At 58.8% G+C, this 53,433-nt stretch carries 70 protein-coding genes and 2 pseudogenes (1 of these 72 only partly in view); 23 read left to right on the top strand and 49 right to left on the bottom strand.

Annotated features, from left to right (window positions below):
* From ispA to AACY02_RS06940, 3 genes are all read left to right on the top strand, one after another.
* Window positions 1-663 carry the 3' portion of a (2E,6E)-farnesyl diphosphate synthase gene (ispA, locus tag AACY02_RS06950; RefSeq protein ID WP_339431312.1) on the top strand. It extends 225 nt beyond the left edge of the window, so only the last 663 of its 888 coding nucleotides appear in the window; the start codon falls outside the window, past its left edge; its stop codon occupies window positions 661-663.
* Window positions 664-754: 91 nt separating this feature from the next.
* On the top strand, window positions 755-2,653 hold the full coding sequence (gene dxs, locus AACY02_RS06945) for a 1-deoxy-D-xylulose-5-phosphate synthase (protein ID WP_339431311.1): 1,899 nt from the start codon (window positions 755-757) through the stop codon (window positions 2,651-2,653).
* Between the two features lie 139 nt (window positions 2,654-2,792).
* Window positions 2,793-4,676, top strand: a complete 1,884-nt coding sequence (locus AACY02_RS06940; protein ID WP_339431310.1) for a TonB-dependent receptor domain-containing protein — start codon at window positions 2,793-2,795, stop codon at window positions 4,674-4,676.
* A gap of 62 nt (window positions 4,677-4,738) precedes the next feature.
* Here the strand turns inward: AACY02_RS06940 and AACY02_RS06935 are convergent, their stop codons facing one another.
* The 12 genes from AACY02_RS06935 to nrdR all read right to left on the bottom strand — a co-directional run bounded on the left by AACY02_RS06935 (window position 4,739) and on the right by nrdR (window position 13,473).
* Window positions 4,739-5,539, bottom strand: a complete 801-nt coding sequence (locus AACY02_RS06935) for a cobalamin-binding protein (protein ID WP_339431309.1) — start codon at window positions 5,537-5,539, stop codon at window positions 4,739-4,741.
* Entirely contained in the window at window positions 5,539-5,958 is a 420-nt protein-coding gene (locus tag AACY02_RS06930; RefSeq protein ID WP_339431308.1) for an MFS transporter, read from the bottom strand. Before AACY02_RS06930 ends, AACY02_RS06935 begins: the two co-directional genes overlap by 1 nt.
* Window positions 5,955-6,572, bottom strand: coding sequence for a GTP cyclohydrolase II (ribA, locus tag AACY02_RS06925; RefSeq protein ID WP_339431307.1), 618 nt, complete (start codon window positions 6,570-6,572; stop codon window positions 5,955-5,957). Before ribA ends, AACY02_RS06930 begins: the two co-directional genes overlap by 4 nt.
* 162 nt (window positions 6,573-6,734) lie before the next feature.
* A complete protein-coding gene (locus tag AACY02_RS06920) occupies window positions 6,735-7,472 on the bottom strand; it encodes a substrate-binding periplasmic protein (protein WP_339431306.1) in 738 nt (245 codons plus the stop codon).
* 36 nt (window positions 7,473-7,508) lie between these two features.
* Window positions 7,509-8,012 (bottom strand): phosphatidylglycerophosphatase A family protein, encoded by a 504-nt coding sequence (locus AACY02_RS06915; protein WP_221730243.1) that lies wholly within the window; start codon window positions 8,010-8,012, stop codon window positions 7,509-7,511.
* The gene (thiL, locus tag AACY02_RS06910; RefSeq protein ID WP_339431305.1) at window positions 8,009-8,974 is read right to left on the bottom strand and encodes a thiamine-phosphate kinase; all 966 of its coding nucleotides are present in this window, start codon (window positions 8,972-8,974) and stop codon (window positions 8,009-8,011) included. The genes AACY02_RS06915 and thiL overlap by 4 nt, the downstream gene beginning before the upstream one ends.
* An 18-nt stretch (window positions 8,975-8,992) precedes the next feature.
* Window positions 8,993-9,493, bottom strand: coding sequence for a transcription antitermination factor NusB (gene nusB / locus AACY02_RS06905; RefSeq protein ID WP_339431304.1), 501 nt, complete (start codon window positions 9,491-9,493; stop codon window positions 8,993-8,995).
* Window positions 9,490-9,966: a 6,7-dimethyl-8-ribityllumazine synthase gene (ribH, locus tag AACY02_RS06900; protein ID WP_003228649.1), complete on the bottom strand. Its 477-nt coding sequence runs from the start codon at window positions 9,964-9,966 to the stop codon at window positions 9,490-9,492. Before ribH ends, nusB begins: the two co-directional genes overlap by 4 nt.
* Window positions 9,967-10,057: 91 nt before the next feature.
* Window positions 10,058-11,149 (bottom strand): bifunctional 3,4-dihydroxy-2-butanone-4-phosphate synthase/GTP cyclohydrolase II, encoded by a 1,092-nt coding sequence (gene ribBA / locus AACY02_RS06895; protein ID WP_095188502.1) that lies wholly within the window; start codon window positions 11,147-11,149, stop codon window positions 10,058-10,060.
* A 16-nt stretch (window positions 11,150-11,165) separates the two neighbouring features.
* Window positions 11,166-11,831 (bottom strand): riboflavin synthase, encoded by a 666-nt coding sequence (locus AACY02_RS06890; protein WP_339431303.1) that lies wholly within the window; start codon window positions 11,829-11,831, stop codon window positions 11,166-11,168.
* A gap of 47 nt (window positions 11,832-11,878) precedes the next feature.
* A complete protein-coding gene (gene ribD, locus AACY02_RS06885; protein ID WP_339431302.1) occupies window positions 11,879-13,012 on the bottom strand; it encodes a bifunctional diaminohydroxyphosphoribosylaminopyrimidine deaminase/5-amino-6-(5-phosphoribosylamino)uracil reductase RibD in 1,134 nt (377 codons plus the stop codon).
* On the bottom strand, window positions 13,009-13,473 hold the full coding sequence (nrdR, locus tag AACY02_RS06880) for a transcriptional regulator NrdR (RefSeq protein ID WP_176470114.1): 465 nt from the start codon (window positions 13,471-13,473) through the stop codon (window positions 13,009-13,011). Before nrdR ends, ribD begins: the two co-directional genes overlap by 4 nt.
* Before the next feature lie 128 nt (window positions 13,474-13,601).
* On the opposite strand from nrdR, the gene AACY02_RS06875 reads away from it, so the two are divergent.
* The 3 genes from AACY02_RS06875 to trxA all read left to right on the top strand — a co-directional run bounded on the left by AACY02_RS06875 (window position 13,602) and on the right by trxA (window position 15,677).
* Window positions 13,602-14,066: a YbaY family lipoprotein gene (locus AACY02_RS06875; protein ID WP_339431301.1), complete on the top strand. Its 465-nt coding sequence runs from the start codon at window positions 13,602-13,604 to the stop codon at window positions 14,064-14,066.
* On the top strand, window positions 14,063-14,719 hold the full coding sequence (locus tag AACY02_RS06870; RefSeq protein WP_339431300.1) for a class I SAM-dependent methyltransferase: 657 nt from the start codon (window positions 14,063-14,065) through the stop codon (window positions 14,717-14,719). The genes AACY02_RS06875 and AACY02_RS06870 overlap by 4 nt, the downstream gene beginning before the upstream one ends.
* Window positions 14,720-14,804: 85 nt before the next feature.
* Window positions 14,805-15,677, top strand: coding sequence for a thioredoxin (gene trxA / locus AACY02_RS06865; RefSeq protein WP_339431299.1), 873 nt, complete (start codon window positions 14,805-14,807; stop codon window positions 15,675-15,677).
* A gap of 4 nt (window positions 15,678-15,681) precedes the next feature.
* Here the strand turns inward: trxA and AACY02_RS06860 are convergent, their stop codons facing one another.
* The gene (locus AACY02_RS06860; protein ID WP_339431298.1) at window positions 15,682-16,038 is read right to left on the bottom strand and encodes a hypothetical protein; all 357 of its coding nucleotides are present in this window, start codon (window positions 16,036-16,038) and stop codon (window positions 15,682-15,684) included.
* A gap of 135 nt (window positions 16,039-16,173) precedes the next feature.
* Between AACY02_RS06860 and AACY02_RS06855 the strand changes: the two genes are divergently transcribed.
* The 5 genes from AACY02_RS06855 to AACY02_RS06835 all read left to right on the top strand — a co-directional run bounded on the left by AACY02_RS06855 (window position 16,174) and on the right by AACY02_RS06835 (window position 20,224).
* Window positions 16,174-16,773: a DUF2796 domain-containing protein gene (locus AACY02_RS06855; protein ID WP_339431297.1), complete on the top strand. Its 600-nt coding sequence runs from the start codon at window positions 16,174-16,176 to the stop codon at window positions 16,771-16,773.
* A gap of 53 nt (window positions 16,774-16,826) precedes the next feature.
* Window positions 16,827-17,537, top strand: a complete 711-nt coding sequence (locus tag AACY02_RS06850; protein WP_187678771.1) for an ABC transporter ATP-binding protein — start codon at window positions 16,827-16,829, stop codon at window positions 17,535-17,537.
* A gap of 1 nt (window position 17,538) precedes the next feature.
* Entirely contained in the window at window positions 17,539-18,804 is a 1,266-nt protein-coding gene (locus AACY02_RS06845) for an ABC transporter permease (protein ID WP_339431296.1), read from the top strand.
* 11 nt (window positions 18,805-18,815) lie between these two features.
* Window positions 18,816-19,334 (top strand): DUF3299 domain-containing protein, encoded by a 519-nt coding sequence (locus AACY02_RS06840; RefSeq protein WP_339431295.1) that lies wholly within the window; start codon window positions 18,816-18,818, stop codon window positions 19,332-19,334.
* A 191-nt stretch (window positions 19,335-19,525) separates the two neighbouring features.
* Entirely contained in the window at window positions 19,526-20,224 is a 699-nt protein-coding gene (locus AACY02_RS06835) for an OmpW/AlkL family protein (RefSeq protein ID WP_221730257.1), read from the top strand.
* A gap of 180 nt (window positions 20,225-20,404) precedes the next feature.
* Here AACY02_RS06835 and AACY02_RS06830 read toward each other — a convergent pair whose 3' ends face one another.
* Both AACY02_RS06830 and AACY02_RS06825 read right to left on the bottom strand, forming a co-directional pair.
* Window positions 20,405-21,334 carry an NAD-dependent epimerase/dehydratase family protein gene (locus AACY02_RS06830; protein ID WP_339431294.1) on the bottom strand — a complete coding sequence of 310 codons (930 nt, stop codon included), beginning with the start codon at window positions 21,332-21,334 and terminating at the stop codon, window positions 20,405-20,407.
* Window positions 21,327-22,211 (bottom strand): sugar nucleotide-binding protein, encoded by an 885-nt coding sequence (locus tag AACY02_RS06825; protein ID WP_339431293.1) that lies wholly within the window; start codon window positions 22,209-22,211, stop codon window positions 21,327-21,329. The genes AACY02_RS06830 and AACY02_RS06825 overlap by 8 nt, the downstream gene beginning before the upstream one ends.
* A gap of 324 nt (window positions 22,212-22,535) precedes the next feature.
* On the opposite strand from AACY02_RS06825, the pseudogene AACY02_RS25965 reads away from it, so the two are divergent.
* From AACY02_RS25965 to AACY02_RS06810, 4 genes and pseudogenes are all read left to right on the top strand, one after another.
* A pseudogene (locus tag AACY02_RS25965) lies at window positions 22,536-22,631 on the top strand (DUF72 domain-containing protein); the annotation flags it as partial.
* Between the two features lie 2 nt (window positions 22,632-22,633).
* Window positions 22,634-23,431: an endonuclease/exonuclease/phosphatase family protein gene (locus tag AACY02_RS06820; protein ID WP_339431292.1), complete on the top strand. Its 798-nt coding sequence runs from the start codon at window positions 22,634-22,636 to the stop codon at window positions 23,429-23,431.
* Complete coding sequence (gene clsB / locus AACY02_RS06815; RefSeq protein ID WP_339431291.1) at window positions 23,428-24,702, top strand: cardiolipin synthase ClsB; 1,275 nt, start codon at window positions 23,428-23,430, stop codon at window positions 24,700-24,702. The genes AACY02_RS06820 and clsB overlap by 4 nt, the downstream gene beginning before the upstream one ends.
* On the top strand, window positions 24,699-25,685 hold the full coding sequence (locus AACY02_RS06810; RefSeq protein ID WP_339431290.1) for a lysylphosphatidylglycerol synthase domain-containing protein: 987 nt from the start codon (window positions 24,699-24,701) through the stop codon (window positions 25,683-25,685). The genes clsB and AACY02_RS06810 overlap by 4 nt, the downstream gene beginning before the upstream one ends.
* 42 nt (window positions 25,686-25,727) lie before the next feature.
* Here the strand turns inward: AACY02_RS06810 and AACY02_RS06805 are convergent, their stop codons facing one another.
* Window positions 25,728-26,729, bottom strand: coding sequence for a GlxA family transcriptional regulator (locus AACY02_RS06805; protein ID WP_339431289.1), 1,002 nt, complete (start codon window positions 26,727-26,729; stop codon window positions 25,728-25,730).
* A 101-nt stretch (window positions 26,730-26,830) separates the two neighbouring features.
* Here AACY02_RS06805 and AACY02_RS06800 point away from each other — a divergent pair, with 101 nt between their 5' ends.
* The 7 genes from AACY02_RS06800 (at window position 26,831) to AACY02_RS06770 (ending at window position 32,015) form a co-directional block, all read left to right on the top strand.
* Window positions 26,831-27,379, top strand: a complete 549-nt coding sequence (locus tag AACY02_RS06800) for a cysteine hydrolase family protein (RefSeq protein ID WP_339431288.1) — start codon at window positions 26,831-26,833, stop codon at window positions 27,377-27,379.
* A 153-nt stretch (window positions 27,380-27,532) separates the two neighbouring features.
* Window positions 27,533-28,198: a YjfI family protein gene (locus AACY02_RS06795; RefSeq protein WP_339431287.1), complete on the top strand. Its 666-nt coding sequence runs from the start codon at window positions 27,533-27,535 to the stop codon at window positions 28,196-28,198.
* A gap of 17 nt (window positions 28,199-28,215) precedes the next feature.
* Entirely contained in the window at window positions 28,216-28,914 is a 699-nt protein-coding gene (locus tag AACY02_RS06790; protein ID WP_339431286.1) for a PspA/IM30 family protein, read from the top strand.
* A gap of 148 nt (window positions 28,915-29,062) precedes the next feature.
* A complete protein-coding gene (locus AACY02_RS06785; RefSeq protein ID WP_339431285.1) occupies window positions 29,063-29,713 on the top strand; it encodes a DUF2491 family protein in 651 nt (216 codons plus the stop codon).
* Between the two features lie 15 nt (window positions 29,714-29,728).
* Complete coding sequence (locus AACY02_RS06780; RefSeq protein ID WP_339431284.1) at window positions 29,729-30,154, top strand: DUF350 domain-containing protein; 426 nt, start codon at window positions 29,729-29,731, stop codon at window positions 30,152-30,154.
* 17 nt (window positions 30,155-30,171) lie between these two features.
* Window positions 30,172-30,855 carry a DUF1190 domain-containing protein gene (locus tag AACY02_RS06775; RefSeq protein WP_339431283.1) on the top strand — a complete coding sequence of 228 codons (684 nt, stop codon included), beginning with the start codon at window positions 30,172-30,174 and terminating at the stop codon, window positions 30,853-30,855.
* A 2-nt stretch (window positions 30,856-30,857) separates the two neighbouring features.
* Window positions 30,858-32,015 carry a glutathionylspermidine synthase family protein gene (locus AACY02_RS06770; protein WP_339431282.1) on the top strand — a complete coding sequence of 386 codons (1,158 nt, stop codon included), beginning with the start codon at window positions 30,858-30,860 and terminating at the stop codon, window positions 32,013-32,015.
* A 75-nt stretch (window positions 32,016-32,090) separates the two neighbouring features.
* On the opposite strand, the gene AACY02_RS06765 is transcribed toward AACY02_RS06770, so the two are convergent.
* Window positions 32,091-32,615: a single-stranded DNA-binding protein gene (locus tag AACY02_RS06765; protein WP_007917224.1), complete on the bottom strand. Its 525-nt coding sequence runs from the start codon at window positions 32,613-32,615 to the stop codon at window positions 32,091-32,093.
* Between the two features lie 9 nt (window positions 32,616-32,624).
* Window positions 32,625-34,022, bottom strand: coding sequence for an MFS transporter (locus AACY02_RS06760; protein WP_339431281.1), 1,398 nt, complete (start codon window positions 34,020-34,022; stop codon window positions 32,625-32,627).
* A 191-nt stretch (window positions 34,023-34,213) separates the two neighbouring features.
* Between AACY02_RS06760 and uvrA the strand changes: the two genes are divergently transcribed.
* The gene (uvrA, locus tag AACY02_RS06755; RefSeq protein ID WP_339431280.1) at window positions 34,214-37,048 is read left to right on the top strand and encodes an excinuclease ABC subunit UvrA; all 2,835 of its coding nucleotides are present in this window, start codon (window positions 34,214-34,216) and stop codon (window positions 37,046-37,048) included.
* Between the two features lie 62 nt (window positions 37,049-37,110).
* Here uvrA and bfr read toward each other — a convergent pair whose 3' ends face one another.
* The 31 genes and pseudogenes from bfr to AACY02_RS06600 all read right to left on the bottom strand — a co-directional run.
* Window positions 37,111-37,575, bottom strand: coding sequence for a bacterioferritin (gene bfr / locus AACY02_RS06750; protein WP_339431279.1), 465 nt, complete (start codon window positions 37,573-37,575; stop codon window positions 37,111-37,113).
* 149 nt (window positions 37,576-37,724) lie between these two features.
* Entirely contained in the window at window positions 37,725-39,179 is a 1,455-nt protein-coding gene (locus tag AACY02_RS06745) for a catalase (protein WP_339431278.1), read from the bottom strand.
* Window positions 39,180-39,418: 239 nt separating this feature from the next.
* Window positions 39,419-39,805 (bottom strand): 50S ribosomal protein L17, encoded by a 387-nt coding sequence (gene rplQ, locus AACY02_RS06740; protein WP_003176402.1) that lies wholly within the window; start codon window positions 39,803-39,805, stop codon window positions 39,419-39,421.
* 42 nt (window positions 39,806-39,847) lie between these two features.
* A complete protein-coding gene (locus AACY02_RS06735; protein WP_003186012.1) occupies window positions 39,848-40,849 on the bottom strand; it encodes a DNA-directed RNA polymerase subunit alpha in 1,002 nt (333 codons plus the stop codon).
* A 22-nt stretch (window positions 40,850-40,871) separates the two neighbouring features.
* Window positions 40,872-41,492 (bottom strand): 30S ribosomal protein S4, encoded by a 621-nt coding sequence (gene rpsD, locus AACY02_RS06730; RefSeq protein WP_003176404.1) that lies wholly within the window; start codon window positions 41,490-41,492, stop codon window positions 40,872-40,874.
* Between the two features lie 18 nt (window positions 41,493-41,510).
* A complete protein-coding gene (gene rpsK, locus AACY02_RS06725) occupies window positions 41,511-41,900 on the bottom strand; it encodes a 30S ribosomal protein S11 (protein WP_002555466.1) in 390 nt (129 codons plus the stop codon).
* A 30-nt stretch (window positions 41,901-41,930) separates the two neighbouring features.
* The gene (rpsM, locus tag AACY02_RS06720; protein ID WP_009045849.1) at window positions 41,931-42,287 is read right to left on the bottom strand and encodes a 30S ribosomal protein S13; all 357 of its coding nucleotides are present in this window, start codon (window positions 42,285-42,287) and stop codon (window positions 41,931-41,933) included.
* 130 nt (window positions 42,288-42,417) lie between these two features.
* Window positions 42,418-42,534 (bottom strand): 50S ribosomal protein L36, encoded by a 117-nt coding sequence (gene rpmJ / locus AACY02_RS06715; RefSeq protein ID WP_002555468.1) that lies wholly within the window; start codon window positions 42,532-42,534, stop codon window positions 42,418-42,420.
* A gap of 27 nt (window positions 42,535-42,561) precedes the next feature.
* The gene (gene secY, locus AACY02_RS06710) at window positions 42,562-43,890 is read right to left on the bottom strand and encodes a preprotein translocase subunit SecY (RefSeq protein ID WP_003228718.1); all 1,329 of its coding nucleotides are present in this window, start codon (window positions 43,888-43,890) and stop codon (window positions 42,562-42,564) included.
* Window positions 43,891-44,328 carry a 50S ribosomal protein L15 gene (rplO, locus tag AACY02_RS06705; RefSeq protein WP_339431277.1) on the bottom strand — a complete coding sequence of 146 codons (438 nt, stop codon included), beginning with the start codon at window positions 44,326-44,328 and terminating at the stop codon, window positions 43,891-43,893.
* Between the two features lie 3 nt (window positions 44,329-44,331).
* The gene (gene rpmD / locus AACY02_RS06700) at window positions 44,332-44,508 is read right to left on the bottom strand and encodes a 50S ribosomal protein L30 (RefSeq protein ID WP_003176408.1); all 177 of its coding nucleotides are present in this window, start codon (window positions 44,506-44,508) and stop codon (window positions 44,332-44,334) included.
* A gap of 2 nt (window positions 44,509-44,510) precedes the next feature.
* Window positions 44,511-45,011 (bottom strand): 30S ribosomal protein S5, encoded by a 501-nt coding sequence (gene rpsE, locus AACY02_RS06695; RefSeq protein ID WP_003176409.1) that lies wholly within the window; start codon window positions 45,009-45,011, stop codon window positions 44,511-44,513.
* Between the two features lie 3 nt (window positions 45,012-45,014).
* Complete coding sequence (gene rplR, locus AACY02_RS06690; RefSeq protein WP_003186037.1) at window positions 45,015-45,365, bottom strand: 50S ribosomal protein L18; 351 nt, start codon at window positions 45,363-45,365, stop codon at window positions 45,015-45,017.
* Window positions 45,366-45,375: 10 nt separating this feature from the next.
* On the bottom strand, window positions 45,376-45,909 hold the full coding sequence (gene rplF, locus AACY02_RS06685; protein WP_003176412.1) for a 50S ribosomal protein L6: 534 nt from the start codon (window positions 45,907-45,909) through the stop codon (window positions 45,376-45,378).
* 12 nt (window positions 45,910-45,921) lie between these two features.
* A complete protein-coding gene (gene rpsH, locus AACY02_RS06680) occupies window positions 45,922-46,314 on the bottom strand; it encodes a 30S ribosomal protein S8 (protein ID WP_007966178.1) in 393 nt (130 codons plus the stop codon).
* 209 nt (window positions 46,315-46,523) lie between these two features.
* Entirely contained in the window at window positions 46,524-46,829 is a 306-nt protein-coding gene (gene rpsN, locus AACY02_RS06675; RefSeq protein ID WP_003228726.1) for a 30S ribosomal protein S14, read from the bottom strand.
* A gap of 13 nt (window positions 46,830-46,842) precedes the next feature.
* A complete protein-coding gene (gene rplE / locus AACY02_RS06670) occupies window positions 46,843-47,382 on the bottom strand; it encodes a 50S ribosomal protein L5 (RefSeq protein WP_003210069.1) in 540 nt (179 codons plus the stop codon).
* A gap of 20 nt (window positions 47,383-47,402) precedes the next feature.
* On the bottom strand, window positions 47,403-47,717 hold the full coding sequence (gene rplX, locus AACY02_RS06665) for a 50S ribosomal protein L24 (RefSeq protein WP_003186046.1): 315 nt from the start codon (window positions 47,715-47,717) through the stop codon (window positions 47,403-47,405).
* A gap of 11 nt (window positions 47,718-47,728) precedes the next feature.
* Window positions 47,729-48,097, bottom strand: a complete 369-nt coding sequence (gene rplN / locus AACY02_RS06660) for a 50S ribosomal protein L14 (protein ID WP_002555479.1) — start codon at window positions 48,095-48,097, stop codon at window positions 47,729-47,731.
* A 23-nt stretch (window positions 48,098-48,120) separates the two neighbouring features.
* The gene (gene rpsQ / locus AACY02_RS06655) at window positions 48,121-48,387 is read right to left on the bottom strand and encodes a 30S ribosomal protein S17 (RefSeq protein WP_003194644.1); all 267 of its coding nucleotides are present in this window, start codon (window positions 48,385-48,387) and stop codon (window positions 48,121-48,123) included.
* A gap of 2 nt (window positions 48,388-48,389) precedes the next feature.
* Entirely contained in the window at window positions 48,390-48,581 is a 192-nt protein-coding gene (rpmC, locus tag AACY02_RS06650) for a 50S ribosomal protein L29 (RefSeq protein WP_002555481.1), read from the bottom strand.
* Complete coding sequence (gene rplP, locus AACY02_RS06645) at window positions 48,581-48,994, bottom strand: 50S ribosomal protein L16 (protein WP_003232424.1); 414 nt, start codon at window positions 48,992-48,994, stop codon at window positions 48,581-48,583. Before rplP ends, rpmC begins: the two co-directional genes overlap by 1 nt.
* Window positions 48,995-49,006: 12 nt before the next feature.
* On the bottom strand, window positions 49,007-49,693 hold the full coding sequence (gene rpsC, locus AACY02_RS06640; RefSeq protein ID WP_003176422.1) for a 30S ribosomal protein S3: 687 nt from the start codon (window positions 49,691-49,693) through the stop codon (window positions 49,007-49,009).
* A 13-nt stretch (window positions 49,694-49,706) separates the two neighbouring features.
* Window positions 49,707-50,039: a 50S ribosomal protein L22 gene (gene rplV, locus AACY02_RS06635; protein WP_003103908.1), complete on the bottom strand. Its 333-nt coding sequence runs from the start codon at window positions 50,037-50,039 to the stop codon at window positions 49,707-49,709.
* 11 nt (window positions 50,040-50,050) lie between these two features.
* The gene (gene rpsS / locus AACY02_RS06630; RefSeq protein ID WP_003228731.1) at window positions 50,051-50,326 is read right to left on the bottom strand and encodes a 30S ribosomal protein S19; all 276 of its coding nucleotides are present in this window, start codon (window positions 50,324-50,326) and stop codon (window positions 50,051-50,053) included.
* Window positions 50,327-50,342: 16 nt separating this feature from the next.
* On the bottom strand, window positions 50,343-51,167 hold the full coding sequence (gene rplB, locus AACY02_RS06625; RefSeq protein ID WP_042561342.1) for a 50S ribosomal protein L2: 825 nt from the start codon (window positions 51,165-51,167) through the stop codon (window positions 50,343-50,345).
* Window positions 51,168-51,181: 14 nt separating this feature from the next.
* The gene (gene rplW / locus AACY02_RS06620; RefSeq protein WP_002555488.1) at window positions 51,182-51,481 is read right to left on the bottom strand and encodes a 50S ribosomal protein L23; all 300 of its coding nucleotides are present in this window, start codon (window positions 51,479-51,481) and stop codon (window positions 51,182-51,184) included.
* Window positions 51,478-52,080: a 50S ribosomal protein L4 gene (gene rplD, locus AACY02_RS06615; protein ID WP_003228735.1), complete on the bottom strand. Its 603-nt coding sequence runs from the start codon at window positions 52,078-52,080 to the stop codon at window positions 51,478-51,480. The genes rplW and rplD overlap by 4 nt, the downstream gene beginning before the upstream one ends.
* A gap of 12 nt (window positions 52,081-52,092) precedes the next feature.
* Window positions 52,093-52,728 carry a 50S ribosomal protein L3 gene (gene rplC, locus AACY02_RS06610; protein ID WP_003228738.1) on the bottom strand — a complete coding sequence of 212 codons (636 nt, stop codon included), beginning with the start codon at window positions 52,726-52,728 and terminating at the stop codon, window positions 52,093-52,095.
* Window positions 52,729-52,808: 80 nt separating this feature from the next.
* Window positions 52,809-53,120, bottom strand: coding sequence for a 30S ribosomal protein S10 (rpsJ, locus tag AACY02_RS06605; protein ID WP_003186070.1), 312 nt, complete (start codon window positions 53,118-53,120; stop codon window positions 52,809-52,811).
* 158 nt (window positions 53,121-53,278) lie between these two features.
* Window positions 53,279-53,433 (bottom strand): annotated as a pseudogene (locus AACY02_RS06600) (hypothetical protein); the annotation flags it as partial.

Genomic DNA, 53,433 nt, shown 5'->3' with positions numbered 1-53,433 from the left:
CACGCTTACTCGCTGGTGCACGACGATTTGCCGGCAATGGACGATGACGATCTGCGTCGCGGCCAGCCGACCACGCACAAAAAATTCGATGAAGCCTGCGCGATACTCGCCGGTGACGGCTTGCAAAGCCTGGCGTTCAGCGCCCTGCTCGCCCCCCACCTGAGCGATCTGAGTGCCGACATTCGCCTGCAAATGGTCACTGCGCTGGCTCACGCCGCAGGCCCGGCGGGCATGGTCGGAGGCCAAGCCATCGACCTCGGCTCGGTCGGTCTGAAGCTCGATCAGCAAGCCCTCGAACAAATGCACCGGCACAAGACCGGCGCGCTGATCGAAGTCAGCATCAAACTCGGCGCCCTGGCCAGCGGCCGTGCCGAGCAGGATGAACTCAACGCCCTGCAGACTTATGCACAAGCCATCGGTCTGGCCTTTCAGGTGCAGGACGACATCCTCGACGTCGAAAGCGATACCGCCACCCTCGGCAAGCGCCAGGGCGCCGACATTGCCCGTGACAAGCCGACCTACCCGGCCCTGCTGGGTCTGGACGCGGCCAAGGCCTATGCCCTGGAGTTGCGCGATCAGGCTCTGCACGCCCTGCGACCGTTTGACGCGGCAGCCGAGCCTTTGCGCGAGCTGGCCCGGTATATCGTCGAGCGCCGCCACTGACGGCATATCCGCCAAAGAAGACCAACGCGTGGGCAGGGGGCGATGCATCAGGTAAACTGCCGCCTCTTCTATACCTATAACGATTCGCCTGATGCCCACGACGTTTCATGAGATTCCCCGCAAGCGCCCGACCACGCCCCTGCTCGACCGCGCGAACACGCCGGACGGCCTGCGCCGGTTAGGCGAAGCCGAGCTGGAAACCCTGGCTGATGAGTTGCGCCTGGAATTGCTCTACACGGTCGGTCAGACCGGTGGGCATTTCGGTGCAGGCCTGGGCGTGATCGAGCTGACCATCGCGTTGCATTACGTCTTCGACACCCCGGACGACCGGTTGCTGTGGGACGTGGGTCATCAGGCGTATCCGCACAAAATCCTCACCGGCCGTCGCGAGCGCATGGGCACCCTGCGCCAGAAGGACGGCATAGCGGCCTTCCCGCGCCGCGCCGAGAGCGAATACGACACCTTTGGCGTCGGCCACTCCAGCACCTCGATCAGCGCGGCGCTGGGCATGGCGATTGCCGCCCGTCTGCAGAACAGTGATCGCAAGGCGATTGCCGTGATTGGCGACGGCGCGTTGACCGCCGGCATGGCCTTCGAAGCGCTGAACCACGCGCCGGAGGTGAACGCCAACATGCTGGTGATCCTCAACGACAACGACATGTCGATCTCGCGCAATGTTGGCGGTCTGTCGAATTACCTGGCGAAGATCCTGTCCAGCCGCACTTACGCAAGCATGCGTGAAGGCAGCAAGAAAGTGCTGTCGCGCCTGCCTGGTGCCTGGGAAATCGCCCGTCGCACCGAAGAGTACGCCAAAGGCATGCTGGTGCCCGGCACCCTGTTCGAAGAGCTGGGCTGGAACTACATCGGCCCGATCGACGGCCACGACCTGCCGACCCTGATCGCGACGCTGCGCAACATGCGCGATCTGAAAGGCCCGCAGTTCCTGCACATCGTCACCAAAAAAGGCAAAGGCTTCGCCCCGGCGGAAGTCGACCCGATCGGTTATCACGCAATTACCAAACTTGAACCTGTCGACGCCCCGGCCGCTGCGCCGAAAAAGGCTGGCGGGCCAAAGTATTCGGCGGTGTTTGGCCAATGGCTGTGCGACATGGCAGCAGCGGATCCGCGTCTGGTCGGGATTACCCCGGCAATGAAGGAAGGTTCGGATCTGGTGGCGTTCAGCGAACGTTTCCCGCTGCGCTACTTCGATGTGGCCATTGCCGAGCAACACGCGGTGACGTTCGCTGCCGGCATGGCTTGCGAAGGCGCCAAACCGGTGGTGGCGATCTACTCGACGTTCCTTCAGCGCGGTTATGACCAGCTCGTTCACGATGTGGCGGTGCAGAATCTCGACGTGCTGTTCGCCATCGACCGCGCAGGTTTAGTGGGTGAAGACGGCCCGACACACGCTGGCAGCTTCGATCTGTCGTACCTGCGCTGCATCCCGGGCATGGTCATCATGACCCCGAGCGATGAAAACGAACTGCGCAAAATGCTCACCACCGGCCACCGCTACAACGGCCCTGCGGCTGTACGTTACCCTCGCGGCACGGGCCCGAATGCGACCATCGAGAAAGATCTCGAGCCGATCGAAATCGGTAAAGGCATCGTCCGTCGTCAGGGCAGCAAAGTCGCTCTGCTGGTGTTCGGCGTGCAACTTGCCGAGGCGCTGAAAGTCGCCGAGACGCTCGATGCCACCGTGGTCGACATGCGCTTCGTCAAACCGCTGGATGAAGCACTGGTGCGCGAAATTGCCGGCAGCCACGAGCTGCTGGTGACGATCGAAGAGAACGCAATCATGGGCGGCGCCGGTGGTGCAGTCAGCGAATTTCTCGCACGCGAAAATATCCTCAAGTCGATGCTGCACCTGGGCTTGCCGGATATTTACGTCGAGCACGCGAAACCGGCGCAGATGCTGGCCGAATGCGGGCTGGATGAGTCCGGGATCGAAGCGTCGATTCGCGAGCGTCTGGCACTGCTCAACAAATAAACGCAATACCCTGTGGGAGCGGGCTTGCTCGCGAAAGCGCCGGATCAGTCAAATATTGAGATGACTGACACTGCGTTTTCGCGAGCAAGCCCGCTCCCACATTTGGTTTGTGTACACCTGAAAGACCTACGGATCACCGATGAACCTCTCGCGCCTCGCCCTGCCCTTCCTTCTGTTGCCAGCCACCAGCGCCCTCGCTGACACCTTCGAACGCGATCAGGCCCTGAAACTGCCGGACACGCTGATCAGCGCCAACCGTCAGGTCGAAGCGCGCAACGACAGCAGCGCCGCCAACACGGTGTTCACCCGTGAAGACATCGACCGCCTGCAACCCAGCGACGTACCCGATCTTTTGCGGCGCGTGCCCGGCGTGCAGGTGGCGCAAACCGGTGGGCGCGGCAGCCTGCCGGGCATTTACATCCGCGGCACGCAGTCGGCGCAGAGCCTGGTACTGGTCGATGGCCAGCGCATCGGCAGTTCCACTTCCGGCGACAGCAACCTGCAACACTTGAACATCGAGCAGATCGAACGCGTCGAAGTGCTGCGCGGTTCGCGTTCGGTGATTTACGGCAGCGATGCGATTGGCGGGGTGATTCAGATCTTCACCCGACGCGGCACTGAGCAAGGCTTTCAGCCACGCCTGCACGTCGGTTTCGGCAGCCATCAGATCTGGGAGCGCAGCCTTGGCTTGTCCGGTGGCGATGACAAAACCCGCTTCAATCTGGGTGCCAGCCTGGATGAAACCGCCGGGATTGACCGCACACACGAGTCCTACCCCAGCGACGGCGATCACGACGCTTACCGCAACAAGTCCGTCAGTCTGAGCCTCAGCCATGCGCTGACCGAGGACGTCGAAGTCGGCGCGAACCTGCTGGATAACCGAGGCAAGAGCGAGTTCGACAACCCGTTCGGCCGTTTCGACATGAACACGTTTGAGTCTGTGCAACAACAGCCGTACAGCGATTTCAACGTCAGTAGCGTCAGCACTTACCTCGACGCACGGATCAATGAAACCTGGAAAACCCGCGTCGAGTTCGGCCATACCGAAAACCGCGAGAAGACGCTCGACAAGCTCAGCGACGAGCGCACGGTGTTCAACACCTACCACGACTCGCTGAACTGGCAGAACGACCTGACCCTGGATACGCGCAACAGCCTGATTCTGGGCGGCGACTGGTACGAAGACCGCGTCAACAGCAGCACCGCGTTCGACGAGAACAGCCGCTGGAACCGCGCCGCGTTCATCCAGCATCGTTATCAGGCTGACAGCTTCTCCACCGAACTGGGCCTGCGCCACGACGACAACCAGCAGTTCGGCAGCCAGAACACCTGGAGTGGCACGTTCACCCTGCCGCTGAACCCGGACAACGATTTGCTGCTCAGCTACAGCGAAGGGTTCCGCGCACCGACCTTCAATGACCTGTACTACCCGGACTTCAGCAACCCGAACCTGAAACCGGAAACCTCGAAAAGCTACGAACTGCAATGGCGCAGCCAGTTGAACGACAGCACCCGCCTGGAAGCCTCGCTGTACCGTACCGACCTTGAGGACGCGATCATATTCGGCAGCAACTCGCGGCCGCAGAACGTGGCCTCAGCCCGAATCAACGGTTTCGAAGCGGCGCTGAAACAGGAGCTGTTCGGCTGGCAGAGCAATCTCGGCGTGGCGATCATCGATCCGCGTGATCGCGAAACCGGGCACACCTTGGCACGTCGGGCGCGACGCACGTTGAGTTGGGATCTGGATCGGCAGTTCGATCGACTGAGCCTTGGCGCCAGTTGGCAGGCGATCAGCAGCAGTTACGACGACCTGAAAAATCAGCAGCCATTGGGCGGATACGCGCTGTTCGGATTGCGCAGCAGTTGGACGCTGAACCGCGAGATCAAGCTGGAGTTGAAGGTGGATAACGTGCTGGACAAGGGTTACAGCCGGGCGAACTACAGTTATGACGGCAATCAGTATGGCTATCGCGAAGAGGGCCGAGCGTGGATGTTTGGAGTGACCTGGACGCCGGGCCGCTGATCCAGAATTTGCGCCGCCTTGGCTAGCCTCTTTGCGAGCAAGTCGAAGAATTCACCTCGGTCTCAGCGCTCAGGCGCGATTAGGTGGCAGAGCCTGGCGGTTGCCTCGATCATCTGCCCGCTCGGGCGCTCCAAGCCTTTATCAGTGACCAGCAACAGTTGGCCACGCGCTACCGCCACTACCTGCGGCCAGGCTTTCCAGGCATCAAGCTGGGCCTGAGCGCCGGCCACAATCACCTCGGGATTGCGCTGCAACACCGCCTCGATACTGACCTGCGGGGCCGGCAGGCTCAGATCGGCGAACACGTTGCGCGCACCGCACACTTCAAGCGCCGCGCTGATGATCTGCCCGCCACCGACGGTGTACAACGGCTTGTCCCAGACTTGGTAAAACACTTTCAGCGGCGCGTCCCGGCGATAGCGCAGGCGCAGATTGTCGAGTTTGCTGCGCAACTGCGCCGCCAGTGTCACCCCGCGCTCGGGTCGCTTCAGTCGAGCGGCAATGGCTTCAATCTGTGCAGACAGCTGTTCGAGATTGTGCGGTTCGGCCACGTAAGTCGGGATATTCAGATGTTTGAGTTGGTCGCGTTGCGCCGGGCCGACACTGCCGGGCCACAGCAGCAATAAATCAGGCTTGAGGCTGAGCAAACGCTCCATGTCGAGTTGGCCGTAACGACCGACCGAGGGAACGTTGGCAATCGCAGGCGGACGCTCGCCGGCATCCAGCACACCGACCAGCAGATCAGCCGAGTCCAGCTCAACGACGATTTCAGAAAGAGAAGGTGCGAGGCTGACGACCCGCAGGCTCGCCAGCACCGGGCCGCTGACGGCCAGCAGCAGAACCGCCAGCCAGAGACGGCGCATCAGCCGAGTTGACGCGGGATACGGTAGAGGTAGAACAGCACCGCAGTGGACAGCGCCAGCAGCACCAGTGGTACCGCCTCAAGGCCAACGAATACCGCCACTGCGCCGATCCACGCCGGCAACGCTGCCGCAAGGAATGCGTTACGGCGAACCGCTGCCAGAGCGATCCAGGCCGCTGGTTCATCGGCGCTATCGAGGGCTTTTTGCGTGGCGATCAATGCGTGCTTATAGCGGCCGAAAAACTTCAGGCTGACAAACATCGACGCCACGCCGGCAATGAACAGCGGCATCGCCAGCACCGGCAGAACGCCCTCGCCCTGACCAAACAGCGCGTTGAGCAAAAACAGCGGTACCAGCGCCAGCGACAGGTATTTCCACCAGTCGACGCTCAGACGACGACGAACCTGACCTCGGGTCACGCCCGATCTACCTCGCCCTGATGCTCGTTGCCCATCATGTGGTCGAGCTTGCTGGCCTTGGTTGCCAGGTAAAGTTTGTTGTGCGGATTGTGGCCGGTGTGCAACGGCACGCGTTCGGCGACGACGATACCCATTTCGGTCAAGGCTTTGACCTTGCGCGGGTTGTTGGTCATCAGACGCAGGGACTTCACGCCCAGATGCTCGAGCATCGGCAGGCACATGGCGTAGTCGCGCTGATCGGCGGCGAAGCCCAGGCGTTCGTTGGCTTCGACGGTATCAGCGCCGCCGTCCTGCAACTCATAGGCGCGGATCTTGTTCAACAGACCGATGCCACGGCCTTCCTGACGCAGGTAGAGCAACACGCCACGGCCTTCGCGAGCGATGGCTTTGAGGGCGCCCTCCAGTTGCGAGCCGCAGTCGCAACGCTGGCTGAACAAGGCGTCGCCCGTCAGGCATTCGGAGTGCAAACGGCCGAGTACCGGGGCTCCGTCGGCAAAATCACCCAGGCTCAGCACAACGTGCTCTCGGCCGGTGGCTTCATCGAGAAAACCGTGCATGGTGAATTGCGCAAAAGGCGTTGGCAGCTTGGAAGCGGCGACAAAGACGACAGGCACCGGTGTGCTCCTGATCTAAAGAGTCTGAAAATTCGCAGGCGGGCATTGTAACAGCAGGTTCCTACAGACGCTTAGGCTGAATTATCGGGCATAACGATCAAAAAGCTTGATAACTGCGGGCCCGCTCCCACAGGGGGACAGTGCTGGACGCAAGATCTGTGGTCAGTTCGGCTCGAACGGATATGGCTGCTTCCACTTCTCGAAGATCGGTTTCAGCTCACCGCTCTTCACCAAATGCTCCATGCGCTTGTCGAACAGCGCCATCAACGTACGGGCCTGTGACGTATTGGCGAAGCACAGATACAGGGGCAACTCTGCAATATGGGTTTTGCGAAACTGCGCTGGATCGTTGGCCCGACTCACGACGAAATCGACTTCCGTCAGCGCATCGATGTAATAGTCGGCGCGATTGTGGGTCAGCATCGATAAAATTCCGGTTCGCCGGATGACTTCATTGAAGCTGCGCACGTTGGGAAGATAATTCTGATAGTCGTAGCCACGAACCCAGGCCAAGCGGTAGTTGCCCAGGGTTTCGGGGGTTGGCGCGGGGTTGCTGGCAAGGCCCAGGGCATAGATGTGATCGGTGTCGAAACTCCAGCGAGGATAGAGCAGGTCGCTGGCTTCATCATGATAAGCACCCACACAGGCATCAATTTCGCCGCGCTGGGCCAGCCCCACTGAGCGTGTATAGGGCTCAGTGCGAATATCCAGTTGCACCCCGGCCGGCTCGAATACTTTGCGCAGCACATCCCAGGCCAAGCCATGGCCATCAGCGGCGGTGTAGTCTGCCCAGTCTTCACTGGCCAAATGAATGACCGTTGGCGCATGCGTTGCTTCCTGCGCATTGACCACAGTGCCCAGCAGAGCAAAAACCAACAGCGCCCACCAGCGTCGAGCCATCCCTAGTCCCTCACTTAACCCTGACAAGTCCTCAGATCAGGCGAAAACCCAAACCAGCCCTTGCATCGACAGCCAGGCGAACACGCCAGCCAGCACGTCGTCGAGCATGATGCCAACGCCGCCATGGACATGCCGGTCGATCCAGCGAATCGGCCACGGTTTAAGAATGTCGAAGAAGCGGAACATCAGGAAACCCGCCAGCAACCAGTACCAGCCTTCCGGCACCAGCCACAGGGTGATCCACATCCCGACCATTTCGTCCCAGACGATGCCTTCGTGGTCGTGCACCCGCAGATCATCAGCCACTTTGCCGCACAGCCAGAAGCCGAACAGCATGGTGATGCCGAGCATCAGCCAGTAACCCCAGTCAGGCAACATCTGCCACAACGGGATGAAGGGTAGCGCAACCAGCGAGCCCCACGTGCCCGGCGCCTTGGGCAAGGTGCCCGAGCCGAAGCCGAATGCGAGGAAATGCCAAGGATTGCGCCAGACCGACGGCGGCACGAATTCGGCCGGTACCTGTTTCGGGTGATCTGTCACGGTGACTCCTGAAAATGTTGATAGCCCCGGATTTGCGGGGTGATGTCCTGTCCTTCGCGATCGAGCAGCACCACACCCTGGCCCTGCGTCACGCGACCGATCACATGGATCGGCCAGCCATTGGCCAGCAGCGTCGGCAACTCGACGGACGGTAGCGTGAAGGCCAGCACATAATCATCACCACCGCTCAACGCCGCACGTTCGGCGCCACGCTGACCGAGAAACGCGACCAATGCATCCGACAGCGGTACACGCTCGCGTTCAATCTCAAGCCGCACCTTTGACGCCAGGGCAATATGGCCGCAATCGGCCAGCAAACCGTCAGAGATATCCAGCGCTGAAGTCGCTTTGCCGCGCAACGCCTGACCCAGGGCCAGTTGCGGTTGTGGCGACCAGTAATGATCGAGCAGCGGCTGGGCGATATGTGCCTGGGCCTCACGCTGACCGAGCACCAACGGCAAGGCGCCAGCGGCGTTACCCAGTTCACCGCCGACACAGAGCAAATCCCCCGGTTGCGCGCCGTTGCGGGTCAACGCTTGACCCGCAGGCACGCGCCCAAACACGGTCACCGTCAGACTCAACGGCCCACGCGTGGTATCACCGCCGACCAGCGCCACGCCGCAATCCTGCGCCATGCGGTTCAAACCGCGGGCATAGGCTTGCAGCCAATCGGCGGTCACCGTCGGTACAGTCAGGGCAAGGGTAAAAGCGATGGGCGTAGCACCCATGGCGGCCAGATCGCTGACCGCGACGGCCAGCGAGCGCTGACCGAGCAGAAACGGATCGCAAGGGTCGGCAAAATGCACGCCGGCCACCAGCGTATCGGTGGAAATCGCCAGCTGTTCTCCGGGAGCAACCGCCAGCAAGGCGCAGTCGTCGCCGATTCCCAGTGCAACGCCTTCGCCGCCCTGCGCACAGGGCGCGGCGGCGAAGAAATTGCGGATCAGCTCAAACTCGCCCATAGCCGTTTCAAACGCCAATCAGCGCTTGAACGCCTTCACTTCAGCTTCACGCAGGCGTGGGGCCAGCTTGTCGAGCACGCCGTTGACGAATTTGTGGCCGTCGGTCGAACCGTAGACTTTCGCCAGTTCGATCCCTTCGTTGATGACCACGCGGTACGGCACGTCGACACGTTTGAGCAGCTCCCAGGCGGACAGGCGCAGTACGCACAGTTCAACCGGGTCGAGTTCCTCGATGGTCAGGTCCAGGCACGGCGCCAACGCGGCGTCGATTTCGGTCAGGCTGGCCGGAACACCGTGCAGGATGTCGTGGAAGTAGCTGGCATCGGCAAAGGTAAAATCGTTATCGACGCGAAACTGCGCTTCGATTTCGTTCAGCGAGGTACCGGCCATGTGGCGCTGGTACAGCGCCTGAGTTGCCAACTGACGGGCAGCCCGGCGCTTCTCGCTTTTCGAAGGCTTGCCGGCGTCCGTTGGACGTGGCTCGCGCGGGTTGAAACGATCGCTTTCGTCGCTAATCACTTGGCCTCCAACTGCGCCAGCAGGCTGACCATTTCCAGAGCGGACAGGGCAGCTTCAGCACCTTTGTTACCGGCCTTGGTGCCGGAACGTTCGATGGCTTGCTCGATGGAATCAACGGTCAGGACGCCGAAAGCAACCGGTACGCCGAACTCCATGGACACCTGGGCCAGGCCCTTGGTGCACTCGCCCGCCACGTATTCGAAGTGCGGAGTACCGCCACGAATGACCGCACCGAGGGCGATGATGGCTGCAAACTCGCCTTTCTGAGCGACTTTCTGCGCAACCAGCGGAATTTCGAAGGCGCCAGGTGCGCGGATGATGGTGATGTCGCTTTCGCTCACGCCATGGCGAACCAGGGCATCAACTGCACCGCTGACCAGGCTTTCAACCACGAAGCTGTTGAAACGGCCCACTACCAAAGCGTAGCGGCCTTTAGGGGCGATGAAGGTACCTTCGATGGTCTTCAGGGTCATTCGTCAGATCTCTTAAAGAGCCGGGACGCGTCTTTTACGCGTCCCTCAGTGATTTATTTGCCGCGAATACAAGGCCGGAAACAACCGGTCATTATTCGGAGGGCACGTATTCTACAACTTCCAGATCGAAACCGGATATCGCATTAAATTTCATCGGTGCGCTCATCAAGCGCATTTTGCGAACACCGAGGTCACGCAGGATCTGCGAACCGGCACCGACGATGCTGTAAGTGGTCGGTTTTTTCACCACAGCCTGATCGGCGGTCTCACGGATGTGCGCCAGCAGCACGTCACCGTCAAGCGGGTGACCGAGCAACAGCACCACACCGCTGCCGGCCTCGGCAACCGCCGCCATGGCCGCGCGCAGGCTCCAGCGGCCCGGCTGCTTGACCATCAGCAGGTCGCGCAGCGGGTCCATGTTGTGTACGCGAACCAGCGTTGGCTCTTCGGCGCAAACCGTGCCCAACGTCAGGGCCATGTGCACGTCGCCTTCCACCGAATCACGATAGGTCACCAGATTGAATTGGCCCAGTTCGCTGTCCAGTGGCTGCTCGGCAATCCGCTGAACGGTACGTTCGTGGATCATCCGGTAGTGAATCAGGTCGGCGATGGTGCCGATCTTGATGTTGTGCTCGGCGGCGAACGCTTCCAGTTCGGTACGACGGGACATGGTGCCGTCGTCGTTCATCACTTCACAGATCACGCCGCTCGGCTCGAAACCGGCCATGCGCGCCAGGTCGCAAGCGGCTTCAGTGTGACCGGCGCGAGCCAGGGTGCCACCGGCCTGAGCCATCAGCGGGAAGATGTGGCCCGGGCTGACGATGTCTTCAGCCTTGGCGTCTTTGGCGGCAGCCGCTTGCACGGTGCGCGCACGGTCGGCGGCGGAGATGCCGGTGGTCACGCCTTCGGCGGCTTCGATCGACACGGTGAACTTGGTACCGAAGCCGGAACCATTGCGCGGCGCCATCAGCGGCAGCTTCAGCAGTTCGCAGCGCTCACGGCTCATCGGCATGCAGATCAGGCCACGGGCGTGCTTGGCCATGAAGTTGATGTGTTCGGCCTTGCAGCATTCGGCGGCCATGATCAGGTCGCCTTCATTCTCGCGGTCTTCGTCATCCATGAGGATGACCATCTTGCCTTGGCGGATGTCTTCAACCAGTTCTTCGATGCTATTGAGCGCCACAAGGCACCCCCTTCAGTCAGGATTTGAGGTAGCCGTTTTGGGCCAGAAAGCTTTCGGTAATCGTGCTGCCGGCCGTCGACTCTGCGGCCTTGTCACCCAACAGCAGACGTTCCAGATAACGCGCCAGCAAGTCGACCTCCAGGTTCACCCGGCGACCTGGCTTGTAAGACGCCATGATGGTTTCGCTCAGGGTGTGCGGAATGATCGTCAGCATGAACTCAGCGCCATCGACCGCGTTCACGGTCAGGCTGGTGCCGTCGACGGTGACCGAGCCTTTATGGGCGATGTACTTGGCCAGTTCCTTCGGCGCGCGGATACGAAATTCCACGGCGCGGGCATTGTCGCTGCGCGAAACGACTTCGCCGACACCGTCAACGTGACCGCTGACCAGGTGCCCGCCGAGGCGAGTGGTCGGGGTCAGGGCTTTTTCCAGATTGACCGGGCTGCCGCTTTTGAGGTCGTTCATGGCGGTGCAGTCGAGGGTTTCGCGGCTGACGTCGGCAGCAAAGCCGTCGCCCGGCAGCTCAACGGCGGTCAGGCAGACGCCGTTGACGGCGATGCTGTCGCCGAGCTTGACGTCGCTCAGGTCGAGCTTGCCGGTTTCAACATGCACCCGTACATCGCCGCCCTTTGGGGTCAGTGCACGGATGCTGCCGATGGATTCGATGATGCCGGTAAACATGGGGTTCTCCTTGAGAACGAAGCCAGCGCAAACGCGATGGCCGGGAATTATACGCTCGCCGAAAGCACAGGGATCGCAGTGACTCGCCAGTCATCGCCAACGGCGCGGATTTCAGTGATTTTCAGCTCGGGGGCGTCCTTCATAGAGGCCAGCGGCCAGTCCAGTAGCGGACGCGCCGTAGAACCAAGGAACTTGCCGGCGATGAAAATCACGAACTCATCGACCAGACCGAGCTGGGCAAAAGCACCGGCCAGACGCGGGCCGGCCTCGACCAATACGTCGTTGACGCCACGGTTGGCCAGTTCGACCAGCAGTTGATGCAGATCGACCTGACCGTCATCACCCGGCACGATCAGGCATTCCGGGCCGTTGGCGTATTGCTCTTCGACCGCCATGCACGTGGCGACCAAGGCAGGGCCCGCCTTGAAAAACGGTGCATCCAGCGGCACGCGCAGGCGCCCGTCGATCAGCACCCGCAGCGGTGGACGGCTCATGGCCTGCGCCGTTTGCTCGGCATCCAGTCCCAGCTCGTCAGCACGCACGGTCAACCGCGCGCCGTCGGCCAGCACCGTGTCGGCACCGGTCAGCACCACGCTGGCCTGGGCGCGCAACCGCTGCACCGCCGAACGTGCCGCCGGGCCGGTGATCCACTGGCTCTCGCCGCTTTCCATCGCCGTGCGACCGTCCAGACTCATGGCCAGTTTGACCCGCACGAACGGCAAGCCGAGTTCCATGCGCTTCAGAAAACCTTGATTGAGCTGGCGTGCCTGGCCTTCCAGTACGCCGCTTGCGGTGACGATCCCGGCATCGGCCAGACGCTGCAAACCACGACCGGCCACTTGCGGGTTCGGATCACGCATCGCCGCGACCACCCGGCCAACGCCGGCATTCACCAGCGCATCGGCGCACGGCGGTGTACGGCCGTGGTGACTGCACGGCTCCAGCGTGACGTAGGCGGTAGCGCCCCGGGCCAGTTCACCGGCAGCGCGCAAGGCGTGGACTTCAGCGTGAGGTTCGCCTGCGCGTTCGTGCCAGCCTTCGCCGACAATCTGCCCGTCCCGCACGATCACACAGCCAACCCGGGGGTTGGGGTGCGTGGTGTAGTGACCTTTGCGCGCCAGTTCCAGCGCACGGGCCATGAAGTGGGCGTCGAGGATGGCCTGCTCGGCGACGGTGGTCATTGTTTCACCGGTTCGCGGGCGAGGCGGTCGATCTCTTCGCGGAACTCGTTGAGGTCCTGGAAGCGTTTGTAGACCGAAGCGAAACGGATGTAGGCGACTTCATCAAGCTTTTGCAATTCGGCCATCACCAGTTCGCCGACCACGAGGGATTTGACCTCGCGCTCGCCGGTGGCGCGCAGTTTGTGCTTGATGTGGACCAGAGAGGATTCGAGGCGCTCGACGCTCACCGGACGTTTCTCCAGGGCGCGCTGCATGCCGGCGCGGAGTTTTTCTTCGTCGAACGGTTGGCGGCTGCCATCGGTTTTGATCAGGCGCGGCAACACCAGTTCGGCCGTCTCGAACGTCGTGAAACGTTCGCCGCAGGCCAGGCATTCACGCCGGCGGCGCACCTGTTCGCCCTCGGCGACCAGACGCGAGTCGATGACCTTGGTGTCGTTGGCACCGCAGAAGGGACAGTGCATGGTGGCTGGCAACAAAAAAAGGGAGGGCCATGGTAGCGCATCCCCGTGGCAAGACAAGCCATAGGGTTTGCGGTATACAGACGGGCATGATCGTTTGATCCATGGATTTCATTTTTCCGGAGCTGCCAATGCCGTTACGTCCGCTCGTTTTGCTCAGTCTTTTCAGCCTGCTGGTGGCCTGCGGCAGCGACGCCCCCAAGCCTCAGCCCCCAACGCCGGGCCCCGCGCCACAACAGGCGCAGAAAAAAGCCAAAGAAGCGGCCGACCTAGGCCCGTTGCCGGCTTATCAACGGGAACTGAGCGGCACCCTGCAAGGCGTACCGGCCGGTGCCGAAGTCGAACTGGCGCTGCTGGTGATCGATGAGAAGGATCGCCCGCAGCAATTGCTCGCCAGTTCCAGCCTGATCGGCAACAACCAGATTCTGCCGTTCCATGTGCGCTTCAACCCCGAGGCTTTCCCGGCCGGGGCGCGGGTTGAATTGCGTGGCCGCGCCAGCCAGTCCGGTCAGTTGATTTTGCATCTGCCGTCACAAACCATTACCCAGCCGACCACTCAGGCACTGGGCCAACTGCAATTTGTCAAAGCACCATGAATGCACCGTTCGACCTGCAACAGGCGCTGGGTGAACTGCTCGGCGACGCCAGACTGAAAGCCTGTGCGTTGCCGGACACCGATTTGCAGTTGTGGCTGATCGACGGCGACAACATGGCGCGCGAATTCAGCCAGGAAGAAACCCAACGGATTCTGCACGAGCCGCCGTACTGGAGTTTTTGCTGGGCCAGCGGCCTGGCGGTGGCGCGTTATCTGGCCGAGTTCCCCGAATGGGTACGCGGCAAACGCGTGCTGGATTTCGGCGCCGGTTCCGGTATTGCCGCGATTGCGGCGGTGAAGGCCGGGGCGCTGGAAGTGGTGGCCTGCGATCTCGATCCGCTGGCGATTGCCGCGTGCAGGGCGAATGCCGATCTCAATGACGTGCAGATGGGTTATTCGACGGATTTCTTTGCCGAGGCGGATCGCTTTGATCTGATTCTGGTGGCGGATGTGTTGTACGACCGGGCGAATCTGCCGTTGCTCGATGCGTTTCTCAGCCGGGGCCGCGAAGCGCTGGTGGCGGATTCGCGGGTTCGGGACTTTCGCCATCCGTTGTACGAGCGCATTGAAATGCTTGAGGCCATGACCTTGCCGGATCTGGCAGAGCCTGAAGAATTCAGACATGTCAGCCTGTACCACGCGCGGCGTGACTAAAGGCTTCGTCGGAACGCCGCCCCGCTTCCGGCCACACCCCACCAAGCCTTATAGTTGCCCCATCCACGCTTTTACGAGATCTCCCATGAGTCAGCCAACGCCGTACATCTTCGACGCCACGACTGCCGATTTCGATCAGTCGGTGATCGAGGCTTCCTTCAATAAACCCGTGCTGGTGGATTTCTGGGCCGAATGGTGTGCACCGTGCAAGGCGCTGATGCCGATGCTGCAAGGCATTGCCGAGAGTTATCAGGGCGCGCTGCTGTTGGCCAAGGTCAATTGCGATATCGAGCAGGACATCGTCGACCGCTTCGGTATTCGCAGCCTGCCGACCGTGGTGCTGTTCAAGGACGGTCAACCGGTCGACGGTTTTGCCGGTGCCCAACCGGAATCCGCCGTACGCGCCTTGCTCGAACCCCATGTGCAGATGCCGCCACCTGCCGCAGCCGATCCGTTCGAACAGGCTCAGGCACTGTTCGATGACGGCCGCTTTGCCGATGCCGAAGCGGCGCTGGTGGTCATGCTCAATGACGACAATACCAACGCCAAGGCCTTGATCCTGTACGCCCGCTGCCTGACCGAACGCGGTGAACTGAGCGAAGCGCAAACGGTGCTCGACGCGGTCAAGGGCGATGAGCACAAAGCCGCGCTGGCCGGGGCCAAGGCACAGATCAAGTTCTTCGGACTTGCCCGCGACCTGCCCGATGCCGCCGACCTGAAAGCACGGCTGGCGAAAGATCCGCAGGACGATGAGGCGGTGTATCAACTGGCGATCCAGCAACTCGCTCGCCAGCAATACGAAGCGGCGCTGGAGGCGATGCTCAAGCTGTTCATCCGCAACCGCAACTATGGCGAAGGCTTGCCGCACAAGACCTTGCTGCAGGTGTTCGAGTTGTTGGGTAACGATCACCCGCTGGTGACCGCCTACCGACGCAAAATGTTTGCGGCGCTGTACTAAGCGCTCACTCGACCCAGCTGTAGAGCGGCGTATCCCCGCCGCTCGCCACTTTTACCTGTGAACTGTGCCGCAAGCGCACCAGCAGGCGCTTGCCCGCCGTGGCACTGCCGGTCAGTCCTTGCAACTGATCGAGCAGATCCGGACCACTGAGTTGCCCGGCCTTGCGCAACACATCCTGCGCGACCTGCCACAAGGCATCGTCTTGATTCATCGGTTTGACCGCTGGCGCCGCTGCGCTCTGCGGTTGCTCAGTCGGTAACTGCCCGCTCATGGCCGAACCGAGCCGCGCCCAGTCGCTGTCATCGAGTTCCACCGTCAAATCCACCGGCACCGCGCCGACGGTTCCGCGTATCCGCAACATTGAGTTCGCTCCCGCACTTTTCTGACACGCATGCTCCCACGGGACTTGTGTAACGCCAAGCGCACGGGCAAACTCTGCGCACTTTCGTTATAAGATTACATAACAAACTCTTCACTTTACTTCCCGGAGACCGTCATGCGTCGTCTGCTGCTCGCTTTGCCGTTTGCCCTGTTGCCGTTGGCCATCGCCCATGCGGCTGATGAACATGACCACGATCACGACCATGAGCACGGCAGCCTCGGTGCGCATGAACATGGTGTCGGTCGCCTGAATGCTGCGCTCGACGGGCAAACACTGGAGCTGGAACTGGAAAGCCCGGCGATGAATCTGGTCGGCTTCGAACACGTCGCCTCCACAGAGGCCGACAAGACCAAGGTCGCCGCCGCCCGCGCGCAACTCGAAAAACCGCTGGTGCTGTTCAGCCTGCCTGCCGCTGCCGGTTGCAAAGTGGTCAGCCAGGAACTGGAAAGCCCGCTGTTCGGCGACAAGCCGCAGGCCGACGATCATGACGACGATGAAGCCGACAAGGGCGGCCACGAACATCACCACGACCACAGCGAAATCCATGCTCACTATCAGTTCAACTGCACAGCCCCGGGCGCGTTGAAGACGCTGGATCTGGCGAACATCTTCAACACCTTCCCGGCGACCCAGAAAATTCAGGTACAACTGATCAGCGCCAGCGGCCAGCAGGGCACTGAAGTAACGGCCAAGGCTGCCGCGCTTAAGTTCTGATTACTGCGAAACTCCCACAAGGGGGTATGTGTTCACTCCATGAAACTGGCGCCATGACCCAAGCACTCATCGAACTGTCCGACCTGGGCTTCAGTTGGCCCGGCCACCCGCCGCTGCTGGACATCCCGGCGTTTCGTCTGGAACCGGGCGAAACCCTGTTCCTCAAAGGCCCCAGCGGCAGCGGCAAGACCACCCTGCTTGGCTTGCTCGGCGGGGTACAGAAACCCGATCGCGGCAGCATTCGCCTGCTCGGCCAGGAGCTGACCGCACTCTCCGCCGGTGCCCGCGATACGTTCCGCGTCGATCACACCGGCTACATCTTCCAGCAGTTCAACTTGCTGCCATTTCTCTCGGTGCGCGAGAACGTCGAGCTACCCTGCCACTTTTCCAGACTGCGCGCCGAACGGGCCAAACAGCGCCATGGCAGCGTCGATCAAGCCGCCGCCACCCTGCTCGCCCACCTGGGCCTGAAGGACGAGAGCATCCTCAGCCGTCGTGCCGATTCGCTGTCGATCGGCCAGCAACAACGAGTCGCCGCCGCCCGCGCCTTGATCGGCCAGCCAGAATTGGTGATCGCTGACGAACCGACTTCGGCGCTGGATTACGACGCTCGGGAAAACTTTATCCGCTTGCTGTTCGCCGAATGCCGCGAGGCCGGTTCGAGTCTGCTGTTTGTCAGTCACGACCAGAGTCTGGCCCCGCTGTTCGACCGTCACCTGTCCCTGGCCGAACTCAATCGCGCCGCCACGTCTGCCGAGGTCTGAGATGTATCTGTTTCGTCTGGCCATGGCCAGCCTGGCCAACCGCCGCTTTACCGCTTTGCTGACCGCGTTCGCCATCGCCCTGTCGGTCTGCTTGCTGCTTGCCGTCGAGCGCGTGCGCACCGAGGCCAAAGCCAGTTTCGCCAGCACCATCAGCGGCACCGACCTGATCGTCGGCGCCCGCTCCGGTTCGGTGAATCTGTTGTTGTACTCGGTGTTCCGCATCGGCAACGCCACCAACAACATCCGTTGGGACAGCTTCGAACACTTTGCCAATAACCCGAAAGTGAAATGGGCGATCCCCATGTCCCTCGGCGATTCCCATCGCGGTTATCGGGTAATGGGCACCACCCAAGCGTATTTCGAGCATTACCAGTACGGTCGCCGGCAACACCTGGAACTCGCGAAGGGGCGCGCCTTCGCCACCGATCCGTTCGAGGTGGTACTCGGTGCAGAAGTGGCCGATGCCCTGCACTACAAACTCGGCGACAAACTGGTGCTGGCCCACGGCGTGGCGGCAATCAGTCTGGTCAAACACGACGACAAACCGTTCACCGTGGTCGGCATTCTCAAACGCACCGGCACCCCGGTGGATCGTACGTTGCACATCAGCCTTGGCGGCATGGAGGCCATCCACATCGACTGGCACAACGGCGTGCCGGCGCGGGGCAATGGGCGGATCACGGCCGATCAGGCGCGCAACATGGACCTGACGCCGCAAGCGATCACCGCGTTCATGCTCGGCCTCAACAGCAAGATTTCCACCTTTGCGCTGCAACGCGAGATCAACGAATTCCGTGGTGAACCGATGTTGGCGATCCTGCCCGGCGTGGCGTTGCAGGAGTTGTGGAGCCTGATGAGCACCGCTGAAAAAGCACTGTTCGTGGTCTCGCTGTTCGTGGTGCTGACCGGGTTGATCGGCATGCTCACAGCGATTCTCACCAGCCTCAACGAGCGCCGTCGCGAGATGGCGATTCTGCGTTCGGTCGGTGCGAGGCCGTGGCACATCGCAAGCCTGCTGGTGCTGGAGGCGTTTGCGCTGGCGTTTGCCGGGGTGATTGCTGGGCTGGGGTTGCTGTACATCGGCATCGCCGCCGCGCAGGGTTACGTGCAGGCCAATTACGGTTTGTATCTGCCGCTGGCGTGGCCGAGCGAGTATGAATGGACACTGCTCGGTGGCATTCTGGCGGCCGCGCTGCTGATGGGCAGCGTGCCGGCCTGGCGCGCGTATCGCCAATCCTTGGCCGATGGCCTGTCGATCCGTTTATGAGGATGTTCACCATGCCCCGCGCCATGCTCGCGCTGCTGTTACTGGTCGCCCTGCCCGTGTGGGCGGCGGTGCCCAAAGACCTGACCTGGTTGGAGATGATCCCGCCGGACGCCGCGCCGGAAGTGCCCAACATGACGCCGCTGCATGACCTGTCGAAGATGAGCGATGCGTTGTCCGCCGAGTCGGCGCCAGCGGCCAAGCAGGATTTGCCCGACGCCCCGGTGGTGCAGTCACTTGACGGGCAGAACATTCGTCTGCCGGGGTATATCGTGCCGCTGGAAGTGAATGAAGAAGGACGCACCACGGACTTTTTGCTGGTCCCCTACTTCGGTGCCTGCATCCATGTTCCGCCACCGCCGTCGAACCAGATCGTGCATGTGAAAAGTGAGTTGGGCGTGAAGCTCGATGAGCTGTATCAGCCGTATTGGGTCGAGGGGCCGTTGCAGGTCAAAGCCTCGAGCAGCGAGCTGGCGGATGCGGGGTACCAGATGGAGGCGGACAAGATTTATGTGTATGAGCTGCCGGAGTGAGTCCCGCTAGTTTCGTGTTGTTTGAGCGGACGCCTTCGCGAGCAAGCCCGCTCCCACAGGGGATTTGTGTTGATGCAAGGTTCCACACAAATCAGCCCCTTCACTGTTTCATTGAGCTGAGTCAAAAGACCGTATCAGTTGGCTTCGTACCATAGGACATCAAACATTTTTAACGTCCTTTCGGAGCCCCCATGAACAAGTCCTTGCTCAGCGCTTCGCTGTTTGCCCTCGCGCTCGCAGCCCCGCTCGCCCACGCCCACGATGCCGGTGACATCCTGATTCGTGCCGGTGCGATCACCGTCAACCCGAAGGCCGACAGCTCCAGCGTCAAGGTCGATCAGGGGCCGTTGAGCGGCACCAATCTGGGCGGCAAGGCGACCATGAGCAGCGACACTCAACTGGGCCTGAACTTCGCTTACATGCTCACCAACCACGTCGGCATTGAGTTGCTCGCGGCCACGCCGTTCGAACATGACGTGAAGCTCAAAGGCACCGGCCTGGCAGCAGCCAACGGCAAGCTCGGCACACTGAAACACCTGCCACCGACCCTCAGCGTCGTCTACTACCCGCTGGATTCGAAATCGCCGTTCCAACCGTACGTGGGCGGCGGCATCAACTACACCTGGATCTACGACGAGCACGTCGGCAGCGAAGCCAGCGCCAACGGCTTCAGCAACTTCAAGGCGAAAAACTCCTGGGGCCTGGCCTGGCAGGTCGGCGCGGACTACATGCTGACCGACAAAATCATGCTCAACGCCCAAGTGCGCTACATCGACATCGATACCCGCGCCACCGTCGAGAACAACGCCGTGGCGCCCGGTACTCGCGCACGGGTGAATGTGGATGTTGATCCGTTCATCTACATGGTGGGTTTGGGCTATAAGTTCTAAGTCGATTGACCGAACGTTCACGTGGTGGTGAATGAGGCTTGGTGGTGAGCAGGCTTGAAACTGACGGCAACTGCTTTGCGGTTGACCGGGGGAAAATCCCCTCGCCACAGGGATAGCGACAAATTCCGGCCGTGAAAAAGGCGCCTGTCACAGGGCGCCTTTTTCATGTCTGAAACAAACTTACTTGCCGAGCAACCGCGCCAGACCAACGCTCATCGGCGTCTGCCGGGGCAACTTGAAACGCTCAAGCAACCGGGTGTTATTCGCCCGCGAATGGCGGATATCACCGGAGCGGGCCGGGCCGAAGCTGACCGCTGGCAATTCACCGACGACGGTTTCCAGTTCCGCAAGCATCTGCTTGAGGCTCATCGCCTGATTCCAGCCGACATTCACCGCACCGACTTCCACTTCAGGCCTCTGGATCGCCTGCACCAACAGGTCAACCAGATCCTCGACATACAGAAAGTCCCGCGTCTGCTCGCCATCGCCGAACACGGTGATCGGCAAGCCTTTCTGCGCACGTTCGCTGAAGATGCTGATGACCCCGGAATACGGTGAGGACGGATCCTGGCGTGGGCCGAAGATGTTGAAGAAGCGGAAAACCACCGGTTCCAAAGCGTGCTGACGGCGGTAGAAATCAAAATAATGCTCGCCAGCCAGTTTGTCCGACGCGTAGGGCGTCAGCGGGGCTTTTGGCGTGTCTTCATCAATTGATTCGCCCTCGCCATTGTTGCCGTACACCGCCGCGCTGGAGGCGTACAACACACGTTTGACCCCGGCCAGGCGCATCGCTTCGCAAACGTTCAGCGTGCCGATGAAATTGCTCTGGTGAGTCTTCACCGGGTCATCCACCGACGCTTGCACCGAGGCCACGGCCGCCAGGTGCGCTACGGCGCTGCAACCCTGCATCGCTTGGGTGACCAGCACTGCGTCAGCCACATCACCGACAATCAACTCGACCCTGGGGTTGTCCAGCGGCAGATTGCTGCGTTTGCCGGTCGACAAGTCATCGAGAATTCGCACCGAATGGCCTTGAGCAAGCAATGCGTCGGTCAGGTGCGAGCCAATGAAACCCGCGCCGCCGGTGATTAAAACAGTCCCTTCAGCCATGTCGGTAAAACCTATCCAGTAAGCCCGGGAGCGCGGCACGCCAGGCGCGCGGCTTGATCCCGAATGTGTGCAGAATTTTCTTGCAGGCCAGGACCGCGTGTTGCGGTTCCTCGGCGGCGTCCGGCCGCGCGGCGTGAGCCTGAGCGGTCGGTGCTTCGATGGCCAGCGCGTGCAGGCTGCGGGCCTCGGTCAGAATCGCCTGGCCCAGCGCCAGCGGTGTGGTCGCCTCGTGGCCGGCGTAGTGATAAGTGCCCCACAGCGGCGCGGCGCAATCGAGTTGCTTGAGCACCGAAATGATCACCCGTGCGGCGTCATCGACTGGCGTCGGATTGCCGCGACGATCATCGGCCAGGAGCAACTCTTCCGGTTGCTCGGCACGGGCAAGAAAACGCCCGAGGGTGCCATCAGGGCTGTCATCGAGCAGCCAGCCAAAACGCAACAACACATGCTGCGGACACGCTGCACGCACACTTTGCTCGATGCGCCACAAGGCCTGACCACGCAAACCCAGCGGCACTGGTTCGTCTTTTTCGCTGTAGGCCGTGGCACGTGAGCCGTCGAACACGCGATAACTGGACGGCTGCACGAGGACGATGTTGTGGTGCCGGCACAGTTCGGCCAGACGCTCGATAGCGCGCTCCTGCCCGGCCATGCGGCTTTCGCTGACGGTCTCGGCCTGGAACCAGTCGAAATAGTAGGCGAGGTTGATCAACGCATCGGGACGGGTGTCGTCGAGCAGTTGCGTCAGGCTCGCGGCATCCCAGCCGTCTTCGGGCGGGCGGGGGGCGAGGAAACCGATGTCTTCTTCCGCACCGAGGCGAATCAGCGCCTGCCCAAGGGCATTTCCGCCGCCCAGTAACATAAGGCGCATTCGCATAGAGTCAGCAGGCCCAGTCTGATTGGAACGATGGCTTTGGCGACGTTGCTTGTGGCCCCGTCGTCGATAATTGCCGGAATCGTTGCATTTTGCGGGTTTAGTGCGCAACCGTCACCCGTAAAGTGTCGATGGCCGGAATTTGTGTACGAGCAACTGCCCCATCGCTGGCCGCCACCGGTGCTGCGGCGCACACTCCTTTTGCGGGAGCGGGGTGTACGGGGTTTCTCGAAAATGCACCGTCCGTAAAGCCATCGAAACTTTCCCGAACCGCCCGCAGTCATCAACACACTGAGGCTGTACGGGGACTTTCGACGGGAGGGCGGCATGGCAACGATTCATATCGGCATTTTCGACTGGCGCTACGCCCCGTGGCGCGGGGATTTCGCCCCTCATGGGCTGGCATTCGCCTCGCGGGGGCTGCCATGAGCATTCCGGAACCGGTCGGTTTCACCGATGAAGGATCGGTCGTCGTGCCATCGGTACGCAGCTTCACTGTGCTGACGGTTAACACGCACAAGGGTTTCACCGCACTCAATCGGCGATTCATCCTGCCGGAGTTGCGCGAAGCGGTGCGCAGTGTGGCCGCCGACGTGGTGTTCCTGCAGGAAGTCCACGGCACCCACGAACTCCATCCCAAGCGCTATAACAACTGGCCGACGATGCCGCAGTACGAATTCCTCGCCGACAGCCTCTGGCCGCAGTTCGCTTATGGGCGCAATGCGGTGTATCCGGAGGGCGATCACGGCAACGCTGTGTTGTCGAAATTCCAGATCATCCGCCATGACAACCTCGACGTCTCGATCAGCGGCCACGAAAGCCGTGGCTTGTTGCATTGCGTGCTGCGCCTGCCCGGCGATGGCACCGAGGTACATGCGATCTGCGTGCATCTGGGCCTGCGCGAAAGCCACCGCAACGCTCAGCTTGGCTTGCTGATGCAGCGCCTTGCCGAACTGCCAGACGATGCTCCAGTAATCGTCGCCGGTGACTTCAATGACTGGCGCCAGCGTGCCGACGCATTGCTCAAGCCTTGCGGCTTGCGGGAAGTGTTCGCCGAACATCACGGCAAACCGGCGCGCAGCTTTCCCGCGCGTCTGCCGACCCTGCGACTGGACCGCATCTACGTGCGCAACCTCAAGACCCGTCAGCCAAAAGTGCTGGCGAACCGGCCCTGGTCCCACCTTTCCGACCATGCACCGTTATCGGTGGAGATCGAACTATGAACAGCGCACCACTGGAGAAGTCCGCCGCGGAATCGGTGAACATCACCCCGCCGATACGCGAACCCGGGCACGTCGATGTCGAATACCGCTGGCAGAGCAACAACCGCATCGAACTGCTGGAAAACGGCGAGGCGTATTTCCCGCGCGTGTTCGACGCGATGCGTGCAGCCAAGAGTGAGATCCTGCTGGAGACCTTCATCGTTTTCGAGGACAAGGTCGGCAAGGAGTTGCAGCAAATCCTGATCGACGCCGCCCGCCGTGGCGTGCGCACGACCGTCAGCCTCGACGGCTTCGGTTGTGGCGAGTTGACCACCGGCTATCTCACCGCACTGAGTGAGGCCGGCGTCTATCTGCAGATGTTCGATCCGGCCCCCAAACATCTGGGCATTCGCACCAACTGGTTTCGGCGCCTGCATCGCAAGATTGTGGTGGTCGACGGCACGGTTGCATTTATTGGCGGGATCAACTTTTCCGGCGATCACCTGGCCGACTTCGGCCCCGAGGCCAAGCAGGATTATTCGGTGCAGATTCAGGGCCCGGCCGTGGCGGACATTCACCATTTCGCACTGTTGCAAAGCGGGCGACCCGGACGTGCCAGATTCTGGTGGCAACGCCGCCGGCAGCGCCGGACAGAAATGGCCTTCACCGATCACGATGGTCAGGTGCGCCTGGTGTTTCGCGACAACAACCAGCACCACACCGACATCGAAGACGTGTATTTACAGGCCGTGCGCAGTGCTCAGCGGCGAGTGGTGATCGCCAACGCTTACTTCTTTCCCGGCTACCGCTTGCTGAAGGAAATTCGCAATGCAGCGCGGCGCGGCGTCGATGTTCGGCTGATTCTGCAAGGTGAACCGGATGTGCTGGTGGCCAAAATCGCGGCGCGCATGACCTATGACTATCTGCTCAAGGCCGGGGTGAAAATCCACGAGTATTGTCAGCGCCCGCTGCACGGCAAAGTCGCGCTGGTGGATGAGGACTGGAGCACGGTCGGCTCAAGCAATCTTGACCCGCTCAGTCTGTCGCTGAACCTGGAAGCCAACGTCGTGATCCGCGATCGCGCCTTTAACCGTGACCTGTTCGAGCGCCTCGAAAACCTGAGCCTCAACCATTGCCAGACGGTAGATCCGGCCATGGTTCCACGCGGACGAATCTGGCACATGACCGTGGGCTTTCTGGTGTTCCACTTTCTGCGGCATTTTCCGGCGATGGCCGGTTGGCTACCGGCACACAAACCCAGGCTCAAGCCGTTTCGAGGTGACCGCTCATGAGTCATACCCAAGCGCAATCGAGCGGCCATTCAGCGCCCGCCGCGCACTCACGCTGGAGCAAGTGGAAACGTCCGTTGACCGTGCTGTTTTTCCTCGCGCTGATAGTATTGCTGACGCTTTTCGCCCGCCGTATCGAGTGGGCCGACGTGTTGGAAACTCTCGCCGATTTCAAGCTGCGCACGCTGATCATTGCCGCCGGCCTGACGCTGCTGAGCTTTCTGACGTACGCCAGTTTCGACCTGATCGGCCGCACCTACATTCGCCAGGACCTGACCTGGAAACAGATCCTGCCGGTGGGGATCATCAGCTATGCGTTCAACCTGAATCTGAGTGCCTGGGTTGGCGGCATAGCCATGCGTTACCGGCTGTACTCGCGTCTGGGCGTGAGCAACAGCAACATTGCCAAAATCCTCGGGCTGAGCCTAGCGACCAACTGGTTCGGCTACATGACCATCGCAGGCGTGGTGTTCAGCAGTGGACTGGTGAGCATGCCGCCGGGCTGGAAAGTCAGCACCACAGCGCTGCAGGGTATCGGTGTGGTGTTGCTGTTGATCAGTGCCGGGTATCTGGCCGCGTGCCAGTTCTCCAAGCGCCGCGAGTGGTCGATTCGCGGCGTGGAAATCAACCTGCCGTCGCTGCGCATGGCCTTGCTGCAACTGCTGCTGGGCGCGCTGAACTGGTCGTTGATGGCGGCGGTGATCTTCACCTTGCTACCGAGCAAGCTCGACTATCCGCTGGTGCTCGGCGTGCTGTTGATCAGTGCGATTGCCGGGGTCATTACTCACATTCCGGCGGGGTTGGGCGTACTGGAAGCAGTGTTCGTTGCACTGCTGCAACACGAAGCGTCGCGGGGCAGTCTGGTGGCGGGGTTACTGGCCTATCGGGCGATTTATTTTCTGTTGCCGTTGTTGATTACGCTCGTGATGTATCTGGTGGTGGAGGCCAAGGCCAAAGCGCTGCAGATCGAAAAGACGCCTTCCTGATGTTGTTTTGAGGCTGCCGGCTTCGTCACGAGCAGCCCCCAATCAGGTACTCGGTGTTTTCACTGGCGCAGTGACACCAAACCGCGCGCGATAATCACTGGGCGCCAGCCCGGTAACTTTCTTGAAGGTCGCCCGAAACGCTCCCGGGTCTTGATACCCCACCTTCCAGGCAATGTGATCAATCGTACCGTTGGTGAATTCAAGCATCTCGCGTGCCTTGCCGACGCGTAAATGCTGACAGTATTCGGTCGGTTTCAACCCGGTCGCGGCGCGGAAGCGGCGCAGGAATGTGCGCTCCTCCAACCCCGCGCGTTCGGCCATTGCCGTCAGCGAAACATCCGTCGCGCCAGTGCTTTGCAGCCAATGCTGAACCTTGAGAATCGGCGCATCGCCATGACCGAGGATCGGCGCAAAATGACTGCCGCACTCACTGGCGCTGTCGCTGTGTTCGATCACCAGAAACCGCGCAGTAGCGGTAGCGATGCTCGGGCCCAACAGCCTGTCGACCAGACGCAGCCCCAACTCCGACCAAGCCATCAGCCCGGCCGTGGTGATCAGGTCGCCGTCATCGACAATCGGTGCATCGGCGTTGAGTCTGATGTTCGGATAGCGTTCGGCGAAGACCTTGGCCGAGGTCCAGTGACTGGTGGCGCTGCGGCCGTCGAGCAGACCGCTCTCCGCCAGCAGAAAAGAGCCTGCGCAGACGCCGCCAAGCGTTGCGCCACGGGCGTGTTGTTCACGCAGCCAGTGCAGCAACCCGGTTGATGCCTGAGCTTCGCAGAAACCACCGATCGAGGGTGGAATCAGTACCGCCAGCAATTCGCTTTCGCCCCCCGTACAACTGTCGAAAACCCGCTTCGGCGCCTGATCGCCTTCAACCTGCCAATGACTGACCCGCAGTAACGGCAGTTGCGCAGCCTCATGCTCGGCGGCAATCCCGTTCGCCACCGCGAACAGATCAGTCAAACCGTGCACGGCCGCCATTTGCGCGCCGGGATAAATCAGCACGCCCAACCCGGCCACGGCAGCCCTTTGTGCGCCCATTGTCAGTTTTCCCCTGTCTATTGTCGGTGCGGCCAATCCTCGAGTCGCTCGGCAGCGCCAATACTGAAGGCACTTCCAGACAATCCATCGAGGACACACCCATGGCCAAGCAAGCGCTCATCGTAGTCGATATCCAGAATGACTACTTCCCCCAAGGCAAATGGCCGCTCACCGGTGCCGACGCCGCTGCCGACAACGCCGCGCGACTGATCGCAGCCTTCCGCGAAGCCGGCGATTCGGTGGTGTTCATTCGACATGAGTTCACCTCATCGGACGCCGCGTTTTTCACCCCCGGCTCGGACGGCGCCAAACTGCACCCCAAAGTGCTCAATCGTGCCGACGAACCCGTGGTACTCAAACACTTCGTCAACGCGTTCCGCGAAACCGAGTTGCAATCGATTCTCGACGAACAAGGCATCAAGGAACTGGTGGTGGTCGGCAGCATGAGCCACGTGTGCATCGACGGCATCACCCGTGCGGCGGCGGATCTGGGCTATGACGTCACGGTGATTCACGACGCCTGCGCCAGCCGCGATCTGGAGTTCAACGGCATGACCGTACCGGCAGACCACGTCCACGCGGCCTTCATGTCAGCCCTGGGCTTCGCTTACGCCAGCGTGGTGTCCACCGACGAGTTCCTCCTGCGCTGACGCTCCCGGAAACACTTTGCAAAATAAACTGCGCCCGCCCCGTTGCGGGCGTTTTTGCGAGCGCCGGAAAAATCTCACGCGTGAGCCATTGATGGCACTTTGAATTGGTGTAGTGTGGCCCACGCGTGAGATGTTCATAACGGAATCAATGCCATGAAAAGCCGCTCCCCCGCTACCGCATCAGACCCAAAGGGAGTGCGCTCAAAACCGTCCGCGAAAAAACCATCCAGCTTTTATATGAAGCAGATGCGTGCGGGCCTGGCGGCTGCCGGTTATGTGAAACACGAAACTTGGGTGCTTCCGGAAAACCGAAGCTTGCTCAAACAAATGGAGCAACAGCTACGCCAACCGATTCTGGCTGGCTCTTTCATGTCGGAGAATTACATGAGCGCAGGCAACAACTGGAATATCGACAGCCTCTTCAACGCCCTCAAGGCCCTGGACGAGGTCGCTTCGCAAGAGATCACGCTGTCTCTGATCCAGAGCTCCGAACCCAGCATCAAGCTGGAAATGAACGAATTCGGCGGTCTGCCGATTCACATCGCCCTGGCCGGCGCACAGATCATCGTCGACACCGTGCTGGTGGACATCGATTCGATCACCGACGTGCGCGCCTTCAACGACGCCGTACTGCGCAGCCGGGAAATGTTCCCGCTGTCGTCGATCGGTATCGAGTCGATGCCGAACGGGCAGACCGTCTACAACATGTTTGGCGCCCTCAGCGCCGACTCGAGCCTGACCAACGTGGTGACCGAGGTGAAAACCCTGGTCGATAACGTGCAGCGCGCCAGCGAAGCCTTCGAACACTTCTTCAAGTAATCAACAGGGAATATCCAATGACTCAGTCCATCTGGAGCAAGTTGTTCACCGCACTGCGCGGCGGCGCCAATGAAGTCGGCGAAGCGATCGTCGACCAACAGGCCCTGCGCATCCTCGACCAGGAAATCCGCGATGCGGATACCGCGCTGTCGAACGCCCGTCGCGAATTGATCACCATCATGGCCAAGCACAAGCTGGCCGCCGACCGCGTGAGCGAGTACGACGCCAAGATCAAGGATCTGGAAGCCAAGGCTGTTTCGGCTCTGAACGCCGGTCGCGAAGACCTGGCGATGGAAGTGGCCGAAGCGATTTCGACCCTGACCAACGACCTGACCGCCGAAAAAGCCCAAAGCGACGAGTTTGGCAACTATGCCGACAACATGCGCAAGGACATCAACAAGGCCGAAGCCCGGATCAAGAGCCTGCGCCAACAAGTGGACATGGCCAAGGCCCGTGACAGCGTGCAGAAAGCCCAGGTCAGCGCATCGATCGCCAGCGGCGGCGCCAACGGCAAACTGGAAACCGCGGTCGGCACCCTGAACCGCCTGCAAGCCAAGCAGCAGCAACGCGCTGCCGAACTGAGTGCGGCCGATGAACTGGCAGACGCTTCAACCGGCAACGACCTGGATCGTAAACTGCGCGACGCCGGCATCACGCCGAATGAAGGCAGCGCCAATGCGATTCTTGAACGCCTTAAGCAGAAATCCGCTCAGTAACACCGCGATAAAAACCCTGTGGGGGCGAACAACCCCGCTCCCACAGGGTTTGTGCTGAGCAAATGACGCTGCTCGTTCGTCGCTCGGCCCGGTACACTAGCGGCGCTTTTTACGACGAACACCTCCACCCGCTTCAAGGAACGTACCCATGGGATGGTTTAAAGATTTGCTGGGCACCAGCAACTGGCAGACCGCTGCGCCAACACCCACCGTCGCCAGTGGCCCACTCGGGATGGCCCAAGGCAAAGGCGTCAGATTCGATTCGACGCTGGCCCTGCTGCTCGACGGTTCGACTTCGGTACGAGTCCCCTTCGATCAGGCGATCTGGAGCGCAGGCTGGGTCGACCTCGGCCAGTCCAATAAACTGCACCGCTATTACATGAACGACGAGGATTTCTGGGTACAGATCCACGTCACCGGCGATGATCAGATCGAATCGGTCATCCTGTTCAACTACCTCAGTTACGTGACAGTCAACAGTGACGCCGAACTGCAGCGACTGGCCGGCCCCAACAGCCTGATCGGTTTGCCGACCTACACCCACGAAGGTGTCGAATTCACCCGCGAGTGGGGCACCGAACAAGGCCAGACCGAACTGGTGCCGCTGACCGAGCAGGTGGTCAACCCGGACGAGAGCTACACCATCGAACACCACGCCATGCTTTACGCCCGCGAGACCGGCCTGACCGATCGTCGCGAGCTGTTGTTGTTCTCCGTCGAACAAGACGAAGAAGGCACCGTCAGCCTGAGCACCTCGCTCGGCATTTCGCTATACACGACTGACCTGAGCACCATTTAAATAAGGACGCTTTTCATGCTGGAAGTGCTGGCTGTCTCGCTGAACAAGACCGCTCTGACCGGTTTCATCGTTTACCTGATCGGCGCCGTGTTGCTGTTCATGCTGTTTCAATTCGTCTACACGCGCATCACCCCGCACAAGGAATTCGAGCTGATCCGCTCCGGCAACACGGCCGCCGCCATTGCGCTGTCCGGTGCAATCATCGGTTTCGCCATTCCTGCCAGCAACGTGATCGCCTATTCGGTCAACGTCCTCGACTTCGTGCTCTGGGCCGTGATTGCCGCAGCAGTGCAACTGCTGGCGTTTCTCGCCACTGGCCTGGTGCTCAAAGGCACTTCCCAGCGCATCGCCAGCGGTGAAATCGCTTCCGGCATCTACGTCGCAGCGGTAGCGATCAGCGTCGGTATGCTCAACGCTGCGTGCATGACACCGTCCAACTGATCGGCAGGAAGCCTTAGATGAAACGAAGCAAGTACGTTCAGTTGTCCCTCGCCGCGTCGGTGGCCATGGCCATTTCCGGCGAAGCGGCAGCGGTGGATCAGGCGCGCAATTTCCAGAGCGTTGAGCAGTGCGTCGATGCCGAAGTGGCAGCCGACGTCTGCTCCAACGCCTACGTCGCGGCGCTCACCGAACACCGGCGTATCGCTCCGGCGTACGACGACAAGGCCAAGTGCGACGCGGACTTTGCTGCCGACTGGTGCCAGAAAAACTCCGACGGCCGCTTCGTGCCGAAACTCGGCGGTTTCAAAGTGCCGCAGAACGGTGAAACCCCACAAAATCTCGACGCCATCGCCGATGCGCAGATGCCGGCCGGTGACACGACGGCTGCCCAGAATGTGCAAAACACTTCCCACACCTCGAGTGGCGGCGGCTGGCTGAGCGGATGGCTGATCGGCAACGCGATGAGCAACAACTCGAATCGCACGGTCTATCGCGACCGCGATACGCGCCAGCCCTACAACACCTCGACGCAGTCAAAAAGAATCGAGTCGGCGCCCCGTAGCCAACCGACCTACGAGAGCAGCAAAAGCAAACCGGTGAACGTCGCCTCCTCCACCTCCCGTGGCGGTTTTGGCAGCCAGTCCAGTGCCCGCAGCGGTTGGGGTGGTTGGGGCAGCAGTTCCGGCCGCTCGAGCAGCTGACGATGAAAAAGGTCCACTGCGCCGAGCGCCCCGACTGGAAACAAACGGCCGAGAGCCTCGGCTTTATGTTCCACACCATCGACGACGAGCCCTACTGGGACGAAAGCGCGTACTACCAGTTCACGCTCGCGCAAATCGAAAACGATCTCGAGGACCCGACCACCGAACTGCACGAGATGTGCATGGACCTGGTCGACCGCGTGGTACACAGCGAAGAACTGCTGAATCGCCTGAGCATCCCGCCTGCGTACTACGACATGATCCGAACGTCCTGGCTGGAAGGACATCCGCATCTGTACGGGCGCATGGACTTTTCCTACAGCGGCAACGGCCCGGCGAAACTGCTGGAACTCAACTACGACACGCCAACCAGCCTTTACGAGGCGGCGGCGTTCCAGTGGGGTTGGCTGGAGCAATGCATTGAGCGCGGCACGCTGCCCAGCCATGCCGACCAGTTCAACAGCATCGACACCAAGCTGCATCAAGCCTTTGCCGAGTTGCAGCTCAAGCGACCTTTCTACTTTGCCTCAATGAAAGACTCGGTCGAGGATAAAGGCACCACCGATTACCTGCGACTGATCGCGGAAAAGGTCGGCATCGAATCCCGGCACATCGACATCGAAGACATTGGCCTGACGGCCGAGGGCCGCTTTGTCGACCTGCAAGATCGCTGGATCCCGCACCTGTTCAAGCTGCACGCCTGGGAATTCATCTTCCATGAACCGTTCGGCGCGGCGATTGCCGAGTGCGATACGCAGTTTTTCGAGCCTGCGTGGAAAGCGATCCTGTCGAACAAAGGCGCACTGCCGCTGTTGTGGGAGTTGCACAAAGGCCATCCGAATCTGCTCGCAGCGCACCTCGATCCGAACCCGGCCAGTGCCGTGCCCAAAGGCTGGGTGCGCAAACCGTACTTCTCCCGGGAAGGTGCAAACATCGAACTGCAAACCGCGCAAGGTCTGATCGTCAAAGAAGATGGGCCCTACACCGATGCGCCATTTATCCTTCAGGAGTTCGCACCACTGCCGAAGTTCGGTAACAGCTACACGCTGATCGGCTCCTGGGTGATTGGCGATCAGGCGGCGGGTATTGGCGTGCGTGAGGACAACAGTCTGATCACCAAGGATTCAAGCCGGTTTCTGCCGCATTTGATTCTTGACTGACAAACCACCGCCCACAAAAAAGGCCTGTCGCGTTGAACGACGGGCCTTTTTATTTAGATCGTATGCAGCCAAGAATTAGAACGGAATATCGTCATCGAAGCTGTCGAAATCCGGAGCCGGTTGCGGTGCGGCCTGCTGTGGAGCCGGGGCCGAACGCTGCTGTGGCGCCGACTGCTGCGGGCGTGGAGCCTGCTGACGTGGCGTTGGAGCGGACTGCTGATAGTTGTTGCCGCCGCCTTGTTGGTCGCCCTGTTGTGGACGGCCGCCGAGCAGTTGCATGGTGCCTTGCATGTCGACCACGATTTCGGTGGTGTAACGCTTGATACCGTCTTTTTCCCACTCGCGGGTCTGCAGCTTGCCTTCGATGTAGACCTGCGAACCTTTGCGCAGGTACTCACCGGCGATCTCGGCCACCTTGCCGAACATCGAAACACGGTGCCACTCGGTCTTCTCGACCTTCTGACCGGTTTGCTTGTCGGTCCACTGTTCGCTGGTTGCCAGACTCAGGTTGGTCACGGCGTTACCGTTAGGCAGGTAGCGAACTTCGGGATCCTGGCCGCAAGTGCCGACCAATATGACTTTGTTAACCCCACGGGCCATAACGTTCTCCTAGGCTTCGCAAGCAGCCCCGGCCGGGTTGTTCACCAGGCGTTCGAGGGTGTCGCGATCCACTAATTCTTTGTCCAGTTTGATGTAAACAGCCGCTTCATCCGCAACTATCACTGCATCGGTTACCCCCACGAGGGCCTTGAGGCGCTCGACCAGACCCGCTTCGCGGATCGCCTCGGGCGACAACGGCAAGCGCAGGCTCGTCACGTAGGGAGGTTCGCGCATGGTAACAGCAAAGGCCAGCCAGATGGCAGCCAGCCCCGCACATCCGAGGAACACAACCGACAGACCGCCATGCTGAAACAGCCAGCCGCCGAGTATCCCGCCGAGTGCCGAACCGAGGAACTGACTGGTGGAATACACGCCCATGGCCGTGCCCTTGCCACCTGCCGGTGAAACCTTGCTGATCAGCGACGGCAGAGAAGCCTCCAGCAGATTGAACGCGGTGAAGAACACCACCGTGCCGATCACCAGAGCCCGCAGGCTGTCACCGAACTTCCAGAAGAATAGCTCAGTCAGCATCAGCGTCATGACGGCGCCGAGCAAGATTCGTTTCATTTTGCGTTTCTTCTCGCCATAGATGATGAACGGGATCATGGCGAAGAAAGAAATCAGCAGCGCGGTCAGGTAAACCCACCAATGCTGCTCCTTGGGCAACCCGGCTTTTTCCACCAGGGCCAAGGGCAGCGCGACGAAGCTCGACATGAGCATCGCGTGCAATACAAAGATGCCAAGATCGAGGCGCAGCAGATCGGGATGCTTGAGCGTCGGCAGCAGCGCCTGACGCGCCACGCCGGACTCACGATGCTGCAACGGCCCGGTTGAGCGCGGCACCATGAACATGATGATCAGGATCCCGATCAGTGCCATGCCGCCTGTAGCGAGGAACAGTCCGGACAAACCGAAAACCCGGGTCAGCAGCGGCCCGACCACCATCGCCACAGCGAAGGACAAACCGATGGTCATGCCGATCATCGCCATCGCTTTGGTGCGGTGCTGTTCACGGGTCAGGTCGGAGAGCAAGGCCATGACCGCGGCGGAGATCGCGCCGGCGCCCTGCAGGATCCGCCCGGCGATCACGCCCCAGATCGAATCGGCCTGGGACGCCAGCACACTGCCGAGGGCGAAGACGATCAGCCCCAGGTAAATGACCGGCCGGCGGCCAATGCGGTCGGAAATGATCCCGAACGGAATCTGAAAAATCGCCTGGGTCAGGCCGTAAGCACCAATTGCCAGCCCGATCAGGGCCGGGGTCGCGCCTGCCAGATCCATGCCGTAGGTCGCCAGTACTGGCAACACCATGAACATGCCAAGCATACGGAAGGCGAACACCAGGGCCAGACCGCTCGCCGCGCGGGTCTCGCTGCCACTCATGCGTTCGCTGTGGGGATCGTGCATGGAAAAACCTCGTGTGAACCGGCGGCGATTCTACCAGTCCCATCGGAAGACGGGGTATATCGCGACGCTATGACACGCCTACATGAAACTCTCTTCATGCAAGGCAAAAAACGCTGCGCTTGATAGTGTGCATCCATCCAGTATTTGCCCGTATACTCCTACGTTTTCGACGCCCGCCGAGCGAGGCCACTTTGGACAAGATCCTGATACGTGGGGCCCGTACCCACAACCTGAAGAACATCGACCTGACCCTGCCACGGGACAAGCTGATCGTCATCACCGGCCTGTCCGGATCCGGCAAGTCGTCCCTGGCCTTCGACACACTCTACGCCGAAGGTCAGCGCCGCTATGTCGAATCCCTGTCGGCTTACGCCCGGCAGTTCCTGTCGATGATGGAAAAACCCGACGTCGACACCATCGAAGGCCTGTCGCCTGCGATTTCCATCGAACAGAAATCGACCTCGCACAACCCCCGCTCCACGGTCGGCACCATCACCGAAATCTACGACTATCTGCGCCTGCTGTATGCACGCGTCGGTACGCCCCGCTGCCCCGACCACGACATTCCACTGGAAGCACAGACCGTCAGCCAGATGGTCGACCTGGTACTGGCCCAGCCGGAAGGCAGCAAATTGATGTTGCTGGCCCCGGTGATCCGCGAGCGCAAAGGCGAACACTTGTCGGTGTTTGAAGAGCTGCGCGCTCAGGGCTTCGTCCGTGCCCGGGTCAATGGCCGGATCTGCGAGCTCGACGAGCTGCCGAAACTGGATAAACAGAAGAAGCATTCGATCGACGTGATTGTCGACCGTTTCAAGGTTCGCGCCGATCTGCAGCAGCGTTTGGCCGAATCGTTCGAGACCGCACTCAAACTGGCGGACGGCATTGCCCTCGTGGCGCCGATGGACGATGAGCCGGGCGAAGAGATGATCTTCTCCGCGCGTTTCGCCTGCCCGATCTGCGGCCACGCGATCAGCGAGCTCGAACCAAAACTGTTTTCCTTCAACAACCCGGCCGGCGCCTGCCCGACTTGCGATGGCCTGGGCGTGAAGCAATTCTTCGACATCAAGCGACTGGTCAATGGTGATCTGACCCTGGCCGAAGGGGCCATTCGCGGCTGGGACAGGCGCAACGTCTACTACTTCCAGATGCTGGGCTCATTGGCTTCGCATTACGGGTTCAGCCTCGAAGTGCCCTTCAACGAACTGCCAGCCGATCAGCAGAAATTCATCCTGCACGGCAGCGGCTCGCAGAACGTCGACTTCAAATACCTGAACGACCGTGGCGATATCGTCAAACGTTCGCACCCGTTCGAAGGCATCGTGCCGAACCTCGAGCGTCGCTACCGCGAAACCGAATCGGCGAGCGTGCGTGAAGAGCTGGCCAAGTTCCTCAGCACTCAGTCTTGCCCGGACTGCCGTGGCACCCGTCTGCGTCGTGAGGCTCGGCATGTCTGGGTCGGCGAAAAAACGCTGCCGGCAGTGACCAATCTGCCGATTGGCGATGCATGTGAATACTTCGGCGAACTGAAAATGACTGGCCGTCGTGGCGAAATCGCGGACAAGATTCTCAAGGAAATCCGCGAGCGCCTGCAGTTTCTGGTCAACGTGGGCCTGGACTATCTGTCGCTGGATCGCAGTGCCGACACGTTGTCCGGCGGCGAAGCACAGCGGATCCGGCTGGCCAGCCAGATCGGTGCCGGCCTGGTGGGCGTTCTGTATATCCTCGATGAGCCTTCCATCGGCTTGCACCAGCGTGATAACGACCGGCTGCTCGGCACACTCAAACACCTGCGCGACATCGGCAACACAGTGATTGTGGTCGAGCACGACGAAGACGCGATTCGCCTGGCTGACTATGTCGTGGATATCGGCCCCGGTGCCGGTGTGCATGGCGGACAGATCGTTGCCGAAGGTACGCCAGCCGAAGTCATGGCGCACCCTGATTCCCTGACCGGCAAATACCTGTCGGGCCGGGTGAAGATCGAGGTGCCGGCCAAGCGTACACCGCGCAACAAGAAACAGGTTCTGGCGCTCAAGGGTGCACGGGGCAACAACCTGCGCGACGTCGATCTGGAAATTCCGATCGGCCTGCTGACTTGCGTGACGGGTGTTTCCGGCTCGGGCAAATCGACCCTGATCAACAACACCCTGTTCCCGCTGAGCGCTACCGCACTCAACGGTGCGACCACTCTGGAAGCAGCCGCGCACGACAGCATCAAGGGCCTGGAACATCTGGACAAAGTGGTCGACATTGATCAGAGCCCGATTGGGCGCACACCACGGTCCAACCCGGCAACTTATACCGGGCTGTTCACCCCGATCCGGGAACTGTTCGCCGGCGTGCCCGAGTCGCGTTCCCGAGGCTACGGCCCGGGGCGTTTCTCGTTCAACGTCAAGGGCGGTCGCTGCGAGGCGTGCCAGGGTGATGGCCTGATCAAGGTTGAAATGCACTTCCTGCCGGATATCTATGTTCCGTGCGACGTGTGCAAGAGCAAACGCTACAACCGCGAAACCCTTGAGATCAAATACAAGGGCAAGAACATCCACGAAACTCTCGAGATGACCATCGAAGAGGCTCGAGTGTTCTTCGACGCGGTACCGGCACTCGCGCGCAAGCTGCAAACCTTGATGGATGTGGGGCTGTCGTACATCAAGCTGGGGCAGTCGGCTACGACCTTGTCCGGTGGTGAGGCCCAGCGGGTCAAACTGTCCCGTGAGTTGTCCAAACGCGATACCGGCAAGACGCTGTACATCCTCGACGAGCCGACCACGGGCCTGCACTTCGCGGATATCCAGCAATTGCTCGACGTCCTGCATCGCCTGCGCGACCACGGCAACACCGTGGTGGTGATCGAGCACAACCTTGACGTGATCAAGACTGCCGACTGGCTGGTCGATCTCGGGCCTGAGGGTGGTTCCAAGGGTGGCCAGATCATTGCCACCGGCACGCCCGAGGAAGTGGCCGAGATGAAGCAATCTCACACCGGCCATTACCTCAAGCCACTGCTGATCCGTGATCGGGCCTAGACACCGAGCATGAAAAAGCCCCTGTCACTTCGTCAGTGACAGGGGCTTTTTTGTATTACATGTCAGGTGTGGGATTGCAGGTAGTTCTGGAGACCGATTAGCTTGATCAGGCCCAACTGCTTTTCCAGCCAGTAGGTGTGATCTTCTTCGGTATCGTGGAGCTGAACGCGCAATATCTCACGGCTGACGTAGTCGTTGTGCTGTTCGCAGAGCTCGATGCCTTTGCACAATGCCGCACGGACTTTGTACTCAAGGCGCAGATCGGCTTCGAGCATCTCCGGGACGGTGGTGCCGACATCCAGATCATCCGGACGCATGCGTGGCGTACCTTCAAGCATCAGGATCCGGCGCATCAACGCGTCAGCATGGCCTGCTTCTTCTTCCATCTCGTGGTTGATTCGTTCGTAGAGCTTGGTGAATCCCCAGTCCTCATACATCCGCGAGTGGACAAAATACTGGTCACGCGCGGCCAGTTCGCCGGTCAGCAACGTGTTGAGGTAATCGATAACGTCTGGGTGGCCTTGCATCGCCCTACATCTCCCTGCTTGAAAGGCTGTAGTTTGAACCAACCTGACTGTCAGGTCACCCTCCATGCGCAATAAAAGCGAAGATAATCTGAGAAAAGCAGGCTAAATAACGCAAAAACCGCCCTAATGAGGGCGGTTCTGCTTCTCGTTTAGACTTCGTTAAGCTGTACGTTGAGCAGCTTTGCAATTGCTTCGCCATACGCCGGATCGGCTTTGTAGAAATGCTGCAACTGGCGATCCACAACATCAGGCGTCACACCGGCCAGCGCTCCTGCAATGTTACTGACCAGCAGCGCTTTCTGTTCGTCATTCATCAAGCGGAACAGTGCCCCCGCCTGACTGTAGTAATCACTGTCCTCGCGATGATCGTAGCGGTCAGCCGCACCGCTCAAGGCCAGCGCCGGCTCTGCATAACGCGGCGCTTGTTTGGACGACTCTACGTAACTGTTCGGCTCGTAATTTGGCGCTGCGCCACCGTTGCTGCCAAAAGCCATCGAACCGTCGCGCTGGTATGTGTTCACCGCACTGCGTGGCGCATTCACAGGCAATTGCTGGTGATTGGTACCAACACGGTAGCGGTGAGCATCAGCGTAAGCGAATACACGACCTTGCAGCATACGATCCGGCGACAAACCGACGCCAGGCACCATGTTGCTCGGGCCGAACGCGGCCTGCTCGACTTCAGCGAAGTAGTTCAGCGGATTGCGGTTCAGCTCCAGCTCACCTACTTCGATCAGCGGGAACTCTTTCTGCGACCAGGTCTTGGTCACGTCAAACGGGTTCTCATAGTGCGCCGCTGCCTGAGCCTCGGTCATGATCTGAATGCACACGCGCCATTTCGGGAAGTCACCGCGCTCAATTGCTTCAAACAGATCACGTTGCGCGTAATCCGGGTCAGTGCCAGCCAGACGAGCGGCATCAGCCGGCGCAAGGTTTTTGATGCCTTGCTGGGTCTTGTAGTGCCACTTCACCCAGTGACGCTCGCCTTGAGCGCTGATCAGACTGTAAGTGTGACTACCAAAGCCGTGCATGTGACGGTACCCGTCCGGGATCCCGCGGTCAGAAAAAAGAATGGTGACTTGGTGTAACGCTTCCGGCGAATGCGACCAGAAGTCCCACATCATCTGCGCACTCTTCAGATTACTTTGTGGCAGGCGCTTTTGGGTGTGGATGAAGTCAGGGAATTTCAGCGGGTCGCGAATGAAGAAGACTGGCGTGTTGTTGCCGACAATGTCCCAGTTACCTTCCTCGGTGTAGAATTTCAGCGCAAAGCCACGCGGATCTCGCTCGGTGTCGGCAGAACCGCGCTCGCCACCTACCGTTGAAAAACGCAGGAAGGTCGGGGTTTGCTTCCCTACGGACTCGAACAGCTTAGCGCTGGTGTAATCGGTGATATCGCGGGTTACGGTAAACGTACCGTAAGCACCCGAGCCCTTAGCGTGCACCCGGCGCTCAGGAATGTTTTCACGATTAAAGTGGGCAAGCTTCTCGATCAGATGAAAATCGTCGAGCAGCAGCGGGCCTCGCGGGCCGGCGGAGCGAGAATTCTGGTTATCAGCGACAGGCGCGCCACTGGCGGTCGTAAGCGTTTTGGTCTGGCTCATACGGTCTTCTTCCTCTGTCAGTCTTGGAGCTGCCGGCTAATCGGCTTGGACGGGAGTATCAATCAACAATGTGACACCTACAAATTCATTAACCTGCACACATCGATAGAAAATTACTAATTAAAATTCCCAGCACATAGTGACAACAGAACAGAGGGAGATGCTTGTACGTAAAGCGCTTTTCTTACAGGCACAAAAAACCGGGCACTAGGCCCGGTTCTTTGTTTCAGACTGACGTCTTACTCGGCGGATACAGCTTCGCCAGCAGTAGCACGATCAACCAACTCGACGTACGCCATAGGCGCGTTGTCGCCAGCGCGGAAACCGCACTTGAGGATGCGCAGGTAGCCACCCTCACGGGTAGCATAACGCTTGCCCAGGTCGTTGAAGAGCTTACCAACGATAGCTTTCGAACGAGTACGGTCGAAAGCCAGACGGCGGTTAGCCAGGCTGTCTGTCTTGGCCAGAGTGATCAGCGGCTCAGCAACGCGACGCAGTTCTTTGGCTTTTGGCAGAGTAGTTTTGATCAGCTCGTGCTCGAACAGCGACACCGCCATGTTTTGAAACATGGCCTTGCGGTGCGAGCTGGTGCGGCTCAGGTGACGACCACTTTTACGATGACGCATGGTTCATTCCTTACCAAACACAACGTTCGGTGATTACGACGATCAGGCAGTCGCCTTGTCGTCCTTCTTAAGACTTGCAGGCGGCCAGTTGTCGAGGCGCATGCCGAGGGACAGACCGCGGGAGGCCAGAACGTCCTTGATTTCAGTCAAGGATTTCTTGCCCAGGTTCGGAGTCTTCAACAGCTCTACTTCGGTACGCTGAATCAGGTCACCGATGTAGTAGATGTTTTCCGCCTTAAGGCAGTTAGCCGAACGTACAGTCAGTTCCAGATCGTCAACCGGGCGAAGCAGGATCGGATCGATCTCGTCTTCCTGCTCGACAACCACTGGCTCACTGTCACCTTTGAGGTCGACGAACGCAGCCAACTGCTGTTGCAGAATGGTTGCAGCGCGGCGGATAGCCTCTTCAGGATCCAGGGTACCGTTGGTTTCCAGATCAATAACCAGCTTGTCCAGGTTGGTACGCTGCTCGACACGGGCGTTTTCCACCACGTATGCGATACGGCGAACCGGGCTGAACGAAGAATCAAGCTGCAAGCGACCGATGCTGCGGCTTTCGTCTTCATCGCTCTGACGCGAGTCGGCTGGTTCATAACCACGACCACGAGCTACGGTGAGCTTCATGTTCAGGGCGCCGTTAGACGCCAGGTTAGCGATTACGTGATCGGGATTAACGATCTCGACATCATGATCCAGCTGAATATCGGCAGCGGTAACCACCCCCGAACCCTTCTTCGACAAGGTCAGCGTAACTTCGTCACGACCGTGCAGCTTGATGGCCAGACCTTTAAGGTTCAACAGGATTTCAATTACGTCTTCCTGTACACCTTCGATGGCGCTGTACTCGTGGAGCACACCGTCAATCTCGGCCTCGACTACTGCGCAGCCGGGCATTGAGGACAACAGGATGCGTCGCAGCGCGTTGCCCAGGGTGTGGCCAAAACCACGCTCGAGAGGCTCGAGAGTGATCTTGGCGCGGGTTGGACTGACAACCTGCACATCAATATGGCGGGGTGTCAGGAACTCATTTACCGAAATCTGCATGGATGCACCTATTTTCTAGCCCTTACTTGGAGTAGAGCTCGACAATCAGGCTTTCGTTGATGTCGGCGGACAGATCACTGCGAGCAGGAACGTTCTTGAAAACGCCCGACTTCTTCTCAGTGTCTACTTCTACCCATTCTACGCGGCCACGTTGGGCACACAGATCGAGAGCTTGGACAATGCGAAGTTGGTTTTTTGCTTTCTCGCGAACTGCAACCACGTCACCAGCACGAACCTGATACGACGGAACGTTTACGGTCTGACCGTTAACGCTGATCGACTTGTGCGATACCAGCTGACGGGATTCGGCACGAGTCGAACCAAAGCCCATACGGTATACAACGTTGTCCAGACGGCATTCGAGCAGTTGCAGCAGGTTTTCACCAGTTGCACCTTTCTTGCCAGCAGCTTCTTTGTAGTAGCCGCTGAACTGACGCTCGAGAACGCCGTAAATACGACGGACCTTCTGCTTTTCACGCAGTTGGGTGCCGTAGTCGGACTGGCGACCGCGGCGTTGGCCGTGGATACCAGGTGCTGCTTCAATGTTGCACTTCGATTCGATCGCGCGCACGCCGCTCTTCAGGAAGAGATCGGTGCCTTCGCGACGAGCGAGTTTGCATTTTGGACCAATGTAACGAGCCATTCTTTACAATCTCCTGGATTACACGCGGCGCTTCTTCGGCGGACGGCACCCGTTGTGCGGGATTGGCGTCACGTCGGTGATGCTGGCGATCTTGTAGCCACAGCCGTTCAAAGCGCGGACTGCGGATTCACGACCTGGACCTGGACCCTTGACGTTAACGTCAAGATTTTTCAGGCCATATTCCAGCGCAGCTTGACCAGCACGTTCAGCAGCTACTTGAGCAGCAAACGGGGTGGACTTGCGGGAACCGCGGAAACCCGAACCACCGGAGGTAGCCCAGGAAAGAGCGTTACCTTGACGGTCGGTAATGGTCACGATGGTGTTGTTAAAAGATGCATGGATGTGGGCGATGCCATCAACCACTGTCTTTTTAACTTTTTTACGAGGACGAGCAGCAGGTTTTGCCATGATTAAATTCCTGTCGATTCGCTGGGGCGATTACTTGCGGATCGGCTTACGCGGACCTTTACGGGTACGCGCGTTGGTCTTGGTACGCTGACCGCGCACTGGAAGACCGCGACGATGACGCAGACCGCGATAGCAACCGAGGTCCATCAAGCGCTTGATTTTCATGTTGATTTCGCGACGCAGGTCACCTTCAGTGGTGAACTTCGCCACTTCGCCACGCAGCTGTTCAATTTGCTCGTCGCTCAGATCTTTGATCTTTGCTGCTGGGTTTACCCCAGTCTCTGCACAGATCTTCTGTGCAGTAGTGCGACCGACACCATAGATGTAGGTCAGCGAGATAACAGTATGCTTGTTATCTGGAATGTTAACGCCTGCAATACGGGCCATTCAGTGGGACTCCAATTGACAGCTACCTACGCCCCGGAAGCCAAGAAATAGGGCGCGAGATAATATCGCTGTAATAACAAATAATCAACCCGGTAGCGCACTAGCTACCGGGCTTGAAGCACAATCACACTCAGCCTTGGCGCTGTTTGTGACGCGGTTCCGCGCTGCAAATTACTCGAACAACACCTTCGCGGCGAATAATCTTGCAGTTACGGCACAGCTTTTTCACCGATGCACGAACTTTCATCACCAACTCCTCGAACCTTATGGGTACTCAGCGCAACATGCCGCTGCCGTAACCCTTCAGGTTGGCTTTCTTCATCAGGGATTCGTACTGGTGCGAAACGAGGTGCGATTGTACTTGAGACATGAAGTCCATCACAACCACGACCACGATCAGCAACGAGGTCCCGCCAAGGTAGAACGGAACGTTTGCTGCAACCACCAGGAACTGGGGCAACAAGCACACGGCCGTCATGTAAAGAGCACCGAACATGGTCAAGCGGGTCAGAACGCCATCAATATAGCGCGCAGACTGCTCACCTGGACGGATACCCGGAATAAAGGCACCGGACTTCTTCAGGTTTTCCGCTACGTCTTTCGGATTGAACATCAACGCCGTATAGAAGAAGCAGAAGAAAATAATCCCTGCACTAAACAGCAGAATATTCAACGGCTGACCAGGAGCGATCGACTGCGAGATGTCCTGCAACCAGCCCATACCTTCAGACTGACCAAACCAGGCACCCAACGAAGCCGGAAACAGCAAAATGCTGCTCGCGAAAATAGCCGGAATAACACCGGCCATGTTCACCTTCAGCGGCAAGTGGCTTGTCTGCGCAGCAAAAACCTTACGACCCTGCTGACGCTTGGCGTAATGAACAGCAATACGACGCTGACCACGCTCAATGAACACCACAAAACCGATAATCGCTACTGCCAGCAAACCGATGGCAACCAAGGCAAAAATATTGATATCACCCTGACGCGCAGACTCGAAAGACTGCCCGATCGCTCTCGGAAGACCGGCGACGATACCCGAAAAAATCAACATCGAGATACCGTTACCTACACCACGCTCAGTAATCTGCTCACCCAGCCACATCATGAACATCGCACCAGCCACAAAAGTGGATACCGCGACGAAATGGAAGCCAAAGTCACCAGTGAACGCAACGCCCTGCCCCGCCAGACCAATGGACATGCCAATGGCCTGAACGAGAGCGAGGACGACGGTGCCGTAGCGGGTGTACTGGCTGATCTTGCGACGGCCAGCTTCACCTTCCTTCTTCAACTGCTCCAACTGCGGACTGACGGCTGTCATCAGTTGCATGATGATCGATGCCGAAATGTACGGCATGATCCCCAATGCAAAGATGCTCATCCGTTCCAGCGCGCCGCCGGAGAACATGTTGAACAAGCTAAGAATGGTCCCCTCATTCTGTCGAAACAGGTCTGCGAGTCGGTCCGGGTTGATACCTGGAACCGGGATGTGTGCGCCTATTCGGTAGACGATAATCGCCAGGAACAGAAAACGCAGACGAGCCCAAAGTTCAGACATACCGCCTTTGCCGAGCGCAGAGAGAGCACCTTGCTTAGCCATTTATTCCTCGAACTTGCCGCCAGCTGCTTCGATAGCCGAACGCGCACCTTTGGTGGCGCCGATTCCCTTGCCGATAGTGACAGCGCGAGTCGCTTCACCGGACAGCATGATTTTTACACGCTGTACGTTGACGTTGATCACGTTGGCATCTTTCAGGGACTGCACGGTGACGATGTCGCCTTCCACTTTAGCCAGCTCGGACAAACGCACTTCTGCGCGATCCATGGCTTTCAGGGAAACGAAACCGAACTTCGGCAGACGACGATGCAGCGGCTGTTGACCGCCTTCAAAGCCTGGAGCAATGGTGCCACCGGAGCGGGAGGTTTGACCTTTGTGACCACGGCCACCAGTCTTACCCAAACCACTACCGATACCACGGCCCGGACGATGCTTTTCGCGACGGGAACCCGGCGCTGGACTCAGATCATTGAGTTTCATCGATTAACCCTCGACACGCAGCATGTAGTAAGCCTTGTTGATCATCCCGCGATTCTCGGGAGTATCCTGAACTTCTACAGTGTGACCGATGCGACGCAGACCCAGACCCTTAACACACAGTTTGTGGTTAGGGATTCGGCCGGTCATGCTTTTGATCAGCGTTACTTTAACGGTAGCCATGATCAGAAGATCTCCTTGACAGTCAGACCACGCTTGGCAGCGATGGACTCAGGAGATTGCATGGCTTTCAAACCCTTGAAAGTGGCGTGAACCACGTTTACAGGGTTAGTCGAGCCGTAGCACTTGGCCAGAACGTTCTGAACACCAGCAACTTCGAGGACAGCACGCATAGCGCCGCCAGCGATGATACCGGTACCTTCAGAAGCAGGCTGCATGTACACCTTCGAAGCGCCATGAGCGGACTTCATTGCGTACTGCAGAGTGGTGCCGTTCAGGTCAACCTGGATCATGTTGCGGCGAGCAGCTTCCATTGCCTTCTGGATCGCAGCAGGCACTTCACGTGACTTGCCACGGCCGAAGCCAACACGCCCTTTACCATCACCAACCACGGTCAACGCGGTGAAAGTGAAGATACGGCCGCCTTTAACGGTTTTGGCTACGCGGTTAACTTGAACCAGCTTCTCAATGTAGCCTTCGTCGCGCTTTTGGTCGTTATTTGACATAACTTAGAACTCCAGCCCAGCTTCACGAGCAGCATCAGCCAGCGCTTTAACGCGGCCATGGTACTTGAAGCCAGAGCGGTCGAAAGCCACTTGCGAGACGCCAGCGGCCTTAGCACGCGTAGCGACCAGCTGGCCAACCTTTGTGGCCGCGTCGATGTTGCCAGTGGCGCCATCACGCAGTTCTTTATCCAAAGTCGAGGCACTTGCCAGGACTTTGTTGCCGTCGGCCGAGATGACCTGGGCGTAGATGTGCTGCGACGAGCGGAACACGCAGAGACGCACGACTTCGAGTTCGTGCATTTTCAGGCGTGCTTTGCGAGCGCGACGCAGTCGAGTAACTTTTTTGTCGGTCATTTGCTATGCCCTACTTCTTCTTGGCTTCTTTACGACGGACGACTTCGTCCGCGTAGCGCACACCTTTGCCTTTGTACGGCTCTGGTGGACGGAAGTCGCGGATCTCAGCGGCCACTTGACCCACCAGCTGCTTATCGATGCCCTTGATCAGGATATCGGTCTGGCTAGGAGTCTCAGCGGTGATGCCTTCCGGCAGTTCGTAATCCACTGGGTGCGAGAAGCCAAGGGCAAGGTTCAAAACCGTGCCTTTTGCTTGCGCTTTGTAACCAACACCGACCAGCTGGAGCTTACGCTCGAAGCCTTGGCTTACGCCTTGGACCATGTTGTTTACCAACGCACGCGTGGTACCGGCCATTGCGCGAGTTTGTTGATCGCCATTGCGAGCAGCAAAACGCAGCTCACCAGCTTCTTCAACAATTTCAACAGACGAATGGATGTTCAGTTCAAGAGTACCCTTGGCACCCTTCACCGAAAGCTGTTGGCCTGCGAATTTTACTTCGACACCGGCTGGCAGCTTAACGGGGTTCTTAGCGACGCGAGACATGCTTATCCCCCCTTAGAACACAGTGCAAAGAACTTCGCCGCCGACACCGGCAGCGCGCGCAGCACGATCCGTCATCACACCCTTGTTGGTGGAGACGATAGACACGCCAAGACCGCCACGAACTTTCGGCAGATCTTCAACGGACTTGTACTGACGCAGGCCTGGACGACTAACGCGCTTCACTTCTTCGATAACCGGACGGCCTTCGAAGTACTTCAGCGAGATGGACAACGACGGCTTAGCGTCGGTGGTGATCTGAAAATCCGCGATGTAACCTTCGTCCTTCAGGACTTTTGCTACAGCCACCTTCAACGTGGAAGACGGCATGCTTACGACAGACTTTTCAGCCATCTGGGCATTACGGATTCGAGTTAGCATGTCCGCTAACGGGTCCTGCATACTCATGGGCTAGACGCTCCTAAAACAGAAAAATTAGCCTTGCGGCTACTACTTGTCGCCGAGAACTTCCGGGCATGAAAAACACGGGCTCAGGCGAGCCGGTCATTCTAGACACACCCCAGAAATGAATCAAGCCCCAAAAGGGGCTTGATTCAAATTCAAGGCCACCGATGGTCAGGTTCTTGCGAAACCGACCATCAAGGCTTTGACAGCGATTACCAGCTGGCTTTAACCAGACCTGGAACGTCACCACGCATTGCAGCTTCACGCAGCTTGTTACGGCCAAGGCCGAACTTGCGGTAAACGCCGTGCGGACGACCAGTCAGGCGGCAACGGTTACGCATGCGCGAAGCGCTTGCATCACGTGGTTGCTTCTGCAGAGCTACGGTAGCTTCCCAACGCGCTTCTGGACTTGCGTTCAGATCAACGATGATAGCTTTCAGCGCTGCACGCTTGGTGGCGTACTTGGCAACAGTGAGCTGACGCTTCAGCTCACGGTTTTTCATGCTCTTCTTGGCCATTTTCCTACTCCAATCAGTTGCGGAACGGGAATTTGAAAGCACGCAGCAGAGCGCGGCCTTCATCATCGTTCTTGGCAGTGGTGGTCAGGGTAATGTCCAGACCGCGGAGAGCATCGATCTTGTCGTAGTCGATTTCCGGGAAAATGATCTGCTCTTTCACACCCATGCTGTAGTTACCACGACCATCAAAGGACTTGGCATTCAGGCCGCGGAAGTCGCGAACCCGAGGCAGGGAGATCGACAGCAGACGATCCAGGAACTCGTACATACGCTCACGGCGCAGAGTCACCTTGACGCCGATCGGCCATCCTTCACGGACTTTAAAGCCAGCGATGGATTTACGAGCGTAGGTCACAACGACTTTTTGGCCGGTGATCTTTTCCAGGTCAGCAACAGCATGCTCGATGACTTTTTTGTCGCCGATCGCTTCGCCCAGACCCATGTTCAGGGTGATTTTGGTAACGCGCGGAACTTCCATCACGTTCGAAAGCTTAAGTTCTTCCTTAAGTTTCGGAGCGATTTCCTTCCGGTAAATCTCTTTTAGTCGTGCCATGGTCTTCTACCTAGCAGTGTTCAAGCATCAACCGCTTTTTGGGTCGACTTGAAGACACGAATTTTCTTACCGTCTTCAACTTTGAAACCAACGCGGTCAGCCTTGTTGGTTTCGCCATTGAAGATGGCTACGTTAGAAGCGTGCAGTGGCGCTTCTTTCTCGACGATACCGCCTTGTACGCCCGACATCGGGTTAGGCTTGGTATGACGCTTGACCAGGTTCAGACCACCAACAACCAGACGGTTGTCAGCAAGAACCTTCAGCACCTTACCGCGCTTACCTTTGTCTTTGCCGGCGATCACGATGATCTCGTCGTCACGACGAATCTTTTGCATGTCGGATCTCCTTACAGCACTTCTGGGGCGAGCGAGACGATCTTCATGAACTTCTCAGTACGAAGTTCACGGGTCACTGGCCCAAAGATACGGGTGCCGATCGGCTCTTGCTTGTTGTTCAGAAGAACAGCAGCGTTGCCATCAAAGCGGATAATGGAGCCATCAGCACGACGTACGCCGTGACGAGTGCGGACTACAACAGCAGTCATCACTTGGCCTTTTTTCACTTTACCGCGAGGAATTGCTTCCTTCACGGTAACTTTGATGATGTCACCGATACCAGCGTAACGACGATGGGAGCCACCCAGCACCTTGATGCACATAACACGGCGAGCGCCGCTGTTATCGGCCACATCGAGCATGGATTGAGTCTGAATCATATAATTTCTCCGACCCCTAGTCCTTAGACTTCCACAGCGCGTTCGAGAACATCAACCAATGCCCAAGACTTGGTCTTGGCCATCGGACGAGTTTCACGAATAGTGACTTTGTCGCCGATGTGGCACTGATTGGTTTCGTCGTGCGCGTGCAGCTTAGTCGAACGCTTAACGTATTTACCGTAGATCGGGTGCTTAACGCGACGCTCGATCAGAACGGTGATGGTTTTGTCCATCTTGTCGCTGACAACACGGCCAGTCAGCGTACGGACAGTTTTTTCGGCTTCAGCCATGATCACTTACCTGCCTGCTGGTTGAGCACAGTCTTCACGCGAGCGATGTCACGCTTAACTTGCGAGAGCAGATGAGACTGCCCCAACTGGCCAGTTGCTTTCTGCATACGCAGATTGAACTGGTCGCGCAGCAAGCCGAGCAGTTGCTCGTTCAGCTGCTGTGCGGATTTTTCACGAAGTTCATTCGCTTTCATCACATCACCGTCCGTTTAACAAAGGCGGTGGCGAGCGGCAGCTTTGCAGCAGCCAAGGCAAAAGCCTCACGCGCCAGCTCTTCAGTTACACCCTCGATTTCATACAGGACTTTGCCTGGCTGAATCTGGGCTACCCAGTATTCGACGTTACCCTTACCTTTACCCATCCGAACTTCGAGAGGCTTTTTGGAAATAGGCTTATCCGGGAATACACGGATCCAGATCTTGCCGCCACGTTTAACGTGACGGGTCAGAGCACGACGCGCTGACTCGATCTGACGAGCGGTGAGACGACCACGAGCTACAGACTTCAGCGCGAACTCGCCGAAGCTGACTTTGCTACCGCGCTGAGCCAGACCACGGTTGTGGCCTGTCATCTGCTTGCGGAACTTCGTACGCTTAGGTTGCAACATTTGGCGTACCCCTTACTTAGCAGCTTTTTTACGAGGCGCTGGTGCTTGTGGTTTCAGCTCTTCTTGGCGACCACCAATTACTTCGCCTTTGAAGATCCAAACCTTTACACCGATCACACCGTATGTGGTGTGAGCTTCGTAGTTGGCATAGTCGATGTCGGCACGCAGGGTGTGCAACGGCACACGACCTTCGCGATACCATTCAGTACGTGCGATTTCAGCACCGCCGAGACGACCGCTCACTTGGATTTTGATGCCTTTGGCACCAATGCGCATGGCGTTCTGTACAGCGCGCTTCATAGCGCGACGGAACATTACGCGACGCTCCAGCTGCTGAGCTACGCTCTGCGCAACCAGCATACCGTCGAGCTCCGGCTTACGGATCTCTTCGATATTGATGTGCACAGGCACACCCATTTGCTTGGTCAGGTCCTGACGCAGTTTCTCAACATCTTCACCTTTCTTCCCGATAACGATACCTGGGCGAGCGGTGTGGATGGTGATACGTGCAGTTTGCGCCGGACGATGGATATCGATACGGCTTACGGACGCGCTTTTTAGTTTGTCTTGGAGATACTCACGCACCTTCAGATCAGCGAACAAATAGTCCGCATAAGTCCGACCGTCTGCGTACCAGACGGAGGTGTGCTCCTTGACGATTCCCAGGCGAATGCCAATGGGATGTACTTTCTGACCCATCTCTTCGACTCCGTTACTTGTCAGCAACCTTGACAGTGATATGGCAAGACCGCTTGACGATGCGATCAGCACGGCCTTTGGCACGCGGCATGATGCGCTTCAGCGAACGCCCTTCGTTGACGAAAACGGTGCTGACCTTCAGGTCATCAACGTCTGCGCCTTCGTTATGCTCGGCGTTGGCTACGGCCGACTCCAGCACTTTCTTCATGATCTCGGCGGCTTTCTTACTGCTGAAAGCCAACAAGTTGAGCGCTTCGCCCACCTTCTTCCCGCGGATCTGGTCGGCGACCAAGCGGGCTTTCTGGGCGGAGATTCGAGCGCCCGACAACTTAGCGGCTACTTCCATTTCCTAACCCCTTAACGCTTGGCTTTCTTGTCTGCTACGTGCCCACGATAAGTGCGGGTACCGGCAAACTCGCCCAGTTTGTGGCCGACCATGTCTTCGTTAACGAGAACCGGGACGTGTTGACGACCGTTGTGTACTGCGATGGTCAGACCGACCATTTGTGGCAGGATCATAGAACGACGCGACCAAGTCTTAATTGGTTTGCGATCGTTCTTCTCCGCCGCCACTTCGATCTTCTTCAGTAGGTGAAGATCAATAAAAGGACCTTTTTTCAGAGAACGTGGCACTGTCGTATCCCTCTATTTACTTGCGACGACGGACGATCATTTTGTCGGTACGCTTATTACCACGAGTCTTCGCGCCCTTCGTCGGGAAGCCCCATGGCGATACCGGATGACGACCACCAGAGGTACGACCTTCACCACCACCATGTGGGTGGTCAACCGGGTTCATGGCAACACCACGAACGGTTGGGCGAACGCCACGCCAGCGTTTGGCACCAGCTTTACCCAGCGAACGCAGGCTGTGCTCGGAGTTCGAGACTTCGCCCAGGGTCGCACGGCATTCAGCCAGAACTTTACGCATTTCACCGGAGCGAAGACGCAGGGTAACGTACACACCTTCACGAGCGATCAACTGAGCCGAAGCACCAGCAGAACGAGCGATCTGTGCGCCTTTACCTGGCTTCAGTTCGATGCCGTGTACGGTGCTACCAACTGGAATGCTGCGCAGTTGCAACTGGTTGCCTGGCTTGATCGGAGCCAAAGCACCCGAAATCAGCTGGTCGCCAGCGCTCACGCCTTTAGGGGCGATGATGTAACGGCGTTCGCCGTCTGCGTACAACATAAGAGCAATGTGAGCAGTACGGTTTGGATCGTATTCGATACGCTCAACAGTGGCTGGAATGCCATCTTTGTCGTTGCGACGGAAATCGACCATACGATAATGCTGCTTATGACCACCACCGATGTGACGCGTGGTAATACGGCCATTGTTGTTACGACCACCAGTCTTCGATTTTTTCTCGAGCAGCGGTGCGTGAGGAGCGCCTTTATGCAGCTCCTGGTTGACCACCTTGACCACAAAACGGCGGCCAGGGGAAGTCGGTTTGCATTTAACGATTGCCATGATGCACCCCTTCCTTACTCAGCACTGCTGCTGAAATCGAGATCTTGGCCTGGCTGAAGGGAGATAACTGCCTTCTTCCAGTCATTGCGCTTGCCCAGACCGCGAGCTGTGCGCTTGCTCTTACCCAAAACATTCAGGGTAGTAACACGCTCAACTTTCACGCTGAACAGGCTTTCGACGGCCTTCTTGATTTCCAGCTTGGTTGCGTCAGTCGCAACCTTGAAAACGAACTGGCCTTTCTTGTCAGCCAGAACCGTAGCCTTCTCGGAAACGTGCGGGCCAAGCAGAACTTTAAATACGCGTTCCTGGTTCATCCCAGCAGCTCCTCGAATTTCTTCACGGCCGACACGGTGATCAACACCTTGTCGTATGCGATCAGACTAACTGGATCGGAACCTTGAACGTCACGTACATCTACGTGCGGCAGGTTACGAGCAGCCAGGTACAGGTTCTGATCAACAGCGTCCGACACGATGAGAACATCGGTCAGGCTCATGTTGTTCAGCTTGCCCAGCAGATCTTTGGTTTTCGGAGTTTCAACAGCGAAATCCTGAACCACGACCAGACGATCAGTACGCACCAGCTCAGCAAGGATGGAACGCATTGCTGCGCGATACATCTTCTTGTTCAGCTTCTGGGAGTGGTCCTGTGGACGAGCTGCAAAAGTGGTACCGCCGCCACGCCAGATTGGGCTACGGATAGTACCGGCACGAGCACGGCCAGTACCTTTCTGACGCCATGGGCGCTTACCGCCACCACGAACGTCGGAACGGGTCTTTTGCTGCTTGCTACCCTGACGGCCGCCGGCCATGTAGGCCACGACTGCTTGGTGAACCAGCGTCTCGTTGAACTCGCCGCCAAATGTCAGTTCGGAAACTTCGATCGCTTGAGCGTCATTTACATTTAATTGCATGTCAGCTTCCCCTTAACCGCGAGCCTTGGCTGCTGGACGTACAACCAGGTTGCCGCCAGTAGCGCCAGGAACAGCGCCCTTGACCAACAACAGATTGCGTTCAGCGTCCACGCGCACTACTTCCAGGGACTGCACGGTCACGCGCTCAGCGCCCATATGACCGGACATTTTTTTGCCCTTGAATACACGACCAGGAGTCTGGCACTGGCCGATAGAGCCTGGGACGCGGTGGGATACGGAGTTACCGTGGGTGTTATCTTGCCCGCGGAAATTCCAACGCTTGATCGTACCCTGGAAGCCTTTACCCTTGGACTGACCGGTTACATCAACCAGTTGACCAGCGGCAAAGATTTCAGCGTTGATCAGATCGCCAGCCTGGTACTCGCCTTCTTCAAGACGGAATTCCATGGTAGTGCGACCAGCGGCAACGTTCGCTTTAGCGAAGTGGCCAGCCTGAGCTGCTGTTACACGCGAAGCACGACGCTCGCCGACAGTGACTTGCACTGCACGATAGCCATCGGTCTCTTCAGTTTTGAACTGGGTGACGCGATTCGGCTCGATCTCAATGACCGTGACCGGAATGGAGACACCTTCTTCGGTGAAAATACGGGTCATACCGCATTTACGACCGACTACACCAATAGTCATGTTGTAAACCTCATGAGTGTACGGGGCTTTCACCCGCTATGGCCGCCCATTTCAGAGCGTTACACGACTAAGACCGAGTCTTAGCCGAGGCTGATCTGCACTTCCACACCGGCCGCAAGATCAAGCTTCATAAGAGCATCAACGGTTTTATCCGTTGGCTGGACGATGTCCAGAACGCGCTTATGAGTGCGGATTTCGTACTGGTCACGCGCGTCTTTGTTGACGTGCGGGGAAACCAGAACGGTAAACCGCTCTTTACGGGTAGGCAGTGGAATTGGACCACGCACTTGAGCACCAGTACGTTTCGCGGTTTCCACGATTTCCTGGGTTGATTGGTCGATCAGGCGATGGTCAAAAGCCTTCAACCTGATACGGATTTGCTGATTTTGCATTGGATTTCAGACTCCGGCTGCTATTCCCACCGGGCGCAATACGCCCGTTAAAAGGAGGCGCAATTCTATAGACGCCCCAGATAGGTGTCAACCCAATAAAAAAGCCCCCGCTGAGCGGGGGCTTTTTCAATCCATCAAGCTGACTCTACAAAAGAGACTTACTCGATGATTTTGGCTACGACGCCAGCGCCGACGGTACGACCGCCTTCACGGATAGCGAAACGCAGACCGTCTTCCATCGCGATGGTTTTGATCAGGGTAACAGTCATCTGAATGTTGTCACCTGGCATTACCATTTCAACGCCTTCTGGCA

Source organism: Pseudomonas sp. EA_65y_Pfl2_P78 (genome assembly GCF_963970495.1).
GTDB classification, from domain to species: domain Bacteria; phylum Pseudomonadota; class Gammaproteobacteria; order Pseudomonadales; family Pseudomonadaceae; genus Aquipseudomonas; species Aquipseudomonas baetica_A.
The sequence above is the reverse complement of the archived record's forward strand: the minus strand, read 5'-3'. Positions and strand labels throughout refer to the sequence as shown.

Coding starts and splice junctions, on each gene's coding strand:
- dxs (WP_339431311.1), top strand. CDS start 755: ATGCCCACGACGTTTCATGAGATTCCCCGCAAGCGCCCGACCACGCCC.
- AACY02_RS06940 (WP_339431310.1), top strand. CDS start 2,793: ATGAACCTCTCGCGCCTCGCCCTGCCCTTCCTTCTGTTGCCAGCCACC.
- AACY02_RS06935 (WP_339431309.1), bottom strand. CDS start 5,539: ATGCGCCGTCTCTGGCTGGCGGTTCTGCTGCTGGCCGTCAGCGGCCCG.
- AACY02_RS06920 (WP_339431306.1), bottom strand. CDS start 7,472: ATGGCTCGACGCTGGTGGGCGCTGTTGGTTTTTGCTCTGCTGGGCACT.
- thiL (WP_339431305.1), bottom strand. CDS start 8,974: ATGGGCGAGTTTGAGCTGATCCGCAATTTCTTCGCCGCCGCGCCCTGT.
- ribH (WP_003228649.1), bottom strand. CDS start 9,966: ATGACCCTGAAGACCATCGAAGGTACCTTCATCGCCCCTAAAGGCCGC.
- AACY02_RS06890 (WP_339431303.1), bottom strand. CDS start 11,831: ATGTTTACCGGCATCATCGAATCCATCGGCAGCATCCGTGCACTGACC.
- ribD (WP_339431302.1), bottom strand. CDS start 13,012: ATGACCACCGTCGCCGAGCAGGCCATCCTCGACGCCCACTTCATGGCC.
- nrdR (WP_176470114.1), bottom strand. CDS start 13,473: ATGCACTGTCCCTTCTGCGGTGCCAACGACACCAAGGTCATCGACTCG.
- AACY02_RS06875 (WP_339431301.1), top strand. CDS start 13,602: ATGCCGTTACGTCCGCTCGTTTTGCTCAGTCTTTTCAGCCTGCTGGTG.
- AACY02_RS06870 (WP_339431300.1), top strand. CDS start 14,063: ATGAATGCACCGTTCGACCTGCAACAGGCGCTGGGTGAACTGCTCGGC.
- trxA (WP_339431299.1), top strand. CDS start 14,805: ATGAGTCAGCCAACGCCGTACATCTTCGACGCCACGACTGCCGATTTC.
- AACY02_RS06860 (WP_339431298.1), bottom strand. CDS start 16,038: ATGTTGCGGATACGCGGAACCGTCGGCGCGGTGCCGGTGGATTTGACG.
- AACY02_RS06855 (WP_339431297.1), top strand. CDS start 16,174: ATGCGTCGTCTGCTGCTCGCTTTGCCGTTTGCCCTGTTGCCGTTGGCC.
- AACY02_RS06850 (WP_187678771.1), top strand. CDS start 16,827: ATGACCCAAGCACTCATCGAACTGTCCGACCTGGGCTTCAGTTGGCCC.
- AACY02_RS06845 (WP_339431296.1), top strand. CDS start 17,539: ATGTATCTGTTTCGTCTGGCCATGGCCAGCCTGGCCAACCGCCGCTTT.
- AACY02_RS06840 (WP_339431295.1), top strand. CDS start 18,816: ATGCCCCGCGCCATGCTCGCGCTGCTGTTACTGGTCGCCCTGCCCGTG.
- AACY02_RS06835 (WP_221730257.1), top strand. CDS start 19,526: ATGAACAAGTCCTTGCTCAGCGCTTCGCTGTTTGCCCTCGCGCTCGCA.
- AACY02_RS06830 (WP_339431294.1), bottom strand. CDS start 21,334: ATGGCTGAAGGGACTGTTTTAATCACCGGCGGCGCGGGTTTCATTGGC.
- AACY02_RS06825 (WP_339431293.1), bottom strand. CDS start 22,211: ATGCGAATGCGCCTTATGTTACTGGGCGGCGGAAATGCCCTTGGGCAG.
- AACY02_RS06820 (WP_339431292.1), top strand. CDS start 22,634: ATGAGCATTCCGGAACCGGTCGGTTTCACCGATGAAGGATCGGTCGTC.
- clsB (WP_339431291.1), top strand. CDS start 23,428: ATGAACAGCGCACCACTGGAGAAGTCCGCCGCGGAATCGGTGAACATC.
- AACY02_RS06810 (WP_339431290.1), top strand. CDS start 24,699: ATGAGTCATACCCAAGCGCAATCGAGCGGCCATTCAGCGCCCGCCGCG.
- AACY02_RS06805 (WP_339431289.1), bottom strand. CDS start 26,729: ATGGGCGCACAAAGGGCTGCCGTGGCCGGGTTGGGCGTGCTGATTTAT.
- AACY02_RS06800 (WP_339431288.1), top strand. CDS start 26,831: ATGGCCAAGCAAGCGCTCATCGTAGTCGATATCCAGAATGACTACTTC.
- AACY02_RS06795 (WP_339431287.1), top strand. CDS start 27,533: ATGAAAAGCCGCTCCCCCGCTACCGCATCAGACCCAAAGGGAGTGCGC.
- AACY02_RS06790 (WP_339431286.1), top strand. CDS start 28,216: ATGACTCAGTCCATCTGGAGCAAGTTGTTCACCGCACTGCGCGGCGGC.
- AACY02_RS06785 (WP_339431285.1), top strand. CDS start 29,063: ATGGGATGGTTTAAAGATTTGCTGGGCACCAGCAACTGGCAGACCGCT.
- AACY02_RS06780 (WP_339431284.1), top strand. CDS start 29,729: ATGCTGGAAGTGCTGGCTGTCTCGCTGAACAAGACCGCTCTGACCGGT.
- AACY02_RS06775 (WP_339431283.1), top strand. CDS start 30,172: ATGAAACGAAGCAAGTACGTTCAGTTGTCCCTCGCCGCGTCGGTGGCC.
- AACY02_RS06770 (WP_339431282.1), top strand. CDS start 30,858: ATGAAAAAGGTCCACTGCGCCGAGCGCCCCGACTGGAAACAAACGGCC.
- AACY02_RS06765 (WP_007917224.1), bottom strand. CDS start 32,615: ATGGCCCGTGGGGTTAACAAAGTCATATTGGTCGGCACTTGCGGCCAG.
- AACY02_RS06760 (WP_339431281.1), bottom strand. CDS start 34,022: ATGCACGATCCCCACAGCGAACGCATGAGTGGCAGCGAGACCCGCGCG.
- bfr (WP_339431279.1), bottom strand. CDS start 37,575: ATGCAAGGCCACCCAGACGTTATCGATTACCTCAACACGTTGCTGACC.
- AACY02_RS06745 (WP_339431278.1), bottom strand. CDS start 39,179: ATGAGCCAGACCAAAACGCTTACGACCGCCAGTGGCGCGCCTGTCGCT.
- rplQ (WP_003176402.1), bottom strand. CDS start 39,805: ATGCGTCATCGTAAAAGTGGTCGTCACCTGAGCCGCACCAGCTCGCAC.
- AACY02_RS06735 (WP_003186012.1), bottom strand. CDS start 40,849: ATGCAGATTTCGGTAAATGAGTTCCTGACACCCCGCCATATTGATGTG.
- rpsD (WP_003176404.1), bottom strand. CDS start 41,492: ATGGCTCGTTACATTGGTCCAAAATGCAAACTCGCTCGTCGCGAAGGC.
- rpsK (WP_002555466.1), bottom strand. CDS start 41,900: ATGGCAAAACCTGCTGCTCGTCCTCGTAAAAAAGTTAAAAAGACAGTG.
- rpsM (WP_009045849.1), bottom strand. CDS start 42,287: ATGGCCCGTATTGCAGGCGTTAACATTCCAGATAACAAGCATACTGTT.
- rpmJ (WP_002555468.1), bottom strand. CDS start 42,534: ATGAAAGTTCGTGCATCGGTGAAAAAGCTGTGCCGTAACTGCAAGATT.
- secY (WP_003228718.1), bottom strand. CDS start 43,890: ATGGCTAAGCAAGGTGCTCTCTCTGCGCTCGGCAAAGGCGGTATGTCT.
- rplO (WP_339431277.1), bottom strand. CDS start 44,328: ATGAAACTCAATGATCTGAGTCCAGCGCCGGGTTCCCGTCGCGAAAAG.
- rpmD (WP_003176408.1), bottom strand. CDS start 44,508: ATGGCTACCGTTAAAGTAACGCTGATCAAAAGCATGACCGGCCGAATC.
- rpsE (WP_003176409.1), bottom strand. CDS start 45,011: ATGTCAAATAACGACCAAAAGCGCGACGAAGGCTACATTGAGAAGCTG.
- rplR (WP_003186037.1), bottom strand. CDS start 45,365: ATGACCGACAAAAAAGTTACTCGACTGCGTCGCGCTCGCAAAGCACGC.
- rplF (WP_003176412.1), bottom strand. CDS start 45,909: ATGTCTCGCGTCGCTAAGAACCCCGTTAAGCTGCCAGCCGGTGTCGAA.
- rpsH (WP_007966178.1), bottom strand. CDS start 46,314: ATGAGTATGCAGGACCCGTTAGCGGACATGCTAACTCGAATCCGTAAT.
- rpsN (WP_003228726.1), bottom strand. CDS start 46,829: ATGGCCAAGAAGAGCATGAAAAACCGTGAGCTGAAGCGTCAGCTCACT.
- rplE (WP_003210069.1), bottom strand. CDS start 47,382: ATGGCACGACTAAAAGAGATTTACCGGAAGGAAATCGCTCCGAAACTT.
- rplX (WP_003186046.1), bottom strand. CDS start 47,717: ATGCAAAAGATTCGTCGTGACGACGAGATCATCGTGATCGCCGGCAAA.
- rplN (WP_002555479.1), bottom strand. CDS start 48,097: ATGATTCAGACTCAATCCATGCTCGATGTGGCCGATAACAGCGGCGCT.
- rpsQ (WP_003194644.1), bottom strand. CDS start 48,387: ATGGCTGAAGCCGAAAAAACTGTCCGTACGCTGACTGGCCGTGTTGTC.
- rpmC (WP_002555481.1), bottom strand. CDS start 48,581: ATGAAAGCGAATGAACTTCGTGAAAAATCCGCACAGCAGCTGAACGAG.
- rplP (WP_003232424.1), bottom strand. CDS start 48,994: ATGTTGCAACCTAAGCGTACGAAGTTCCGCAAGCAGATGACAGGCCAC.
- rpsC (WP_003176422.1), bottom strand. CDS start 49,693: ATGGGTCAGAAAGTACATCCCATTGGCATTCGCCTGGGAATCGTCAAG.
- rplV (WP_003103908.1), bottom strand. CDS start 50,039: ATGGAAGTAGCCGCTAAGTTGTCGGGCGCTCGAATCTCCGCCCAGAAA.
- rplB (WP_042561342.1), bottom strand. CDS start 51,167: ATGGCAATCGTTAAATGCAAACCGACTTCCCCTGGCCGCCGTTTTGTG.
- rplW (WP_002555488.1), bottom strand. CDS start 51,481: ATGAACCAGGAACGCGTATTTAAAGTTCTGCTTGGCCCGCACGTTTCC.
- rplD (WP_003228735.1), bottom strand. CDS start 52,080: ATGCAATTAAATGTAAATGACGCTCAAGCGATCGAAGTTTCCGAACTG.
- rplC (WP_003228738.1), bottom strand. CDS start 52,728: ATGACTATTGGTGTAGTCGGTCGTAAATGCGGTATGACCCGTATTTTC.
- rpsJ (WP_003186070.1), bottom strand. CDS start 53,120: ATGCAAAATCAGCAAATCCGTATCAGGTTGAAGGCTTTTGACCATCGC.